Below are 46472 nucleotides of genomic sequence, written 5' to 3' on the forward strand. Positions count from 1 at the left end.
TGCTTTTTAGGAATAAATTTTTCCATTTGCGTTCCTCCTTACAATAATATATTTATGAGTAGCAAAATAACGAGTAAAAATACCTTTTTTCGATATTATTACTCGTATATTTTACTACAATAAGTGATTTTGTACAGCTTAATTAAAAAAAATTATAAATTATTCTCTAATATTAGAGAAGCAACGTCACTCATTTTTTTTCCTAAATTCATACTTAATTTTTGAATATATCTAAAAGCTTCATTTTCACTCATATTTTTATCTTCCATGATATTTCCCTTAGCTTTCTCAATTAACTTTCTATCTTCTAATGTATTTTCTAAATTTTGCACTTGTTGTTGCAATTTTAATATTCTTTTCTTTCCTTGAAATATAATATCAATAGAATTCTTTAAAAGTACATTGGAAATTTTGGTTCCTATACAATATATATCAGTATCTTCTTCTATAAAAGAACGATAGGGTTCATTAACTAATGCTAAAAAACTTGTAAAATCATATATTGCTTCATATACATCTAGTAAACTCATATCCTTAAACTTATAGCCTACTAAAACCAAATCTGGTGAATATTGCATAACTATTCTAATTAATTCATTTCCTGATGTACATAAGGCTAAAACATCATACTCTTCTTGCATCAATAAACATTTTAGCTTCTTATTAGTTTCCATATTACTTAATGCTATAATTATTTTGCCTCGAGATTCCATCATCGCAACCCCACCTTAAACTTTACTAATATTTATTAAGATAATTTTCTATTTCCCAATCATGAACTTTAGTTCTATAATCATCCCATTCAGCAGCTTTAGCTGAAACATAAGTCTTATATATATGTTCTCCTAAAGCTTCTTTTGCAAGATTACTTTCTTTCATAAAATTAACTGCCTCATATAAATTATTTGGTAAATTATCTATTCCTTCAGCTTTTCTTTCCTCATCGTTCATAGCAAAAATATTTGCCTCTATTCCTGCTGGTGGTTGTAAATTATTTTTAATTCCATCTAATCCTGCTTGTAAAAGACATGCTAATACTAAGTATGGATTTGAACTTGGATCTGGACATCTTAATTCTACTCTAGTTCCTGCTCCCCTAGCTGCTGGAACCCTAATTAATGCTGTTCTATTTTTACATGACCAAGCTAAATAAACAGGTGCTTCATATCCTGGTACTAATCTCTTGTATGAATTAACTAATGGATTTGTTACTGCTGTAAGACCTTTTATGTTTTTTAATAAACCTGCTATAAAATTATATGCTATTTTACTTAATCCATTTGGATCATTTTCATCAACAAATACATTGTTACCATCTTTAAATAATGACATATTAACATGCATTCCTGAACCATTAATTCCAAAAACAGGTTTAGGCATAAAAGACGCATACAATCCATGTTTTTGTGCTATTGCCTTAACTACTAATTTAAATGTCATTATATTATCTGCAGTACTTAATGCATCTGCATATTTAAAATCTATTTCATTTTGTCCTTCTGCAACTTCATGGTGAGAAGCTTCTATTTCAAATCCCATATCTTCTAACACTAAAGTCATATCTCTTCTAGCATTTTCTCCTAAATCCGTAGGTGCTAAATCAAAATATCCAGCACTATCTTGTGTTTTGGTTGTTGGTTTGCCATATTCATCAGTTTCAAATAAAAAGAATTCACATTCTGGACCAACATTCATCTCATATCCAAGTTTAGCTGCTTCTGAAATAGCCTTCTTTAATATATATCTTGGATCTCCTTCAAATGGTGTGCCATCTGGTTTATATACATCACATATTAATCTTGCAACTTTACCTTGTTGAGGTCTCCATGGAAATATTACAAAACTATCTAGATTTGGTCTCAAGTTCATATCAGATTCTTCAATTCTAACAAATCCATCAATAGATGATCCATCAAACATACATTCATTATTTAGTGCTTTTTCTAATTGCCTATCTGTTATTGCTACATTCTTTAATGCTCCAAACATATCAGTGAACTGTAATCTTATAAATCTAACCCCATTTTCCTTTACTAAGTTCATGATATCTTCTTTACTGTATTTTGCCATTTCTAATTCCCCCTTTAAGTAAAAAAGGCGAACAATGGATATATCAATATATCCATTGAACGCCTTTGTTCAATAATTTTATTGATATCATTATATATGATATTCTTATATAACTCAAGATTTTTTTTAGATTTTTTTATTTTTTCCTAAAATATATACTAAATAGTTAATTTTATTAATATTTTTATACTTAAATGTCAATTCTATTAAGTGAGAACTTATTTATAATATTATATATAATCTTTTTTATTATTCAATAATTAGATATATTTATATACAAAATTGTTGAATATTGAATAATAAATTGTTACAATTTATTATGTATAAAATTATATAAATAAACATAAATTTGATACTCTTATATAAGTAATATAAGTAAGTTATCAAAATATATACTTTATTTTTTGGGGGGCTATAAAAAATGAATACTATTATAACAAAATTTGGCGGAAGTTCATTAGCTGATGCTGTACAATTTAGAAAAGTGAAAAGCATAATCACATCTAATAAAGCTAGAAAATATATTGTACCATCTGCACCTGGAAAAAGAACTTCTAAAGATTCTAAAATCACTGATTTACTATACCTTTGTCATGCACACATCAATGCTGGCATATCTTTAGACGATGTTTTTAATCATATTAAAAACAGATATATTGGAATAGTAACAGATTTAGAATTAGATCTTAATATCAGATCTCACTTAGACATTATAAAAAAGGATTTAGAAGAGGGGGCTTCTAGTGATTATGCAGCTAGCAGAGGGGAATATTTAAATGCTCTAATTCTTAGCAATTATTTAGGATTTGAATTTGTTGATGCTAAAGATGTAATTAAATTTAATACTGACGGGTGTTTAAATTATGATGAAACATTAAGATTATTAAAAGAAAAACTTTCATCAATTGACAAAGCTGTTATTCCAGGATTTTATGGTTCTGATAGCAATGGAAATATAGTAACTTTTTCAAGAGGTGGATCAGATGTTACTGGCGCTTTAGTTACTGCAAGTTTAAATGCTGATCTTTATGAAAATTGGACGGATGTTTCTGGATTTCTAATGGCTGATCCTAGAATAATATCTAATCCAAAACCTATAAGCACAATAACTTATACTGAGCTTAGAGAGCTTTCTTATATGGGTGCTTCTGTTTTACATGAAGAAGCTATTTTCCCTGTAAGAAAAGCAGGTATTCCAATTAATATAAAAAATACTAACAAACCAGAAGATAACGGAACATTTATAGTAGAGGACTCTTTAAGTGAAGATTTACAAACTATAACTGGTATAGCTGGTAAAAAAAATTTTACTGTAATTTCAATTGCAAAAGCTCTTATGAATTCTGAATTAGGTTTTTGTAGAAAATTACTATCAATACTTGAACAGCATAATGTTTCATTTGAAAACATGCCTTCTGGTATAGATACTGTTTGTTTAGTAATTTCAGATTCTCAATTAAAAAATAAAACTTCTTTAATTGTTGAAGAAATTAAAAAAACTTGTAATCCTGACACAATAGAAGTTCATCCTAACCTGGCCTTAATAGCTACTGTTGGTAAAGGTATGGCTAAACAAAAAGGTGTAGCATCAAAAGTATTTACTGCGTTATCAGAAGCTAATGTAAATATAAGAATGATTGACCAAGGATCTAGTGAAATCAACATATTAGTTGGTATAGAAAATGATAGTTTTGAAAAAGCCATAACTGCTATTTATAATGCTTTTAATTAATATCCAACGCAATTTTAAAACAATATTTAATATTATAGTATAAATAGATTGATAGTTATCAGGATAATGATCCTTTTGTAAAAAATCACTTTAAGAGATATAACAATAAAACTAATATAAAAAAATGGATTCGTAATTTATACGAGTCCATTTTTTATACTATAAAACATAATTTTAAAATATGATATGCCTAGTATATCATATATTAACATTTTTAAACATATACCTGAAAATAAAAAATAAAATAGTGCACCAAATTTTGGTGCACTATTTGTGTTAATATTAGATTGCTTTCATATTTCTAGCAGCTACAATATCAACGCCTGTTCCTAATACATCTTTAACTATAACATCTCCAATTTTAACTGGTGCTTGTAATTCTACTCCAGATAAAACTTCCATGCATTTGAAGTTAAGACCCTTTGGAATTGCTCCATTAGTTTTTACTGGTATAACTGGAAGTTGTCCTCCCTTTACTTTAACAGTTGAAGTTATTACTCTAACTGGGTGAGTAACTTCGTTTATACCGTATTCTGCACCTCTTTTACAAGTGTTACCTGTTACAGTATTATTTTCTGCGTCTACTTTTAAATGACAACCCATTGGGCAGCTTATACAAATTAATTCTTTTATCATCTTATTCACCATCCTCTAATGATATTGTAATATCACCTTTAACTTTTTCTAATAAAGGCTTACTTAAAATAACCTTTTCCATTTCTGATGGTGCTAAGTGAGCTCTCTTAAACTTAGCAATTTCTTCACCATTACATCTTACAACTAAAGCCTTATTATGATAAATGTTATTAACTCTCATGAATATAGTTAATTTATCGTCTACTGCTTCTACATCAAGTTTTTGAGGTACTGTATAATTAACATTTTGTCCATTAATTATATTTACATAACTACCTTTTTTAAGTTCTTTCTTAATGTATTTAGCAGCTGCTTGTCCAGCATGTTTTGATTCTTGAGTAACAAAGTCAACTAAGTCATGAACGTGTACTACATTACCACAAGCAAATACTCCATCCATTGAAGTTTCCATGTTTTCTGTTACTATTAAACCATTAGTTCTGTTATCTTTTTGAATACCAGCATTTGTTGATAATTCATTTTCTGGGATAAGACCTACTGATAATAATAATGTATCAACAGTAAATTCTTTTTCAGTTCCTTTAATTGGTTTTCTGTCTGGACCAACTTCAGCAATTACAACTTTTTCTACTCTTGTATCTCCTACTATATCAATTATAGTGTGTGATAAGTATAGAGGAATATCATAATCATTTAAACATTGAACAATGTTTCTGTTTAATCCATTAGAATATGGACATAATTCAACAACAGCTTTAACCTTAGCACCTTCAAGTGTCATTCTTCTAGCCATTATTAATCCGATATCTCCAGATCCAAGTATTAATACTTCTTTACCTGGCATATATCCTTCCATGTTTATATATCTTTGAGCAGCACCTGCTGTGAATACACCTGCTGGTCTGTCTCCAGGAGTATTTATAGCTCCTCTAGTTCTTTCTCTACAACCCATTGCAAGAATTACTGCATTTGTTTTTAAAGTCATGTAGCCTTCTTCTGAATTCATTGCATGTACAGTTTTGTCTTCATCTATATTTAATACCATTGTATCTAATTTAACTTCTACATCTGTATCTTGTAACATATCAATAAATCTGCTTGCATATTCAGGACCTGTTAATTCTTCTTTGAAAGTGTGAAGCCCAAATCCATTATGTATGCATTGATTTAGGATTCCTCCAAGTTCTTTGTCTCTTTCTAATATTAATATCTTCTTGATTCCATTAGTATATGCTTCGTGTGCTGCTGCAAGTCCTGCTGGACCTCCACCAATTACTATTAATTCATAACTCATAATTAAAGCCTCCTACTTAGTTTTTCCTGTTAAAATGTAAGAACCGTCTTTTTCTTGTACTACTTCTTCTAATTTAACACCACATTCTCTTGCTATTATTTCTTGAACTCTTGGTCCACAGAATCCGCCTTGGCATCTTCCCATTCCTGGTCTACATCTTCTCTTAACACCGTCTAGAGAAAGTGTTCCAAATGATCTCTTTATAGAATCAACGATTTCACCTTCAGTGATGCTTTCACATCTACAGATCATTCTACCGTATTGTGGGTTTTTCTTAATCATTTCAGCTTTTTCTTCAGCTGATAATTCCATAAAGTGAACTTGATGTCTCTTAGCTATGAAGTTATCTTTCTTAGTTAATTTAAGACCTGCATTACCTAATATTTCAACTACTGCTTCAGCTACAGCTGGAGCTGAAGTTAATCCTGGTGATTTCATACCAGCAGCATCAACGAATCCTTTAACTTCATCATTTTCTTCAATTATGAAGTCTCCTGTACTTGGTGTTGCTCTTAAACCTGCAAAGTTTCTTATGCTTTCTCTGAAATTAATCTTTGTAGTAGTATGCATAGCAGATTCTCTTATAGCGTCTAATCCTTCACCATTTGTTCCTAAATCTTCTTTATCTTCGATATCTATAGCATCTGGTCCTATGATAAGGTTACCATGTATTGTTGGACTAACTAATATACCTTTACCCATTTTAGAAGGACAAGGGAATATTGTATGAGATACTATTTTACCTTGAGATTTATCCATTACATAATATTCACCAGTTCTTGGAGTAATATTAAATGTTTCTTTACAAATCATATTGTGTACTTTATCTGCATAAAGGCCAGCAGCATTTACTATATATTTAGCTTCTACTTTTTCTCCATCAGTAGTTTCTATTATAAATATTCCATTTTCTTTTTTGATTGAAGAAACTTCTTTTTTAAGTTTAATTTCTCCACCATTAGTTACACCGTTTTCACATAATGCAATTGTAAATTCAAACGGTCCAACTATTCCACCAGTTGGTGCATATAAAGCTCCATGAACTTCATCTGTAAGATTTGGTTCCATTTTTAATAATTCTTCTTTATCTATAACTCTTAGGTTTCTAACACCTATTTTAGTACCATTTTCACAAAGATCTCTTACTGTTTGCATTTCTTCTTCTGAATGAGCTACAACTAATGAACCATTTCTTTTAAACGGAACATCTAACTCTTTACAAAGATCTTCATACATTTCATTTCCTTTTACATTGTACTTAGCCATTAAAGTACCTATCTTTGGATCGAATCCAGCATGTACTATTGCTGAGTTAGCCTTTGAAGTACCCATTGATACATCCTTTTCTTTCTCTAAAACAGCTACTTTTAAGTTATATTTAGTTAATTCTCTAAATATAGAAGCTCCAATGACACCAGCTCCAATTATTGCTACATCATACATATTTTATCCTCCTTTTATATAACAAAAGAGCCAATCACAAACACAAATTACAAATAACAAGTAATCTGTCTTTGTGCTTGACTCTAATTCTCTAAGCACTTTTTATTTACTTTATATTTATATTATAACATAAATGTTTAGGTTTGTCTACTATTCTGCCCAACCTTTAACTCTTGAAACTGCATTTTTCCATCCTTTGTTTAGCTTTTCTCTCTTAGCACTTTCAAAAGTTGGTCCATAGCTCTTACTAACAGCCCATTTAGTTGCAATTTCTTCTTTAGATTCCCAGAATCCAACTGCAAGACCTGCTAAGTAAGCAGCTCCTAAAGCTGTAGTTTCAGTGATGATTGGTCTAAGAACTTGAGTATTTGAAATATCAGCTTGGAATTGCATTAATAAATCATTTCTACTAGCTCCTCCATCAACTCTAAGTGATGCTAATTTACATCCAGCATCTTCTGCCATAGCAGTTAATAAATCATTAGTTTGATAAGCTATTGATTCTAATGCTGCTCTAATTATATGATTTCTATTAGCTCCTCTAGTTAATCCAAAGATAGCTCCTCTAGCATACATATCCCAATATGGTGCTCCTAGTCCAACGAATGCTGGTACTACATAAACTCCACCATTATCTTCTACTTTTTTAGCAAAATATTCTGAATCTGCTGCATCATGGATGAATTGAAGTTCATCTCTTATCCATTGAATTACAGCTCCACCAACGAATACTGATCCTTCTAACGCATATTCAACTTTATCATTTATACCAACAGCAATTGTAGTTACAAGACCATTTTTGCTAAGAACCATATCTTCGCCTGTATTCATAAGTAAGAAACAACCAGTTCCGTAAGTGTTTTTAGCACTACCTTTTTCGAAACAAGTTTGTCCAAATAATGCACATTGTTGATCTCCAGCCATACCAGATATTGGAACTCTAACGCCACCAACGCCGCCAAGATTAGTATGACCATAAACTTCTGAAGAATTCTTAACTTCTGGTAACATAGAAGTTGGTATTCCTAGTTTATTGATGATTTTTTCATCCCATCTTAATTCTTTTATATTGTATAGCATAGTTCTAGAAGCATTAGTGTAGTCGGTTACATGAACCTTACCATTTGTTAACTTCCAAACTAACCATGTATCAACTGTACCAAATAATAAATCGCCTTTTTCAGCTTTTTCTCTTGCGCCTTCAACATTATCTAAAATCCATTTAATTTTAGTTCCTGAGAAGTAAGCATCTAATAATAATCCTGTATTTGCTTTTACATATTCAGCAAATTCTTCGTCTTTCTTTAATTCATCTACTATACCAGCAGTTCTTCTACATTGCCATACTATAGCATTGTAAACTGGTTCCCCAGTATTTTTATCCCATACAATTGTAGTTTCTCTTTGATTTGTTATACCTATAGCTGCTATTTCATCAGCCGTAATGTTAGTTTTTGCTAATACTTCTTGAAGTACTCCATATTGGCTTGACCATATTTCTAGCGGATTATGTTCTACCCAACCTTCATGTGGATATATTTGTGTAAACTCTTTTTGGCTTACACCTACAATATTTTGTTCCTTGTCGAAAATAATAGCTCTTGAACTTGTAGTTCCTTGATCTAACGCTACAACATATTTACCCATTTAATTCACCAATCCTCTCATCATAAATAAATAAATTTTATAAATAAAGCCAAATAAAACTTTTTTGCTTTATAAGACTATACTAACTAAATCTAAAGCCTACATATTCCATATTTTATTTTTAGTTGTTGAGACACATGTTGCACCTGAACTTAGCGCTAACATAACATCCTCTTTAGTTTCAATCAGACCGCCTGCAACAACCGGTTTATTTGATTTTTTTGATATAATTTCTATAACTTTTGGAATAACTCCTGGTAACACTTCTAATGCATCGCAATCTACTACTAAATGATTTTCTGCATTTTTTAATGATAACGTATCAAATATAAATACTCTTTGTATTGCTACTAACCCATAATTTTTTGCTATCTTTACTACTTGAGGTTTTGTACTAATAATTCCTTTAAATTTAGTTTCTTGTTTTAAGAATTTTATAACAACTTCTTTATTCGTAAAGCCTTCTACTAAATCAATGTGAATCACACCTACTTTACCTTTGGAAACTATTAATTCACTAATTTCTTTAATGTTCATTACGTCTCCAAATAGTACAAAAATTATTTCAGCTGAGGATTCTAATGCTACGTCTAATTGTTTCATATCTTTTACTGCTGCTATTATTGGATTTTCTTCTAATAATTCTTTAATATTATTCATTGTGCACCCTCTATACAAACGTTTTCTTTTGATGTTTTTATTATTACACACTTGTATAATCTTGTCAACATTGTTATTTTTTTAACTTTCTTGATATGACTCGTTATATATCTATTCTTATGCTTATTTACTCTCCTTTATTAATAAATTGTTAATTAATAAATTATTTTTTAAGGAAATTCAGCTTTAAAATTTATAATAAGTATTATTTTTATCATTCTTTTATTTATATGTTCTTAAAACATGACCTTTATTTTAAAATAAAAAACCAGTCATATAATAAACTACTCCCTTTATAAAGAAAACAGTTTTATTATTTTAACTGTCTACTATAAAGAGAGCATATCATAAATCTATTTTTTAATCTACTCTTTAAAATCTTCTATTCTTATTATATTGTCTATTTTATTTACAGAACTTAAATTAGATATTTCATTGCAAGAGCTATATATTTGAGCTTGAGTTGTCTTATGTGTAACTAAAACTATTGTTACTTGACCCTCTTCATTTTCCTCACCTTTTTGAATAACTGATCTTAAACTAACATTATGTTTTCCTAAAATAGCAGTTATTTCACCTAAGACTCCTGATTCATCTAATACAGTTGCTCTAATATAAAACTTACTTTCAACATCTTTTATATCTGATATTTCTCTATCCCATAAATTATTTTTTACTACTGAATTATAATTTTCTAAATCAACATTACTTCTAAGCATAGAAATAACATCACTAACTACAGCACTACCTGTTGGTAAATCTCCTGCTCCTCTACCATAAAACATTAAATCACCAACTGCATTTCCCTTTACAAACACAGCATTAAATGAATCATATACATTAGCTAGTGGATGTTTTTTAGGTATCATAGTTGGATGAACTCTTAATTCAAGTTTTCCCTTAACTTCTTTTACAATTGCAAGCAATTTAATAACCATTTTAAATTCTTTTGCATATTCCATATCTATAGGATTTATATTAGTTATTCCTTCTCTATAAACATTATCTACGTCAACCTTTGTTCCAAATGCCAATGATGAAAGTATTGCTAATTTATATTGAGCATCATAACCATCTATATCAGATGTAGGATCTGCTTCTGCATAACCTTTTTCTTGTGCTTCTTTTAAAGCTTCGTCAAATTCTAATCCATCACATTCCATTTTAGTTAAAATATAATTTGTAGTACCATTTATAATTCCATATAATTCTTTTATTTTATTTGCAGTCAAACTTTCATCTATTCCATTTATTATTGGAATTCCACCTGCAACACTTGCTTCATATTTAAACATAACATTATTGCTATCAGCTTTTTCAAAAAGTTCATCTCCATGTGTTGCAATTAACATTTTATTTGCTGTTACAATATGTTTACCTGCATTCATGCACTTTATCATATATTCCTTAGCTGGATCTATTCCTCCCATAATTTCAATAACTATTTTGATAGAATTATCATTTAATATTTCATCAAAACTTGTAGTTATAAGTTCTTCTGAAACTTCTACTCCTCTTGCTTTGCTTTTATCTCTTACAAGAATCTTAGCAATTTCAACTTCATAACCTGAACGTTTCATTATTTCTTCTTTATTAGAATTTAAAATCATACAAACACCACGACCAACATTCCCCAATCCTAGTAGTGCTATTCTAACTTTTTTCATTTTTATTCCCCCTTATTGCATATAATTGCTAATAATACTATTCTCTTTCATTATATTATAATGTTTCTGTGTAACTTTTACCATATGATTTTTATTTTTATATTATTAGGAAAAGCATACGGTTTAATATTCAACTTACTTAATTTGCATAAATATAATTTAGCACTTTATATGAAGTTAATAAATTATAACAGACAAAAAGAGTATTGATAATCCTATTTATCAATACTCCTTTTGTTATGAGTTAATCTGTAAATAAACAAATAAACCCTTGTCGTTTAGACTCTGCCCAGCTTTTCTTGTGCACATGTCAATATTGTACTGAAACAAATCAGTTTTTCATATTATTAATGACCACATCCATCATGGCTACATGTATGATTAGATGGGAATTCTGTTAATTCACCTTTTTTATATGCTTCTAAGTTTTTGTTAACATTTCCTTCTATTGCTTTAAAAACTTTAATTCCCATAGAATTAAGTTTTGTAATAGCACCACTTCCTATTCCACCTACTATTACTGCATCTACAATTTCACCTGATAATGCTTTTATTGGTTGGCATTTCCCATGTTCATGACCTAAATCACCATTGTTTAATGATTTAACTTCATTAGTTTCAGTATCACATATTATAAATAATGGTGCTGTTCCAAAGTGATTATATGGAATACTATTTACACCTTCATTTGATTTTACTGGAAAACATACTTTCATTGTCAATTCCTCCTTAATTAATTCTTTTTTAGAACATTTTTTGTTTTTGCAATTTGATAAACACATAAGAGATCCTACTTTATAATTCTTATCTTTAGAATTTAAGCTTAATGATATATTATCGCTATTAGTTATTAAATTTAAAAACTTAATAGCATCATTTATTCTCTCTTCATTTAAATCATAAATAATATAATATCCTATTTTATATCCTATTATAAGTTGCGATTCTTTCAATATCTTTATATGTTGAGAGACAGCTGCTTCACTTATTCTTAAGTGCTTTGCAATCCCTTTTGCGCACATATTTTTTTTAGATAGTAATATTAATATATTTACTCTTGTTTCATCAGCTATTGCTTTAAATAAATTTATAAAACTATTCATAAAGACCTCTTATATAATCTAATTAAGTATTTGCTTAATTAGATTATAATCCTATTGTAAATATTTTTCAAGTAATAAACAAAATAAGTTACCTCAATATTAAAAATTGAGATAACTTATTATTTAATAGCTAATCATTTAATTGATCTCCATCATAAGATATCATTCCACCATAAACATTTATAACATCAAATCCTTTTTCTCTTAGATCAATACACACGCTAGCTGTTCTTGCTCCCGATCTACATATCAAATAATATTCCTTGTTTTTATCTAAGTAATTATCTGCATTATCCAATAAATCATGCATTGGTATGTTTTTAGACGTCTTAAGACTTCCTACTCTATATTCAAAAGGCTCTCTTATGTCTATCAATTCTATCTTTCCTAATAATTCATCTATTTCACTTACATCTATAGTCGTTATTTTCTTATTAGTATTTTCATTCATTAAATCTAATCCTCCTTAGTATTTTGCTATGTTTAAAATATCATTGATATTATATATCAATATTCACTTAAAACAAAGCTAAGTATCTAAGTAACTCTAAATATTTACAATTAAGTTACCTAATGAAAATTATTATTACTTAATAATAATAATAATATGTAATCTCAAAAAATTCCAAATATTATTGGTATAAATATAGCTGGGATCATGTTTGCAACTTTAATTTTGCTTACCCCAAGTATATTTAATGCTAATCCAATAATTAAAATACTCCCAACAGAGGACATATTGGATATAATCACATCATTTAATATTGCAGAAAGACTATTTGCTAATACAGTTATTATTCCCTGATAAATAAAAACTACTACTGAAGATAACATTACACCTATACCTAATGATGAACTAAAAATAATTGATGATACTCCATCTAATACTGATTTAGCAAATAAAATTGTATGATCACCTCTCAAACCACTTTCCAAAGATCCTACTATAGCCATAGCGCCAACACAAAATAATAAACTTGCTGCAACAAATCCTTCTGCAATAGAAACTTCATTTTTAGTTTCTTTTTCATCTACATTTTTATAATTTAATCTATTTGCCATAATTTCTCCCAAATAATTCAATCTTTTGTCAATGTCAATAATTTCTCCTATAAGTGAGCCTATAGCAATACAAAGAATTATTTGTAAAGTATCTTCACCTTTTAAAGCTCCTGATATTCCGATATAAAGTGCACATAAAGCCAACCCACTCATTATTGTAGAACTAATTTTTTCAGTTAATTTTCCTTTTAGAAGTAATCCTATTAAACATCCACATATTATAGATATGGAATCTACTATAGTCCCAAACATATCCCTTCTCCCCTTACATTTTTAATAATTTATTCAAGTATTATACCATAAAATTGTATTTTAATCTTAAATTCACATTTGTATGTTTAACTACAATTACTAATCTTTTGAATATAAATTGTTTTTATTAGACATATTAAGCATATGTAATAAATTTAATTAACACAATGAGGTGATTTTTAATGTACAAAAAAGCAAAACTTAAATTATATATTCCACTGCTATTATTAATTACTATTTTTTCTTCATTCTTTTTAAACTTTAATATAGCTTTAGCATTTAATGAACCAAATAATAAAAGTGATGTAAATCTTATAGTTGATAGTTTAAAAAAAGATAAAATTCCCAATAATTTTAGAACTACTTCTAATCTAACAAATATACAAAACAAATCTTCTTTAAATTTAAAGGGATTAGAAACTTTAAATACATCCGGAAGTCAACAATTTTCTAAAGATAATTTAGATATTTTAACAAAATCTATAGAAAGTAAACTTCCTATATTAATTATTGATTTAAGACAAGAATCTCACGGATTTCTAAATGAATACCCCATTAGTTTTGCAAATGAGAAGAATGATTCTAACTTAGGTCTTAGCAAAGCAGCAGTTACATTTAAAGAAAAGAAAGATTTAAAAAGTATAAAATTAAATACTCCATTTAACTTTTATAATCATCCAGAAATAAGCGTAATTCCAAAAGAAGTTTTATCTGAAAAACAAATTACAAAAGCTCATTCTTTGAATTATTCAAGAGTTCCAGTAACAGATACAAAGCTACCTACAAATGAGATAATCGACTGTTTTATAAATATTGTAAAGGAATGTTCAAAAGATAATTGGATACATTTTCATTGCAAAGCAGGATTTGGTAGAACAACCACTTTTATGATTATGTACGATATGATGAAAAATTATAAAAATGCTACTTCTGATGAAATTGTAAAAAGACAATTGGCTTTAGCTAGTTTTAATGAAAAAGAAATATCTGAATTTTCATCAAATGACCGAGTTAATTTTTTAAATAAATTCTTCAATTATTGTAAAGATACTAATGGAAACTTTGATACAACTTGGAGTTCTTGGTTGAATAACTCTCAAAAGCATTGATAAATTAATCAATATACTTTAATAGGGATATTAGCAATTTAAAAATCTTTCTAATATCTCTATTTATTATCTATACTCTTATAATTTATAATTTTCTTTTAAAAATTTTGCTAAATCTAAACTCACTTTATCAGCTCCCCATATATTGGTATGACCTATGTTATTCATATCTTCTTTAAAATCAAAATTAATTTCACTCATTTTTTTTGACAAAGAATAATTTATAAATGGTATATTATTTTCTCTACTTATAATAGATACTTTATTAAACATAGCAGCATCATCTTTGTACCAGCCTTCAAAATCATTGCTTGAATAATCATAAGGAGCATTTGTAAATATAAGCTCAAATTCTTTTTCTTTTGATAGTTCAATGAATTTATATAAATATTCTTTAGATTTAGCTGGTATTTCTCCTATTATATCATTTTCTTGTATACCTTCTATACCGTATCCATACTTTTCACTTCCTGCCTCAAACCCATTTATATCAGAGTTGCCTGATATATTATACTTTGTATAATCGTACTCTGTTAATTCTCCCCATCTATTGTGATACTTAAAAATAGGAAATATATATGATATATAGTCTTTAGATGGTGTACAATTAAAAATCGCTTCTAACTTGTTATAAGAAAATTTCATATTATCTAAAACATTTCTAATATATGATTCTTCTCCATATTCATTTTCTAATCCTAAATAATATAAGTCTAGTATTACTATATCAACATTTTTTTGTGTCTTTAATGCTTCTTTTAATAAATAATAAGTAACGTCTATGGGTTGCCCTCCAGTTGCATAATTAAAACTAGTTATACCACATTCATTATATAAAACTTTAGGATCTATAGATCCATTCATATGACTAGATCCAAGTAATAATACCTCATACTGTTTCTCTTTATTATACAATCCTTCAGTTAATTTTTCTAAATGCCCTGGATATTTAAATATTGGAGATAATATATTTAATATAAAAGCAATTATAAAAATCAGTGTAAATCCTTTTATTAAAAACTTTTTAATCATATTAACCTCCTAAAATTGAAAATATATAAATTGCTGTGCACTATAACCTGAACCATAAACCCCGAATATGCAAATTATTATAATTACAGAAATGTACATAGCCCCTCTAAAAACAAAATTTTGCGTAGAAAAAATTTCTATTAAATTCTCTTTTTCTTGTAAATTATCCATAAATATTACTATAACTATTCCTATAATAGCCATAATAAACTCATATGAACTTAATCCTAAATTATATAAACTTTGATCACTTAATACCCAAGGATTATATACAAATAAGTTATTTAATATTATCTTTATATCACTAAAAGAATTAGCTCTAAAAAATATCCATGCAAAATTAACCAGTATAAAGGTTATTAATATTTGTGATAATTTAAAGCTGAATATATCTGTTCTTATATTATATTTATGTATTATTTTATTTTTTATAGGCTTAATTATGTCACCTATAACTTGATAAATACCATGTAGTGTACCCCATATTACAAAATTCAGTGATGCTCCATGCCATAATCCGCTTGCTAAAAACACACTCATAATATTTAAATATGTTCTAAATTTACCTTTTCTATTCCCACCTAATGGTATATATAAATAATCTCTAAACCATGAACTTAAAGTTATATGCCACCTTCTCCAAAAGTCTTTTATAGATTTTGCTAAATATGGTTGCTTAAAATTTTCTGAAAGTTCAAATCCCATTACTTGCGCTGATCCTATTGCTATATCAGAATAAGATGAAAAATCACAGTATATTTCAAAAGTAAAAAATAAAGTTGCAATTATAAATTGAAATCCGAAATACTCATTTGGTGCATTATAAACCGTATTAACTAAAATAGCCAATCTATCTGCAATAAATATTTTCTTAAAAAATCCCCATAGCATTTTTATAAGACCATTTTTTACTCTGTAGTAATCAAATTCATACACTTCGTTAAACTGTGGAAGTAATTTTTTAGATTTCTCTATAGGACCTGCCACTAACTGTGGAAAAAACGATACAAACAACGCATATTTACCTAGATTTTTTTCTGCTTTAATATCCCCTCTATATACATCTACTGTATAACTTAAAGCTTGAAAAGTATAAAAAGATATTCCAACAGGTAAGAGTACATCAAAATTCGGAAATTTAATTATAAAATCAATAGTTGTTCCTAATCTAACTATAATGTTTGTAAAAAAATTATAATATTTAAATAAAAATAGTATTCCTAGGTTAATAACAAAACTTAATATAATCCACAACTTTTTTATATCTTTAGCTTTTTTTACATCTTTTACTGTATTATTTGTTCTTTCAATTAATATTCCACTTAAATATGTAACTATAGTTGATAATCCTATTAAAATTGCATATTTAGGATTCCAACACATGTAAAAATAATAACTAGAAAATAATAACCATATCCATCTTATCTTAAATGGAATAAGAAAATATAACATAGTTACTATAGGAAAAAACACTAAAAAGTGTATTGAATTAAATGACATATTCTATATCCCTCGCTTTATTAATCTCTATATATTATTATTTTTTCCTTAATACTAGCTTAATAAACAAAGTTTTTGAATTATATTTGCAATAAAAAAGCCTATCATAATAATTATTTTTATTATGATAGACTTTTGTTTTTTATTATTTTAAATTTTATTATTCTTGTTCTTGTTTTTCTTGTTTTGGAAGTATTCCAATTCCAAGCTCAGTTAATTGTTTTTCATCAGCTATATTTGGAGCTTCACTTAAGTAACAATATGCATTTTGATTTTTAGGGAATGCAATAACATCTTTGATGTTTTCTGTTCCAGCTAAGAACATTATCATTCTATCAAGACCAAATGCTAAACCGCCATGTGGTGGTGGACCAAATTTAAATGCTTGTAATAAGAATCCAAATCTTTCCCATGCTTGTTCTTCAGTAAATCCTAATGCTTTAAACATTCTTTGTTGAAGTTCCATCTCATGAATTCTTATAGAACCTCCACCTAATTCTTCACCATTTAATACTAAGTCATATGCCTTAGATCTTACTTTACCAGGATCTGATTCAAGGAATTCTAAATCTTCTTCCATTGGTGCTGTAAATGGATGATGGCAAGCTGTATATCTTTCCTCTTCTTCACTATATTCAAATAGTGGGAATTCAGTAATCCATGTGAAGTTAAATTCATTTTTATCTTTTATTAACTCAAATTGTTTAGCAAGCTCTAATCTTAAAGCTCCTAAGCTTTGGAATACTACAGATTCTTTATCTGCTACTATTAAAATAGCATCTCCAGTTTCTGCTCCCATAGTTTCTATAATTGAATTTGTAACATCGTCAGTTAGGAATTTAGCTATTGAAGATTTAACACCATCTTCTTTAAGTTGGATCCAAGCAAGGCCCTTAGCTTTATAAGTCTTAACAAATTCTCCAAGCTTATCAAGTGGTTTTCTACCTAGTGTAGCTCCACCCTTTAGGCATAATGCTCTAACACTTCCACCAGCTTCTATGGCAGATTTAAATACAACAAAATCCATATCTTTAACGTCTTCTGTTATATTAGTTATTTCCATACCAAATCTTAAATCTGGTTTATCTGAGCCGTATTTTTCCATAGCATCTTTAAATGTCATTCTCTTAATTGGAAGTTTAACATCTACTCCAGCTACTTCTTTAAATACGTGAGCTATTAAGCCTTCATTTAATGCCATTATATCATCTTGTTCTACAAAGCTTAATTCCATATCTACTTGAGTAAATTCTGGTTGCCTATTAGCTCTTAAATCTTCATCTCTAAAACATTTAACTATTTGATAATATTTATCGAATCCAGACACCATTAATAATTGTTTAAATATTTGTGGTGATTGTGGAAGAGCATAAAACATACCTGGATAGTTTCTTGAAGGTACTAAGTAATCTCTAGCTCCTTCTGGAGTACTCTTTGTAAGCATTGGAGTTTCTACATCTAAGAAATCATTTTTTTCTAAGTAATCACGAATAGACTTCGTAGTTTTACTTCTAATTTCAAAAATTCTATGCATATCTGGTCTTCTTAAATCTAAATATCTATATTTTAATCTAATATTTTCAGCTGCATCTAAGTTTTCTTTTATATATATTGGTGGTGTTTCTGATTCAGAAAGAATCTTTAATGATTCACATTTCAATTCAACAAAACCAGTAGGCATGTTTTCATTAACACTTTCTCTTTTTACAACTTCTCCAGTTACTGCAATGCAGTATTCTGGTCTAACGCCTTTTGCCTTTTCAAAAGCTTCAACATTTATTTCTTCACCAAAAACAACTTGCATGATACCTGTTTTATCTCTTAAATCAATAAAATCAAGACCTCCAAGTTTTCTATTTCTTTGAACCCATCCCATTAATGTAATCTTTTGACCTACATGTTCTTCTCTAGGTTCGCCGCACATCATCGTACGCTTTAAGCCATTTAAAGCTTCACCCATTTTCATTTCCTCCTAACACTTTTCCAATATACAATACATTAAATATAATTTATATATTGTATATAATCTTTTTGCACATATTTATTTTTGTGCATATATTTGTTATGAATCTAATTAAATATTATATTTAGGCTACATTCTAAGCAACTGAATATATTATAAATATCAAGTAATTTTATGCTTAATTGACACTTATAATATAATCAGAGTTTCAAAACATAGCAATTATTTAACTATTTTTTGTATTTCTTCTATATTATCTAATGAAAGAGTAAATATTTCTCCATCTTCCATTCTCTTTAAATTAATTTGATTATTTTGTAATTCATCTTCACCTAATATAGTAGTGAATTTAGATCCAATTTTATTAGCATATTTCATTTCTGCTTTTATACTTCTTCCCATATGATTAATTTCACATTTAACGCCTAAACTTCTTAAATCATGAGCTAACTTGAATGCATATTTTTTTTCTGCATCTCCTCTTGCTCCAATATATAAATCTACCATATTTTCATTAGGGATCTCAATACCTTCATTTTCAAGAGTCATTATTATTCTTTCTTCACCTATAGCAAAACCTACTGCTGGCATTTCAGGACCACCAAGTTCTTCTACAAGTTTATCATATCTTCCACCACCACATACTGTGAAATCATCATTTATTATTTCAAAAATTGTCTTTGTATAATAATCTAGACCTCTTACTATGCCTTGATCTACTACATAAGAAATTCCTAAAATATCTAAATGCTCTTTTACTTTATTAAAATGTGTTTCACATTCTTCACATACATAATCTAAAATTTGTGGAGCATTCTTTGTAATTTCATGACATTTTCTTTCCTTACAATCTAAAATTCTCATAGGATTTTTTTCAAATCTACTTTTACATGTGTCGCAAAGATTTTCATAATTTTCTTCTAAGAATTTTTTTAATGCTTCATTATATTTAGCTCTACAAGTTGGACATCCTAAATTATTAATATGTAAACTTAAGCTCTTTAAGCCTAATTTACTTAAAGTATCCATAGCGACCTTTATTGCTTCAACATCCATTGTAGGTTCTTTAGATCCAAATATTTCAATTCCACATTGATGAAATTGTCTAAGTCTTCCCTTTTGAACATTTTCATATCTGAAAGTTGGTGTTATATAAAATAATTTTGTAGGTTGAGCTTCGTTAAATAATCTATTTTCAATAAAAGCTCTAACTGCTGGTGCAGTTCCTTCTGGCTTTAAAGTTACACTTCTATTTCCTTTATCATTAAAAGTATACATTTCCTTTTGAACTATATCAGTAGTATCTCCAACCCCTCTTAAAAATAGTTCTGTATGCTCAAACATAGGTGTCCTAATTTCTCTTATTCCATAAGCCTTTACTATATCTCTAAATGTATTTTCTACATAATGCCACTTATAAGCATCTTGTGGTAACATGTCTTTAGTACCTTTCGGTGCTTGCATTTCCATTGCCATAATTCATCCTCCTTATTTAAACATAAAATTATTAATTCATCTAATATAGTGTATTTAATAATTTTATCTTCTTATCAATCATTTCATCTACTCTATTAACATATTCTCTAATGTCTTTTAGATTAGCAAATCTTTCAATTCTATCTTCATCTAGAAATATTATTTTACTAACAGCATCTGCTCCTAAAGCAATTACTGTTTGCTTTTCTTCAATCATTTCTATATTGTAGACACATTCTTTGCCCTTTTTAGCATATCCTACATTCTCCATATTTCCAATCATATTTTTTTGTCTGTACATATAATATGGTGAAATATCTAGATGTTTTGCTAAATTCCTACTTTCTTCATACATTTTTATTATCTCTTCTTGTTTCGGAATGTCAAGTCCCTTTTTCAAGATAAAGTTTTCATACATTCTAGAACCTCTTTTTAAACAAAGCCCATGAACGGTAATACTATCAGGATTTAATTTTATTAATTCATCCCTAGTTTTTATTAATTCTTCATGACCTTCACCTGGTAATCCTATTATTATATCCATGTTAATATCATCAAATCCAAGTTCTCTTGCCATCTTAAACTTTTCTTTTATATCATCTACAGTATGATTTCTACCTATTAATTTTAATGTCTCATCATTCATAGTTTGTGGATTTATACTTATTCTAGTAACATCATACTCTTTCATTGTTTGCAACTTATCTAAAGTTATAGTATCTGGCCTTCCACATTCAACAGTAAATTCTTTAATGTTTTTTTCTTTAACAAATCCATTATATATTTCAGTCATAACAGATTTGAATTGTTCATCATCTACTGAAGTTGGTGTTCCGCCACCAAAATAAACCGTTTCTATTTCTAAATTCTTTTCTTTTACATATGAACTAATACCTTTAATTTCTTTAATTAAAGCCTCTAAATAAGGTTCAACCATTTTTTTATTTCCAACTATAGAATTAGATGTAAATGAACAATATAAACATTTAGTTGGACAAAAAGCCATGCCTATATAAATAGAAATTTTATCTTGTTTCTTATTTACAAACTTCTCTTCTGATTTAGCAACTTCTAAACATATTTTCGCTTTATCTTCATATGCTAAATAATCATTTTTAAATATATCCATGATTTCTTCTTCATTTTTGCCTTCTTGTATTAGCTTTAATGCTATTTTAGATGGTCTAATTCCTATTAAAATTCCCCATGGATATTCATCTTTTGTTATTTCCTTTAAGCAAGAAAAAACGAACCTTCTAAGAGATTGTTTTATATTATCTCCTAAAGATTCTTCTTTCACATATTCCTCATGGGAAAATCTCATGATTTTATCATCAATATAAAAAGAATAATTGTATTCGTCATCTAAAAACTTAATCTCACTTAAAGGAAAATATATATTGAATAATTGGTATACATCATATCTATACTTTAAGTTATTTAAATTAATTTTAATTTCCATATCTTCTCCCTAGTATATTAAAAAACTATTTTTCCTTTTTTCATATCCTATTGTAGACACTGGTCCATGTCCTGGATAGACTTCTATATCATCTCCAAGTATTAATAGTTTTTCTTTTATACTCTTTATAATTTCCTCAAAATTGCCACCTGCAAAATCAGTTCTTCCAATTGAGCCTTGGAAAAGTGTATCTCCAGTAAATAATTTATCCTCAATGAAAAAACAAAGTCCACCTTTTGTATGGCCTGGTGTTTCAATAACTTTAAATTCTTTATCACCTAATTTTATTGTATCACCTTCTTGCAAGTACCCAGATGCCTTTGGTAATGTGCCAAAAACAAAGTTATCTTTTTCCATATACTCTTCATCTATTTTATTTATATAAAATGGAACTTTAAAAGCTTCACTTAATTCAACTACTCCACCTACATGATCCATATGTCCATGTGTTAATAAAATATACTTTACATCTACCTTTAAAGAATCAATTATACTTTTTAGTCTTTCAGCATCTCCGCCTGGATCAATTATCCCACATTCTTTTGTGTTCTCATCTATTACTAAGTAACAATTTGCTTCATACATTCCTGCTGGAATTGTTTTTATAATCAATATACACACCACCTAAAATAAAAATTTATTTTAAAAGTTTTTACTACTATCTAAAATTATTGTTACAGGGCCATCATTATTGATTTCAACTTTCATATCTGCTCCAAATTCTCCCGTTTCAACTTTTAGATTTGATTCTTTTAAAAGACTAAGAAATTCTTCATAAAGCTCTTTGGCCTCTTCTCCACCTTTAGCTTCCATAAAGTTAGGTCTTCTGCCTTTTCTACAATCTCCATACAATGTAAATTGAGAAATAATTAATAACTCGCCTTTTACATCTAATAAAGATAAATTCATTTTTTCTTTCTCATCTTCAAAAATTCTTAAATTAATAACCTTATCTCTTATGTATTTCAAATCCTCTAATGTATCACTTTTAGATATTCCTATCAATACATTGAGTCCTTTTCCTATTGAACCTACTATATTGCCATCAACTTTAACATTTGATGATGTTACCCTCTGTACTACTGCTCTCATATTACCCTTCCTTAACTATTCATTCTATATACATCTAGTATACCTTTTATACCTTTTATTTTTTTCATAAGATTTTTCAATTCATCAATAGAAGTAATTTTTATCTTTATATTTATAAATGCCACCCCATCTTTTGCTGGATTTGCATTTAATGCACTTAAATTTAATTTTAAATCAGTTATAACACTCATTATATCAGTTAAAATACCCATTTTATCATCTGACTTAACTTGAATTTCCGCAAAATATGCAGTACCTTTAGCTATTCCCCAAGCTACATCTACAACTTTATCTGCATCTGTTTGAATTAGATTTTTTAAATTACTACAATCAGTTCTATGAACTGAGACACCTCTACCTTTAGTTATATATCCAAGTATCTCATCTCCCGGAACCGGATTACAGCACTTAGCAAATCTAACCATAAGATTACTTTCACCTTTTACCGTAATACCATAATTATCAACTGATCTTTTTCTCTCAGTTTTTAATATATGCTCTTCTATTGTTTTACTCAATACATCTTGATTATCTTTATCTTTATGTGGTTCATTTTCTTCCTTCAGTCTTGAAACAAAAGAAGATGGAGAAATTCCTCCAACGCCTATTAATACATGTAAATCCTCAATAAAATGAATGTTATATCTTTTAATTAATCTATCATAGCTTTCACCTTTAGCTATATCTATAAAATTAACCCCTTGTTTTTTTAGTTCTTTTTCAAGAAGTTCTTTACCTTTTAATATATTTTCTTCTTTTTTAGCTTTTTTAAACCACTGTTTTATTTTACTTTTTGATTGATTACTTTTAGCAATGTTTAACCAATCCATATTAGGTCCTTTTGAATTAGATGATGTAAGTATCTCAACTATTTCACCAGTTTTTAATGTATAATCAAGTGGAACTATTCTTCCATTTACCTTAGCTCCTACACATTTATGTCCAATATCAGTATGTATTCTATAAGCAAAATCTATTGGAGTTGCTTTTGCACATAGATTTATTACAACACCTTTTGGAGTAAAAACAAAAACTTCATCAGAAAATAAATCTATTTTAAAACCCTCTATAAATTCTTCTGCATCCGATGTTTCTTTTTGCCATTCTAACATATCTCTAAGCCATACTAACTTTTTCTCAAAATCTTTTACTTTATCTTCTTCATTTTTGTCGCCCTCTTTATATTTCCAATGGGCTGCAATTCCGTATTCTGCTGTTTTATGCATTTCAAAAGTTCTTATTTGAATTTCAAAGGTCTTCCCTTGATTTCCAATTACTGTTGTATGTAGTGATTGATACATATTAGGCTTTGGCATAGCTATATAATCTTTAAATCTACCTGGTATTGGCTTATATATTGTATGAACTATTCCCAAAACTCCATAACAATCTTTAACTGAATTCACCAATATTCTAATAGCTGTTAGATCAAAAATTTGTTCTATACTCTTATTTTTATTTATCATTTTTTTATAGATGCTATAAAAATGTTTTGGTCTACCTTCAATATCCGAGTCTATTCCAGATTCATCTAATTTCTCTTTTAAATAGCAAACCACTTCGTTTATGTATGTTTCTCTTTCTACCCTTTTTTCTGCTATTTGCTCTACTAATTGATAATATTCATCTTCATGTAAATATCTAAAAGAGAGATCTTCAAGTTCCCATTTTATTTTAGACATACCAAGTCTATGAGCTAAAGGAGCATAAATATCTAATGTTTCCTTTGCTTTTAATTTTTGTTTTCCTTTTGGCATGAATTTAAGTGTTCTCATATTATGAAGTCTATCTGCTAATTTTATAATTATTACACGTATATCCTTAGCCATAGCAAGTAACATTTTTCTAACATTATCAGCTTGCTGCTCTTCTTTTGTTTTATATTGTATTTTTCCAAGCTTAGTTACTCCATTAACTAAATTTGCTATTTCTTCATTAAAAATAGTTTTCATACTCTCATAAGAACATGTTGTATCCTCAATAACATCATGAAGTAAGCCAGCTGCAATTGTACTTGTATCCATTCCAAGTTCTGCAAGAATTTCTGCTACATCTATTGGATGAATTATATATGGCTCTCCCGATTCCCTTTTTTGCTCCTTATGTGCATCTTCTGCAAAGAAATATGCTTTTTTTATCATTTCTACATCAACATTATGACAATTGGTATGAATCTTTTTCAATAATTTATCAATCATAAGGATAGCTCTCTCCTTTTGCTAAATTTCTGTAAATTCAAAGGCTGGTTATGTAACCAGCCTTTTCTTCTAATTATATATTATTTTATCAGTATTTTCAATAAATTTAAATGTCATATTGAGTTAATGATATTACATCATACTCACCTAATTTATCTCTTCCTTTAAGATCTATTAATTCTATTAAAAATGCAAGTGAAATTACTTCTCCACCAGCTTGTTCAACTAATTTAGCAACACCTTCTACAGTTCCGCCAGTTGCTAATAAATCATCTACAATAGCAACTCTTTGACCTTTTTTAATAGAATCCTTATGAATTTGAAGTGAATCACTACCATATTCCAAATCATACTTAACAGAGATAGTTTCTCCTGGTAATTTACCTGGCTTTCTAACCGGAACAAATCCTGCACCTAATGCATATGCAACTGGAACACCAAATATAAATCCTCTTGCTTCTGGTCCAACAATTAAATCAATATCTTTATCTTTTAAATATTCTACAAACATATCAATTGAAGCTTTTAGTCCCTCACCGTCTCCTATTAATGTAGTTATATCTTTAAAGCTTATTCCTTCTTTAGGAAATCCGTCAATTATTCTTATTTTTTCTTTTAAATCCATGTTTACTCCTCCAAAAATGTTATTTTAGATTCAATAACTTTTATTTTAAAAGCTCATTTTTCTTTGAACTATACAGATATTTAACAATCTGATCTGCCCTATCTTTGTCATCAGTAGTTAACAATTCTAGTACTATTCTTGCATTGTCCATAATTCCAACAGGTCCTATTGTAGGCGTAATAAATTCTATCATGCTATCCATTGCATGACAATCAAACTCCATTATGCTATTAAACTCTATTACCGATCTCAACCCATTATTATTTGTATTAAATAGAAACTTGTTTCCCTCTTTAATAAATACCTCATTTTCCCCTTTTATTGGAGTATCTGTAAATTTTACTCCCATAAGAATTAAATCCAAATATTTATTAATACTTTTCATATTATAATATATAGCTATTGATTGCATTAACTTAAACGTTAAAGCACTTATAGATAAATCCTTATACCTATATTGACAGCCTTTTTGATTTGGATTAATGTATATGTATTCATCTATAAACTTACTCTCTTTATTTTCAAGAACAATTAAATTTATACCTAATTTTTTACATAAATTTATTTCTTCTTGCGATTTTAACCCTAAGCCTAAAGTTATTAACAGTTCAGCACCCAAAAAATCCACATTATTCTTTATGTCTTTAGAATTAAGTTTATCTCCACCATTTTCTTCATCATATATCAGATATTCAACATCTGCGTTTAAATACTTTAATACAAGTATTAGAGAAGCAGTGGCACAAATACCATCAACATTCGAAGTACCATAAACAATTATTTTCTTTCTATTATTCACAGCAGAGACTACTCTCTCTAATGCTTTGTTCATACCTTTAAGTATAAATGGGTTATATCCAGTAATATAATTTGGACAATAAATACTTTCCCAGAACTTACGCATTGCTTACTCCTCCATAAAATTAGAAAACATTTATATTATAATGTATAAAACGAATTTTTACAAATATTTTATAAAAAAATTAATAAACCTCCATATTTTTGTCTACGGAGGTTTAGGCACATCCCAAAAATAATATACCGATATTATTGTCTATTTTATGTCATATCTCGTTAGCAAATTCAGCTAATAGATCAGCTCACACTATTAACTGAACTTGCCTCCTTGTCTGACACAAAATATACGATCCATTTTTGGTCTATTATTTTCTTTCATGTGCCTTAAATTAAAAGTCATATTTAATTTTATATAAATGTTTAAACTCTTTGTAGTTTCTTATTATTTGCTTTAATTTTGCCATTTCCAAGTTTATTTTTAAGATAAACCCATACTGGAGAAGCTACAAATATTGAAGAATAAGCACCTGCAACTATTCCTATAATAAGTGGAACAGTAAATTCTCTAACTGTTGGTACAAATATATTCACAGCAATTATTGTAAATAACGTTGTAAGGGTTGTATTTATAGATCTTGTCATAGTTTCTGTTAAGCTTGTATTAGCTATTTCTATTGAATTTGCTCTTCTCATAATCTTAGAATTTTCTCTTATTCTATCAAATATTACTATTGTATCATTCATAGAATAACCTATTATAGTAAGAATTGCTGCAATAAAAGAAGTATTTACTGGTATTCCAAAAATAGCATATACACTTACTGTTATTAATACATCATGTATTGTTGCTATTAAAGCTGCAACACCAAACTTAAATTCAAATCTTATTGCTATATATATAAGCATAACTATACATGCAACAAATAATGCTATCAATGAATTTTTTGTTAATTCCTTACCTATTGAAGCACCTATTTCTTGTTGATTAAGTAGTGCATCATCAGCTAAATCATACTTTTCTTTTAATTCAGTCATTATAGATGATACTTTTTCACTATCTAAATCTCCTGATTTTACTTCATATTGATTATCATTTATTGTATTTGTGACAGCATCTGCTGCGTAAGTTTTTATTGTATTATCTACCTCTTGCTTATCTACACCATCTTTTAATTGAATTGTTAATTGAGTACCACCCTTAAAATCTATTCCAAAGTTTAATCCTTTAGTAAACAAAAATCCACATCCAACTAAAATTATAATTAGAGAAATTGAAAGCCATATCTTTGATTTTTCTATTATTTTAAACATGTTCTTCCTCCCTCTTAACTCCAAAATGAGGTAATTTTTTTAGCAATCCTATATCAACTGATAAATTGACAAGTAATTTTGTTACAAATAATGATGTGAATAAACTTACAACTATACCTATCATTAAAGTAACTGCAAAACCTTTAACAGTTCCTGATCCAATGAAATATAAAATTAATCCTGCTAAAATTGTTGTTACATTTGAATCTACTATTGAAGAAAGGGCATTTTCAAATCCTTTTTTTACTGATGTCTTTATTGATATACCTTTTTTCAATTCTTCTTTTATTCTTTCAAAAATAAGCACATTTGCATCAACTGCCATACCTATTGTAAGAAGTAATGCTGCTATTCCTGGAAGTGTTAAAGTTACTCCAATTTCAGAGAATATTAATAATGTAATAGTGATATATAATGTTAACGCTATACTAGCTAATATTCCTGGAACTCTGTAATATAAAATCATAAATAAGAATACTAACCCTATTCCTATTGCTCCTGCCTTTAAAGCATTTGGAAGCGCTGTAGCTCCAAGTTGTGCTCCAACATTTTGTACTGAAGCAGCTTTAACAGTAACAGGTAATGCTCCTGAATTTATTATTCCAGCTAATTTCTTAGCATCTTCTAAACTAGTGCTTCCTGTTATTATTGCACTACCATCTGTAATTTGAGTTTGTACTGTAGGACTAGTTAAAAGCTCATCATCCATATAAACTGAAATTTTTTGTCCTACATATTTTCCTGTTGCTTCAGCAAATGCTTTTTGACCATCGTCATTTAGTTCTAATGATACAACTGGATTTCCATCTTGTTGATTAAGAATTGCTGATGCTTTTTTAACATCTTTACCAGTAAGAATTTCTTCACCTTCTGGACTTTTAAAAACCAAGTTTCCTGATTTACTTAAACTCTCTACAATTTCTTGAGAATCAAAGGCACCTGGAATATCAACCCTTATTCTTCTTTCTCCTTCTGTCGTTACAATAGTTTCAGCTACACCCATCTTATTAACTCTTAAAGAGATGTGCTCTTTTGTACTGTCTAATTGTTCCTTTGTAACTTTATCTTCTTGAATTTCCATTAACACAGAAACTCCACCTTGTAAGTCGAGACCTTTTTTTATAACATCATTAAAAGATTTAATTTCCCATCCGCCTACTACAAATCCTTTAAATCCTGAAAAAGCTAAAAAAAGTGTTACAAGAACCATTACCACGAATAATGCTGAACTTTTTCCTTTTTTCTTCATTTTAATCCCCCTCTGCTAAATAAACAGCTATTATAGTTTTATAAATTAAACTTCACTTAGTTTTTTATTATGTAAAACTACTATTTTAAATATAAGTCTTGGCTAGTAAATTGAAGATACATTTATCCTCATATTAAACCAAAACTTATACTTTTCTCTAAAATTGATTGTTCAATATATTTCCAACCAAAATGATTATATCACATTAAAAATTCTTAATAAAGATTTTTATATTTATAAATTTATACCTAGCATGCCTGCTAAGAATCCAATCCCCATAGAAATTGCAAATTTAGCTAAATCAAAAATTTTAAATGTTATTGCTCCGCTTATGTAACTTGAAATTATAAATAAAGCCATATAGTATATTATGCCTATTCCAAGTCCTACTAACCATCCTTTAGACTTATTAGCTTTAGCCCCAATTATAGAACCAATAGCTAAACTTATTAAGGATATTATTACATACAGCATACTAAATATACTTGGTGTAAATTCCACTATCTTCATAAGTAAAGATAAGACAACTGCACCAACAAAACTTAATATTACTGCTCCAATGGAGCCTTTGCAAACAGATCTCAAATAATTATTATTGTTATTTTGCATTTTAAAACAACACCTCCTAATACTTCATTTTATGAAGCATCAAGAGGCATTATGATTGATTTTATTTATTTAACTTATATGATATTCCACTTTTTGAAAGCTTTATTCTAGTTTTTGCTGCACTTGTTTCAATAACTATATTTTCATCATCAATATTTACTATTTTGCCGATGATTCCACCTCTTGTCATAATTTCATCTTTAACTTTCAATTCACTTATCATATTACCATATTGTTTTTTCTTCTTCTTTTCTGGTAAAATAAGTAAGAAATAAAATACAACGAAAACAACCAAAAATGGTAGTACATTCATAAGTATTGCACCTATATTATTCATCTTTTACCTCCATAAATTTATCAATAAAACATAGTATTATTGATTTTTTGTGATTTATTCCATGATAGATAGTTTACATTTTTTTAGATATATTGTCAATTAAACTATCATTTTCTTTCTTCCCATGCTTGTATTTTCTTATTTTTAAATTCCTTGAAATATCCGCCATCAATGGCATCTCTTACTTCTTGCATTAAGTTGTTATAGAAATATAAGTTATGTAATACACATAATCTCATAGCTAACATTTCTTTTGCTTTAAATAGATGTCTTATATATGCTCTTGTATAATGCTTGCATGCTGGACATTGACATCCTTCTTCTATAGGCTTTGCATCTAATTCATGCTTTGCATTCATTAAATTAAGCTTACCTTCGTTAGTATACACATTGCCATGTCTACCATTTCTTGCTGGAAGTACGCAATCAAAGAAATCAACGCCTCTATCAATAGCCTCTAATATATTGCTTGGTGTTCCAACTCCCATCAAATATATAGGTTTATCTTCTGGAAGATATGGTGCAACAGCATCTATAATTCTATACATATCTTCATGGCTCTCTCCAACAGCAAGCCCTCCAATTGCATACCCATCTAAATCCATTTTAACAATTTCTTTAGCATGTGCTATTCTTATGTCTTCATATGTTCCACCTTGATTTATTCCAAATAACATTTGTTCATTATTTATTGTATTTGGAAGTGAATTTAATCTATCCATTTCATTTTTACATCTTTCAAGCCATCTTGTAGTTCTTGCTACTGATCTTTCAACATATTCTCTTGTTGAAGGATTTGGTATACATTCATCAAAAGCCATTGCAATAGTAGATGCTAAATTACTTTGAATTTGCATTGATTCTTCTGGTCCCATGAAGATTTTTCTTCCATCTATATGAGAATTAAAGTAAACACCTTCTTCTTTTATTTTTCTCATAGCTGAAAGTGAAAAAACTTGGAATCCACCTGAATCAGTAAGTATTGGTCTATCCCAATTCATAAATTTGTGTAATCCGCCCAACTTATTAACAACCTTATCTGTAGGTCTTAAATGTAGATGGTATGTATTAGATAATTCAACTTGACATCCAATTTCTTTTAAATCCATACTTGATACTGCACCTTTTATAGCTGCTAATGTACCTACATTCATAAATACTGGGGTTTGTATAGTCCCATGAGGAGTTACAAATTCTCCTCTTCTAGCTTTTCCATCCTTTTTTAATAAAGTATATCTTTTACTCACAAGCGTCACCTCTTAATTATAATTTTTAGAAATCTTCCTTAATAGTATTAGGAAAATTAATTAGAGCTATTTATTTTTTAGCTCTTTATTTATAATTGAGACACTTGACTATGTCACCTCATCAATGTACTCAAAAATTATTATTATTTTATAAACATAGCATCTCCAAAAGAGAAAAATCTATATCTTTCTTTTACAGCTTCTTCATATGCATTCATTACATGTTCTTTTCCTGCTAAAGTTGAAACAAGCATTATTAATGTAGATTCTGGTAAGTGGAAATTAGTTATTAACCTATCAACTACTTTAAATTTATATCCTGGATATATAAAGATATTAGTCCACCCACTTGTTTCTTTTACATTACCATTTTCATCTGCTATTGTTTCTAAAGTTCTAGTAGATGTTGTACCTACTGAAATAACCCTATTGCCTCTTTTTTTAGTTGCATTTATTATTTCAGCATCTTCTTTTGAAAGATGATAATATTCTGAATGCATTTCATGATCTTCTATAGTTTCTACTTTAACTGGTCTAAATGTTCCAAGACCAACATGTAAAGTTACATAAGCAATATTAATACCTTTATCTCTTATTTTCCCTAATAATTCTTCAGTAAAATGAAGACCTGCCGTTGGTGCTGCTGCTGATCCATTTTCTTTAGAATATACTGTTTGATATCTTTCTCTATCTTCTAATCTTTCGTGAATATAAGGTGGTAATGGCATTTCTCCTAAAGAATCTAATACTTCTTCAAATATACCATCATAATAGAATTCTACTATTCTATTTCCATCTTCTTTAACTTCTACTACTTCAGCTTTTAATTTTCCTTCACCAAAAGTAAATCTTTTTCCTACCCTTGCTGATTTTCCTGGCTTAGCTAAGCATTCCCATCTATCTTTTTCTACTCTTTTTAATAGTAAAAATTCTATTTTTCCACCAGTTCCTTCTTTTTCACCAATTAATCTAGCTGGCATTACTCTTGTATTATTTAATACTAAAGTATCACCTTCATTTAAATAATCTATAATGTCATAAAAATTCTTATGAGATATTTCCCCTGTTTCTTTATCCAAAACCATAAGTCTTGAAGTATCTCTTTTTTCTAAAGGATGTTGAGCTATCAATTCCTCTGGTAAATAAAAATCGAAGTCTTTTACGTTCATTGTTATCGCGTCTCCTAACTATTTAAAAAAACTTGTTTGTCCTTTATTTGAATTGTTATTTTTATTATTAACTCTTCCTAAATGTTTATAAGCTTTATCACTTGCAATTCTTCCTCTTGGAGTTCTTACTATAAACCCTTTTTGAAGTAAATAAGGTTCATAAACATCCTCAATCGTACCTAATTCTTCACCTATAAAATAAGATAAAGTTTCTATTCCAACTGGTCCACCATTAAAGTTATCTATAATTGCTTCTAATATTTTATTATCAACCTTATCAAACCCTTGATTATCTACTTCTAGTAATTCTAATGCATCTCTTGCTTCTTTTAAAGAAATTACTTTATTAGATTTTACTTCTGAGTAATCTCTAACTCTTTTTAATAATCTATTAGCTATTCTAGGAGTTCCTCTAGATCTACTTGCAATTTCTAAAGCTCCCTCTTCAGTAATTTTACATCCAAATACAGCCGCACTTCTTATTACAATTTCCTTTAATTGAATTTCATCATAATATTCCATTGCACAAAGTACACCAAATCTATCTCTTAATGGAGATGTTAGCATTCCGATTCTAGTAGTTGCACCTATCAATGTAAATTTTGGTAAATCAAGTCTTATAGATTTAGCAGCCGCACCCTTACCAATAACAATGTCTAATGCATAATCTTCCATAGCAGGATATAAAATTTCTTCAACACTTCTATTTAATCTATGTATTTCATCAATAAATAAAACATCATAATCTTTTAATGTCGTTAATATAGCTGCTAAATCTCCTGCCCTCTCTATTGCTGGACCTGATGTTATTTTTAAATCTCCAGTCATTTCCTTGGCAATAATATTAGCTAAAGTAGTCTTTCCAAGTCCAGGTGGACCATATAAAAGCACATGGTCAAGGGCTTCTTTTCTATTTCTAGCGGCCTTTATAAATATATTTAATCTTTCTTTTACTTTATCTTGACCTATATATTCATTTATTTTTTGAGGTCTTAAGCTAAGTTCAGAATTTCCATCTTCAAACATTTCAGCTGGAGTTACTATTCTTTCCATAAATACACCCCCATTTACATACTAAATACTTTATTTTAACCCATTAACTTAACTAATGCACTTTTTATTATATTTTCAACACTTTCAGATTTATCCACTTCTTTAAGAGCTTTTTCCGCTTCTTTTTCTGTATATCCTAAAGAAATTAACGCACTCAATGCTTCTGAAATAGCAAGTGAATTATCTACAGTTACATCATCAAATTCATCTATACAATTCAATAACTCATCTGGTTTCAACTTATCTTTTAATTCTAGTATAATTCTAGCTGCAGTCTTTTTTCCTATCCCAACACCTCTGCAAAGATGTTTTTCATCACCAGTAATTATTGCATATTTTAAATTATTTAAACGACTTATAGATAATAATGATAAAGCAGCCTTAGCTCCAACACCATTTATACTAAGTAATAGTTTAAACATATCTAATTCTTCTAAAGATTCAAAACCATATAATCCTATAAAGTCTTCTCTTACAATTTGTTCAATATATAATTTTATTTTTTCACCACAGCATGGCATTGAAGACATAGTTGCACCTGAAGTAAATATCTTATATCCTATTCCATTATTTTCAACAACGATATAATCTTTATTTATTCCCATATATTCACCTTTTATATATTCATACATCCAAAACAATCCCCCTATAGTTTTAAATAAAAAAATCGTCAAGACGACTTTGAAACCTAACTTATACTTTACCATTTTATAAGAAATCTTTCAATTAAAAATACAATCAAAAAAGTTATACTATTGCTAATATAAATTCAACAACGGCATAACTCTTTAAAACATAAACATTATGATATTAATTCAGATACACTTTCTTCGGCTTCATCTTTTGTATTGTATTTAAGTTCAAAATTCTTTATTTTAGACTTATCTACATCACGTAAATTTTCTATTGGTTTATTATCTAAAAAAACATCTTCACTATTTTTTATAGATGCATTCCCTTTTTCATCTGTCTGATATATAGCTAAATATCCATCTTTTTCACCAATGTAATATTTATTAGGTTCTAATGCATTTGAAGTATCTCTCTTAAACATAATTTGACTATTGGATGTAAGATCTAACGCATACCCACTATTTTTTAATATTTTTATTAATTCCTCTTTAGTTAGATCACCATCTATGTTTAACTGTTGTTTTATTTGAGCAACAGTCATATCACTCTCTTTTTTATCACCAGCAAATAGCGCTACCTTAACACTATCTTCTAGTTTATTTATCTCAACATCTGTATTAACTTTTTCTTGTGAAGTTTGAAGTAAATTTTTATTATTAACAGATTTATCTACTAAATAATAAGTTAAAGAAAATATAATTGCTAACATTAAAATACATATAACAGATAACTTTTTCTTGTTGTATTTCATATTCATCACTCCTTACTAGAAGCATTGACCAAATTTATCATATTTATTCACATTATTACTATTTTAGTAATTGTTTGGTGCACTTTGCTTATGCACATATAAACAACATATTAAAAGCACAAATTCCTTGTATATTATCTTACTCTATTTATAAATCCACACTTTTTACACAACTCTTCTACTGCAACTCTTCTTGAAAAACCATCATACATATCTCTAGCTCGTTTAGAATTTAAAATTTCTTCTAAATCACTTTTGAATATATTGCCAAGTGGTATATTACCTTCGCTATCTAGACAGCATGGTACAACTGTTCCATCTACTAATATCCCTATTTGATCTCTTAATCCATAGCAAAAAGCTCTTTCTCCTAACTCTTCACTATTAATTGATGGCCATTTAAATTTTTCCCCCATGCTTAAATATACATTTTTAGAAAGTTTAACACTATTTTTTTCCCTTAATATATCTTTTAAGTTATAGTCTAATTTAAATATTTCTTCAAGAACACTATATATGTCTATATTCATATCATTACTTGCTTTATATCTTGTATCTAAATTCCACAATCTTAATGAACAAATTATATTACTTTTTTCTGTAGCTTCTTCACAAAAACTTACTATATTTTCTATATATTCTTCAAATTTTATTTCCTTATTATTAGCTTCAAAACTATGAAGTGAAATATTTACTTGTCTTAATGCTGGTGATTTAATCAATATATCCTTCACATCATTTATTAATGTTCCATTTGTAGTAATATTAGCTTTTATTTTATACTTATTACTTAAATCTAAAAACTTTTCAAGATTAGAATTTAAAAATGGCTCACCCATTAAATGAAAATAAACATAATCACTATATGGTTTTACAGATTTTAAAACATGTTCAAAAGATTCCTCATCCATAAATTTTAATTTTCTACTTGTCTTGGGGCAAAAATTGCATTCTAAATTGCAAATATTAGTTATTTCTATATATACTCTTTTAAATTTTCTCATTAATTTTATTCACCTTTTCAATCGTTTTAATAATGATATTATACTAAATTTATTATATAACTTTCTATAAATAATCACAAAAAACGCACTAAACTAAAAAGAAATAAGTTGAAAGTATATACACAATACTTTTTAAATTATTAAAATTTGTAACATAAACCATATTCTGAATTATATATGCTATACTAGAGTTATATTATTTTATATATTTTAGGAGGGATAATCATGGCAAATATTATCATTTCACCAGGTAAATATGTTCAAGGAAATGGCGAACTTGAAAATATAGCAACACACACTAATAATTTAGGAGATAACTTTTTTGTAATCATTAGTACCTCTGGAATGAAGAGGGTATCTAATACTATAAAGAATAGTTTTTCTAATAGCGATGAAAATTTAACATTTGAAATATTTAATGGAGAATGCTCAGAAACTGAAATAATGAGATTACAAAAATCATTTAAAGAAAATAATTGTAATGTTGTTATAGGAATAGGTGGAGGTAAAATTTTAGACACTGCTAAAGCTGTAGCATATTATGAAGATGTTCCTGTAGTAATAGCTCCAACTATTGCTTCTACAGATGCTCCTTGTAGTGCATTGTCTGTTATTTATAAAGATAACGGTATTTTTGATAAATACTTACTATTAAAGAAAAATCCTGACGTTGTATTAGTAGATACAAAAATTATAGTTAATGCTCCTTCAAGATTGTTAATTTCTGGCATGGGAGATGCACTAGCAACTTATTTTGAGGTGAGAGCTTGCAAAAGAGCCAATAGTTTAAATTTATGTGGAGGACATATAACTCTTGCTGCTGAAACTCTTGCTTATTCATGTTACAAAACATTATTATCAGAAGGATATAAAGCTAAGCTTGCTGTTAGTAACAATGTTGTTACTAAATCAGTTGAAAATATTGTAGAGGCAAACACATTATTAAGTGGTTTAGGTTTCGAAAGTGGTGGTTTATCTGCTGCACATGCAATCCATAATGGGTTTACAATTTTAAAAGAATGTCATGATTTATACCATGGTGAAAAAGTTGCCTTTGGTACAATAACACAATTAGTATTAGAAAATGCTCCTATTGAAGAAATTAGAGAAGTTATAAACTTCTGTAAATCACTTGGTCTTCCAACTAATTTATCTGAGATGGGAATTAAAAATATTGATAAAGATGATATAATGAGAGTTGCCGAAGCTTGCTGTGCTGAAGGTGAAACTATTCACAATATGCCATTTGAAGTTACCCCTTATGATGTATATGCTGCTATTTTAACAGCTAATAAATTAGGACGAGCTTAATAATAATTAAGCATTAAGTTTTATATAAAACATAAGCAAAAAAGTGCAGATTAACGAAATAAAATTCATTATTCTACACTTTTTCATTTTAAGTTACTATAAATTAAAAATTTGTTAATATATACTAAGTAACAATTCTCTTAATACTTTGCAAGCTAATGCTGTTGAACTTCCACTTTTATCATATATAGGACAAAGTTCATTTATATCCATTCCTACAATATTTAACTTACTTATCTTTAATATTGCTTTTAACAAATCCATAAAAGTAACCCCACCAGCTTCTGGAGTTCCTGTTCCCGGAAATACTGATGGATCTAATACATCTAAATCTAATGTAAAATAGACTGGCTTTCCTTTTAATTTATCAACAATCTCTGCAAGTTGATTAAAATTAAATTTATTCGTAAAAACATGATCTCTTCCCCAATAAATTTCTTGTTTTTCTCCTGATCTTATTCCAAATTGAAATATTTTATTATCTCCAACTATATCCCACACTCTATGCATAACTGTTGCATGAGATAATTTTTGTCCTAGATAATCATTTCTTAAGTCTGCATGAGCATCAAAATGTATAACATGGACATCAGGATATTTTTTGTTTATAGCTTTAAATGCACCTAAGGTTACTAAATGTTCCCCACCAATCATGCATGGTATTTTATTGTCATTAACTATTTTAGATGTAAATTTTTCAATATCATTTAATGCATTTTCTGGATTTCCAAAACTAAGTTCTAAATCTCCTCCATCAAAAACACATATATCTTCTAAATCCTTATCTTGATATGTACTATAAGTTTCAATTCCAAAAGACTCACTTCTCATTGCTTTACTAGCAAATCTTGTTCCTGGTCTAAATGATGTTGTTGAATCAAATGGTGCTCCAAAAATAACTATTTTTGATTCATCGTAATTATTGTCACATCCTATAAAAGTCTCTACATTCTTATTCATAATTCTCTAAATCCTTTCTAGCATAAAATGTAATTTAATTTTTTTATAATCGTGATTTAAAATCTTCATATCCAAATTTTTTTATAACTTCTATTCCTTTTTCTTCACTATATTTAACTATTGAAGGTAAGTTTATTCCATTAAAAGTATTATTTTTAACCATTGAATAAATAGCCATATCACAAAACACTAGCTTATCCCCTACTTTCAAGGGCTTTTTAAAAGAATAATCTCCTATTATATCTCCTGCAAGACAAGTTGGAGCACCTAACCTATATGTATGTTCATACTGATTTGGCATACCTGAATTTATAATATGAGGTCTATATGGCATTTCAAGTACATCTGGCATATGGCAAGCTGCTGATGTATCTACTATTGCAATATTCATTCCGTTTTTTATTACATCTAAAATAGTACATACTAGAAATCCACTGTTTAAAGCTACTGCTTCACCAGGTTCTAAATAAATATCAATTTCATATTTATTTTTCATATATAAAATTGTTTCTATTAGAGTCTCAATATCATAATCTTCTCTTGTTATATGGTGTCCACCACCAAAATTCAACCATTTCATATTTTTAATGTACTTACCGAATTTTTCATCAACAACTTTAATGGTACGAGCTAAAGTATCTGAATTTTGTTCACACATAGTATGAAAATGTAATCCATCTATTCCTTCAAGTTCTTCTGGTTCAAAATTTTCTAAAGTAACTCCCATTCTGGAATTTTCAAAACAAGGATTATATATATCTGTTTCTATCTCTGAATACTCTGGATTTATACGAATTCCACATTCTATTCTCTTATCCTTATATTTTTTTACTTTATCCTTATAAAGTCTCCATTGATTGAAAGAATTAAATACTATATGATCACAATACTTCATTATTTCATCAAATTCATCTTCTCTGTATGCTGGAGAAAATATATGTACTTGTCTTCCCATCTCCTCATATCCAAGTCTAGCTTCAAAAAGCGAACTTGAAGTAACCCCTTTTAAGTATTTACCTATTAAAGGGAATGTAGAATACATAGAAAAGGCTTTTGTTGCAAGAATAATATTAGCACCTGTCTCCTTTTGAACATAATCTAGTTTTTCTAAATTCTTTTTTAAAAGTCTTTCATCAATCAAATAACATGGTGATGGCAATTTATTTAAATCTATATCATTCATAAAATATATCCCTCCTAATTTTAAATTTACGCTATGTTTTAGTAAAATTTTGATGGATTAAGTAGTTGAATTTAATAATATTAAATTAACCAAATATTATTTTGTTTTTTATATTAAGAATGATGAAGAAAATTTATCTCTTCATCATTCTTAAAATGTATATCTATACAAACTATATTGTTCTTAATTAAGATTACTAAAGTTTAAATATATCAAAACTCTACTAAAACATAACTTACTTAATTAAAGTTGGATTAAAATCTTCTTGCCATGGTAATCCCCATTTATTTAATTCCTCCATAAATGGATCTGGATTAAATTCTTCTATATTGTGAACACCTGGTTTATTCCATAACCCTCTTAATATCATACTTGCGCCAATCATAGCTGGAACTCCTGTTGTATAAGAAATAGCTTGCGATCCAACTTCCTTATAACATTCTTCATGATCACATACATTATATATATAGTAAGTTTTTTCTACTCCATCCTTAACGCCTTGGAATATACATCCTATATTAGTTTTTCCTTTAGTTCTTGGACCTAATGATGCTGGATCTGGTAAAACAGCTTTTAAAAATTGTAATGGAACTATTTTTTGTCCTTCAAATTCAATTGGTTCAATAGATGTCATACCAACATTTTCAAGTACTTTTAAATGAGTTATATATTTTTCTGAGAAAGTCATCCAAAATCTAATTTTCTTTATTCCTTTAATATTAATAGCTAAAGATTCTAATTCTTCATGGTGTAATAAATACATATCCTTTGGTCCTATTTCTGGAAAATTATAAACTTCTTTTAATTCAAGAGGTTCTGTTTCTACCCAATTACCATTTTCCCAATAGCTTCCATTAGCTGTAATTTCTCTAATATTAATTTCCGGATTAAAATTAGTTGCAAAAGGGTACCCATGATCTCCTGCATTAGCATCTAAAATATCAATATAGTTTATTTCATCAAAATAGTGTTTTTGAGCATAAGCACTGAATACGCCTGTAACTCCTGGATCAAAGCCACTACCAAGTAAAGCTATTATTCCTGCTTCTTCAAATTTCTTTTTATACGCCCATTGCCATTTATATTCAAATTTAGCTGTATCAAGTGGCTCATAATTAGCTGTATCTACATAATGAGTTTTTGTTGCTAAACATGCATCCATAATAGTTAAATCTTGATATGGAAGTGCAAGATTTATTACAACATCTGGTTTAAACTTTTCTATAAGAGAGATAAGTTCATCTACATTATCAGCATCAACCTTTGCTGTTTGTATCTTAGTCTTTCCACCCTCTAATTTAGTTTTTAATGCATCACATTTTGATAATGTTCTACTTGCAATACATATTTCTTCAAAAACATCTGAATTTTGACAACACTTATGAATTGCTACACTAGCAACTCCTCCAGCGCCAATAATTAAAGCTCTTCCCATTTTTAATTCCTCCAATTCATTCATGTAAATATAGTTTTCTCTTTTTATTTTTTTCTATTCCTTATCTTCATTATATTCATTAAGTAGTTCCTTTACATAAGTAGGTAACGCAAAACATCCCACATGAAGATCTGTATTATAATATTTTGTTTTTATTCCTAATTTATTCCATAACTCTGCATCAAGATCTTCAATTGGATCATATTTTTTAGAAGCAAATCCAAATAACCAATGTCCTGATGGGTAAGTTGGGATATGCGCTTGATAAACTTTGTTTACTTTAAATAATCCTTGTATTTTTTCATGGGCATCTTTCATTGATTTTGCATAATATTCATAATATGGACTTTCATGTTGATTAACTAATATTCCATCTTTACCTAATGCTTTATAACAATTCCCATAAAATTCTTTAGTAAATAGTCCTTCTCCTGGTCCAAATGGATCAGTTGAATCTACTATTATCAAATCATATTCATTTTCTTTATTACGAACAAATCTTAAACCATCTTCGTACACAATATTAACTCTCTCTTCATCAAGCTTGCATGCTGTTTTAGGTAAATACTTTTTACATACCTCAACAACTCTTTCATCTATTTCAACCATATCTATTTTTTCTATGGTTTTATATCTTGTAAGCTCTCTTATAGTTCCTCCATCACCTGCACCGATAACCAAAACATTTTTTATATTAGGATTAGTTGCCATAGGAACATGAACTATCATATCATGATATATGAATTCATCCTTTTCAGTTACCATCATTAAGCCATCTAATGTAAAAATTCTTCCAAATTCCCTTGATTCTAAAATATCAATTCTTTGAAAATCACTTTGTTCACTATATAATTCTCTATCAACTCTAATTGAAAATTTTACATCTTCTGTATGCTTTTCTGTATACCATAATTCCATTTATTCTGCCTCCACTACATTAATCTTTTCAATTTTTGAATCTTCTGTTCCGGTTAAAAAACATCCCTTTTCTTTTGCATAATTTATATAGTCTAAAATTTCTTTAGTTATTTTTTCACCTGGCGCAAGAATAGGAATTCCTGGTGGATAACACATCACAAATTCAGCGCATACTTTACCAACACTTTCATTCATAGGTATAGAATTTTTTGAAGAATAAAATGCTTCTTGAGGCGTAAGTATAACTTCTGGATTTATATATTCATGGTCAAACATACCTGCTTTATCTTTCGAATGTAACCTCTTGATTTCTGATAATGCTGAGATTAGTCTTTCTATGGTTAAAGCTCCATCTCCAACAGATATAATGGCAAGTATATTGGCAATATCTCCAAACTCTATTTGTATTCCATATTCATCTCTTAAAATATCGTATACTTCTATACCAGCAAGTCCTATATCCCTAGTAAATATAGATAACTTAGTTCTATCAAAATCAAAAACAGTATCATTATCTATAAGTTCTTCTGAAAAAGCATAATATCCATCTATTTTGTTTATTTCATCTCTAGCATACTGAGCAATATTTTTTACCTTATTAAAAATTTCTTTTCCATTAAGCACAAGATCTCTTCTTGCTAAATCTAAAGATGACATTAAAAGATACGAACCACTTGTTGTTTGAGTTAAATTAATTATTTGTCTTACATATCCAATACGTAAATCACAATTTAAAAGTAAAAATGAACTTTGTGTTAATGAACCACCCGTCTTATGCATACTAACAGCAGCCATATCTGCCCCAGCATCTATTGCTGATACAGGCATATCTTCTCCAAAATAAAAATGAGTTCCATGTGCTTCATCTACTAAAACATACATTCCATGTTCATGAGCTAATTTAGTAATCTCTCTTAAATTAGAACAAATACCATAGTAAGTTGGATTATTTACAAGTACAGCCTTTGCATCTGGATTTTCTTTAATTGCTCTTTTTACATCTTCAACAGACATCCCAAGAGGTATGCCTAATTTTTTATTAACACCTGGATTTATATAAACAGGTATAGCACCACTAATTACCAAAGAATTTATAGCACTTCTATGAACATTACGAGGCATTATAACCTTTTCGCCTCTCTTACAAACACTCATAACCATTGCTTGTACTGCTGATGTAGTTCCATTCACCATAAAAAAAGCATGTTTGGCGCCAAAAGCATCAGCTGCAAGTTTCTCTGCCTCTTTTATAACTGATACTGGATGACAAAGATTATCCAATGGTTTCATTGAATTTACATCAACAGAAAGACACTGTTCGCCTAAAAATTCTTTTAACATAGGATTTCCTCGTCCTTGCTTATGTCCTGGTACATCAAAAGGTACAACTCTTGCTTTTTTATACTTCATCAAAGCTTCATAAATAGGAGACTTTGAGTGAGATTCCTTATCTTTCATTTTCCAATCCCCCTCATTAATATATATTAGTTCCACTGAAAATCTCTATCATCTCTTTACGCAAATTGTTTTCAATTTCAAGCCTTTGTTTTGGCTTGATTTCATAAACATCCCTATTAAAAAGATAATTTTGAAGTTCAATTTCTTTAATTAACATTTTTGTATGAAATATGTTTGATTGATATACATTTATATCCATCGCATCATATTTATTTAAAGTGCTTTCATCAATATAATCTTGTATTGATGTTATCTTATGATCTATAAATAGCTTTTTTCCATCAACATCTCGAGTAAAACCTCTAACACGATAATCAATTGTTATAATATCTGAATCAAAGCTTCCAATAAGATAATTTAATGCATTTAATGGAGAAACTTCTCCACAAGTAGATACATCAATATCTACACGAAAAGTAGCAATTGAATTATCTGGGTGATATTCTGGATAAGTATGTACTGTTACATGACTTTTATCTAAATGACCTACAACAGTATCTCTAGTCTTTAAAATATCAATTTGTCCAAGATTACATGATTTATCTATTTCCTTTACTGCAAGTGTTTCTTCTGATATTAATATTGTTACACTTGCTCCTTGAGGATCATAATCTTGTTTTGAAATATTAAGTACATGAGCACCTATCATATCAGTTACATCACACAAAATATTTGTAAGTCTTTCTGAATTGTATTGCTCATCAATATAAGCAATATAGTCCTTTTGCTCTCGCTCACTTTTTGCATAGCATACATCATAGATGTTAAAGCTAAGTGTTTTTGTGAGGTTGTTAAAGCCGTATAATTTCAGCTTGTTTTCCAACCCTAACATCACAACCTTTCTCTATAAAAATAACACTTTATTGTTTAATTAATATATACTTATTTTTTCAGTAAGCATATGTAAAAATGCTACAAAATTATTCTATAATCTGCATGTTTTTTAGAAATTCTTACAAATACTTAACTTTTAGTTTAGCTATTCTTAATCTTTTATCTTGTACATTTTACTATATTTTAATTTTAATTACTACTGTTTTTTAAATTTTTTCCCACTTTTTTTTTAATAACTTGTAATAAGTTCAAGATTTTCAAAAATAATTTATTATTTTAATTGTTAATTAATCATGTAAACTTCTTCATCCTGCAAATCTTGTCAAGAACAAAATCGTCAAGGTGACTTTAGAGCCGTCGATTTTTTTTAGTCATGCACCCTTTCCAAATGCAATGCAAGAATAATGGTGCAGCATATAATTATTTTTTATTTATAATTCATATAGTGTTTATAATATTATATCAACACTATATGATATAATATATTATGTGTTTATAAAAATATAAATAATAAAAAGGGGGTAAATTTATATGAATAAAGATTATATTAATGCATTAGATGCTGCTAAAGAATATAATTTATATTTAAAAGTAGTTACATCAGTAAAATCTTTTGATACATACAATAGCTTTTTCAATATATTTGATCAATATGATGATGCTTGTAGACGAATTGTAGTATTAACAAAATATGAAAACTTAGAAGAAATTTATGAAGAAGATCCAACTCAAGAAGTTGATTCTAGTAAAATAATAGATGGATGCATATATCTTAAAAGTGCGTCATTACTTACAAGACCTGATAAAATTGATTGTAGTAACATGGTAGTAGCTAAAAATTTAGTAGAAGATTTAGTAAATAGTTGATATTTTATTCTAAAATATCAACATTATTTCAACAAGTATCTATTATTTTCTTATTTCTCAGAAATCATATTTATTATTTGTTTATATATGATCGCATATAATCTTTGCAACCCTATTTATTTCATAATAATTTAAGAATCTAGATTGTCATTAATATTATAAGCATAAGATTCAAAATTATCCTATCCTATATAAATATTAGAATAATCGACCAATTCACTATAATATATATCAGAACTATTAAGCTTTTAGATTAAAATTAAAAGTATTATTTTTTACACAAAATTGACATTATGTTGTAACAATTGATCTATATAATAATCAATATAAAGAAATTACTAATTAAATACCCCTTTTATAATCATAACTTTCAATTTTCAGAGTAACTTGCCATCCCCATTAGCAAGTTACTTTTTAATTTAAAACATAGCCTTAATTTTATGCAAAAAAGCACCTTTAATATCAATGTGAATTCTCATTGATATTAAAGGTGTTCTTATTTCAATGTAATGTTACTTAGCTTTTTATTCTTCCCATCCTTCTGGGAACTCAGCATTGTGGTAAACTTCTTGAACATCATCATCATCATCAAGTAAGTCTAACATCTTTTGGAACTTCTTAGCATCATCTTCATTAATTGCTGTGTATGTATCTGGAATCATTTTAACATCAGCTTCTAAGAACTCAATTCCAGCTGCTTCTAATGCTTCTCTTACTGTTCCAAAATCTTCTGGAGTTGTTGTAACTACAAATACTTCTTCTTCATCAGCGTTGAAATCTTCTGCTCCAGCATCTAATGCAAGCATCATCATTTCGTCTTCGTCTTTATCAGCTCTTTCAATTACAAGTTCGCCTTTTTCTTGGAACATGAATCCTACACATCCTAATGTACCCATGTTTCCGCCACCTTTTGTGAAAGCGCTTCTTACATTACCAGCTGATCTATTTTTATTATCAGTAAGTGTTTCAACAATTACAGCTACTCCACTAGGGCCATAACCTTCATAAACTATATTTTCAAAATTAACTTCTCCTAACTCACCTGATGCTTTTTTAATTGATCTTGTTATAGTATCATTAGGCATATTAGCAGCTTTTGCTTTTGCAATAACATCTCTTAATCTATTGTTTATTTCTGGACTAGGTCCACCATTTTTAACAGCTACCATTAATTCTTTACCTATTTTGGTAAAAATTTTACCTCTTTTTGCATCTGTTTTGCCCTTCTTAGCTTGAATATTATGCCACTTTGAGTGTCCTGACATATTGTTTTCCTCCTTACTTTAATTTAAGGCTATGTTTTAGCAGAGTGTTGATATATGCATAAGAAAAGTGAGCGAAGTAATTGAACTTAGGAATGC

General features: G+C 28.3%; 43 protein-coding genes (1 of these 43 cut by a window edge). 4 read left to right on the top strand and 39 right to left on the bottom strand.

Translation table 11 applies throughout. The annotated features are described in order from the left end of the window. From gltB to glnA, 3 genes are all read right to left on the bottom strand, one after another. Positions 1 to 26, bottom strand: partial view of a glutamate synthase large subunit gene (gene gltB / locus NG918_RS08075; protein ID WP_252225561.1) — the beginning only. The gene continues 4546 nt to the left of window position 1, outside the view; only the first 26 of its 4572 coding nucleotides appear in the window; the start codon lies at positions 24 to 26; its stop codon lies beyond the left edge, outside the window. A 126-nt stretch (positions 27 to 152) separates the two neighbouring features. Beyond that, on the bottom strand, positions 153 to 713 hold the full coding sequence (locus tag NG918_RS08080; RefSeq protein ID WP_252212734.1) for an ANTAR domain-containing response regulator: 561 nt from the start codon (positions 711 to 713) through the stop codon (positions 153 to 155). A gap of 25 nt (positions 714 to 738) precedes the next feature. Beyond that, on the bottom strand, positions 739 to 2070 hold the full coding sequence (glnA, locus tag NG918_RS08085; RefSeq protein ID WP_252212474.1) for a type I glutamate--ammonia ligase: 1332 nt from the start codon (positions 2068 to 2070) through the stop codon (positions 739 to 741). 421 nt (positions 2071 to 2491) lie between these two features. Between glnA and NG918_RS08090 the strand changes: the two genes are divergently transcribed. Then, positions 2492 to 3802, top strand: a complete 1311-nt coding sequence (locus tag NG918_RS08090; RefSeq protein ID WP_252212475.1) for an aspartate kinase — start codon at positions 2492 to 2494, stop codon at positions 3800 to 3802. A gap of 282 nt (positions 3803 to 4084) precedes the next feature. On the opposite strand, the gene NG918_RS08095 is transcribed toward NG918_RS08090, so the two are convergent. The 9 genes from NG918_RS08095 to NG918_RS08140 form a co-directional block, all read right to left on the bottom strand. Beyond that, positions 4085 to 4438, bottom strand: coding sequence for a DUF1667 domain-containing protein (locus tag NG918_RS08095; RefSeq protein ID WP_205449259.1), 354 nt, complete (start codon positions 4436 to 4438; stop codon positions 4085 to 4087). Between the two features lies 1 nt (position 4439). Continuing rightward, the gene (locus tag NG918_RS08100) at positions 4440 to 5693 is read right to left on the bottom strand and encodes an NAD(P)/FAD-dependent oxidoreductase (RefSeq protein ID WP_205449258.1); all 1254 of its coding nucleotides are present in this window, start codon (positions 5691 to 5693) and stop codon (positions 4440 to 4442) included. 12 nt (positions 5694 to 5705) lie between these two features. Continuing rightward, the gene (locus tag NG918_RS08105) at positions 5706 to 7136 is read right to left on the bottom strand and encodes an NAD(P)/FAD-dependent oxidoreductase (RefSeq protein ID WP_252212476.1); all 1431 of its coding nucleotides are present in this window, start codon (positions 7134 to 7136) and stop codon (positions 5706 to 5708) included. 150 nt (positions 7137 to 7286) lie between these two features. Beyond that, positions 7287 to 8783 carry a glycerol kinase GlpK gene (glpK, locus tag NG918_RS08110; protein WP_252212477.1) on the bottom strand — a complete coding sequence of 499 codons (1497 nt, stop codon included), beginning with the start codon at positions 8781 to 8783 and terminating at the stop codon, positions 7287 to 7289. A gap of 99 nt (positions 8784 to 8882) precedes the next feature. Continuing rightward, entirely contained in the window at positions 8883 to 9443 is a 561-nt protein-coding gene (locus NG918_RS08115) for a glycerol-3-phosphate responsive antiterminator (protein ID WP_252212478.1), read from the bottom strand. A 365-nt stretch (positions 9444 to 9808) separates the two neighbouring features. Next, positions 9809 to 11110 carry a homoserine dehydrogenase gene (locus NG918_RS08120; RefSeq protein ID WP_252225562.1) on the bottom strand — a complete coding sequence of 434 codons (1302 nt, stop codon included), beginning with the start codon at positions 11108 to 11110 and terminating at the stop codon, positions 9809 to 9811. 347 nt (positions 11111 to 11457) lie between these two features. Next, positions 11458 to 12213: a metalloregulator ArsR/SmtB family transcription factor gene (locus NG918_RS17085; RefSeq protein WP_309556219.1), complete on the bottom strand. Its 756-nt coding sequence runs from the start codon at positions 12211 to 12213 to the stop codon at positions 11458 to 11460. 130 nt (positions 12214 to 12343) lie between these two features. Beyond that, positions 12344 to 12664: a rhodanese-like domain-containing protein gene (locus NG918_RS08135; RefSeq protein WP_252212480.1), complete on the bottom strand. Its 321-nt coding sequence runs from the start codon at positions 12662 to 12664 to the stop codon at positions 12344 to 12346. Positions 12665 to 12828: 164 nt separating this feature from the next. Next, entirely contained in the window at positions 12829 to 13527 is a 699-nt protein-coding gene (locus tag NG918_RS08140) for a DUF554 domain-containing protein (RefSeq protein WP_252212481.1), read from the bottom strand. A gap of 182 nt (positions 13528 to 13709) precedes the next feature. On the opposite strand from NG918_RS08140, the gene NG918_RS08145 reads away from it, so the two are divergent. Beyond that, entirely contained in the window at positions 13710 to 14636 is a 927-nt protein-coding gene (locus NG918_RS08145) for a phosphatase domain-containing putative toxin (protein ID WP_252212482.1), read from the top strand. Positions 14637 to 14714: 78 nt separating this feature from the next. On the opposite strand, the gene NG918_RS08150 is transcribed toward NG918_RS08145, so the two are convergent. The 20 genes from NG918_RS08150 to NG918_RS08245 all read right to left on the bottom strand — a co-directional run bounded on the left by NG918_RS08150 (position 14715) and on the right by NG918_RS08245 (position 36145). Continuing rightward, positions 14715 to 15668, bottom strand: coding sequence for a hypothetical protein (locus tag NG918_RS08150; RefSeq protein ID WP_252225563.1), 954 nt, complete (start codon positions 15666 to 15668; stop codon positions 14715 to 14717). A gap of 9 nt (positions 15669 to 15677) precedes the next feature. Then, positions 15678 to 17168 (bottom strand): MBOAT family O-acyltransferase, encoded by a 1491-nt coding sequence (locus NG918_RS08155; RefSeq protein ID WP_252225564.1) that lies wholly within the window; start codon positions 17166 to 17168, stop codon positions 15678 to 15680. Between the two features lie 160 nt (positions 17169 to 17328). Next, entirely contained in the window at positions 17329 to 19128 is a 1800-nt protein-coding gene (aspS, locus tag NG918_RS08160; RefSeq protein ID WP_252212485.1) for an aspartate--tRNA ligase, read from the bottom strand. A 225-nt stretch (positions 19129 to 19353) separates the two neighbouring features. Further along, the gene (gene hisS, locus NG918_RS08165) at positions 19354 to 20607 is read right to left on the bottom strand and encodes a histidine--tRNA ligase (protein ID WP_252212486.1); all 1254 of its coding nucleotides are present in this window, start codon (positions 20605 to 20607) and stop codon (positions 19354 to 19356) included. A 40-nt stretch (positions 20608 to 20647) separates the two neighbouring features. Next, on the bottom strand, positions 20648 to 22069 hold the full coding sequence (locus NG918_RS08170) for a coproporphyrinogen III oxidase (protein ID WP_252225565.1): 1422 nt from the start codon (positions 22067 to 22069) through the stop codon (positions 20648 to 20650). A gap of 9 nt (positions 22070 to 22078) precedes the next feature. Continuing rightward, entirely contained in the window at positions 22079 to 22681 is a 603-nt protein-coding gene (locus NG918_RS08175; protein WP_252212488.1) for an MBL fold metallo-hydrolase, read from the bottom strand. 30 nt (positions 22682 to 22711) lie between these two features. Further along, entirely contained in the window at positions 22712 to 23161 is a 450-nt protein-coding gene (gene dtd, locus NG918_RS08180; RefSeq protein WP_252212489.1) for a D-aminoacyl-tRNA deacylase, read from the bottom strand. 11 nt (positions 23162 to 23172) lie between these two features. Continuing rightward, on the bottom strand, positions 23173 to 25359 hold the full coding sequence (locus NG918_RS08185; protein ID WP_252212490.1) for a RelA/SpoT family protein: 2187 nt from the start codon (positions 25357 to 25359) through the stop codon (positions 23173 to 23175). Positions 25360 to 25465: 106 nt separating this feature from the next. Then, positions 25466 to 25984, bottom strand: a complete 519-nt coding sequence (locus NG918_RS08190) for an adenine phosphoribosyltransferase (RefSeq protein WP_252212491.1) — start codon at positions 25982 to 25984, stop codon at positions 25466 to 25468. Between the two features lie 40 nt (positions 25985 to 26024). After that, positions 26025 to 26888, bottom strand: coding sequence for a DHH family phosphoesterase (locus NG918_RS08195; protein WP_252212492.1), 864 nt, complete (start codon positions 26886 to 26888; stop codon positions 26025 to 26027). Between the two features lie 314 nt (positions 26889 to 27202). Continuing rightward, on the bottom strand, positions 27203 to 28093 hold the full coding sequence (secF, locus tag NG918_RS08200; protein ID WP_252225566.1) for a protein translocase subunit SecF: 891 nt from the start codon (positions 28091 to 28093) through the stop codon (positions 27203 to 27205). Continuing rightward, a complete protein-coding gene (gene secD / locus NG918_RS08205) occupies positions 28086 to 29342 on the bottom strand; it encodes a protein translocase subunit SecD (protein WP_252212494.1) in 1257 nt (418 codons plus the stop codon). Before secD ends, secF begins: the two co-directional genes overlap by 8 nt. 234 nt (positions 29343 to 29576) lie before the next feature. After that, positions 29577 to 29951: a TIGR04086 family membrane protein gene (locus NG918_RS08210; protein WP_252212495.1), complete on the bottom strand. Its 375-nt coding sequence runs from the start codon at positions 29949 to 29951 to the stop codon at positions 29577 to 29579. Positions 29952 to 30012: 61 nt separating this feature from the next. Then, complete coding sequence (gene yajC / locus NG918_RS08215; protein ID WP_252212496.1) at positions 30013 to 30288, bottom strand: preprotein translocase subunit YajC; 276 nt, start codon at positions 30286 to 30288, stop codon at positions 30013 to 30015. 107 nt (positions 30289 to 30395) lie between these two features. Beyond that, positions 30396 to 31535 carry a tRNA guanosine(34) transglycosylase Tgt gene (gene tgt, locus NG918_RS08220; RefSeq protein ID WP_252212497.1) on the bottom strand — a complete coding sequence of 380 codons (1140 nt, stop codon included), beginning with the start codon at positions 31533 to 31535 and terminating at the stop codon, positions 30396 to 30398. A gap of 143 nt (positions 31536 to 31678) precedes the next feature. Next, entirely contained in the window at positions 31679 to 32704 is a 1026-nt protein-coding gene (gene queA, locus NG918_RS08225; RefSeq protein ID WP_252212498.1) for a tRNA preQ1(34) S-adenosylmethionine ribosyltransferase-isomerase QueA, read from the bottom strand. Between the two features lie 18 nt (positions 32705 to 32722). Continuing rightward, the gene (gene ruvB / locus NG918_RS08230) at positions 32723 to 33757 is read right to left on the bottom strand and encodes a Holliday junction branch migration DNA helicase RuvB (RefSeq protein ID WP_252212499.1); all 1035 of its coding nucleotides are present in this window, start codon (positions 33755 to 33757) and stop codon (positions 32723 to 32725) included. A 35-nt stretch (positions 33758 to 33792) separates the two neighbouring features. Then, complete coding sequence (ruvA, locus tag NG918_RS08235) at positions 33793 to 34389, bottom strand: Holliday junction branch migration protein RuvA (RefSeq protein WP_252212500.1); 597 nt, start codon at positions 34387 to 34389, stop codon at positions 33793 to 33795. 170 nt (positions 34390 to 34559) lie between these two features. Beyond that, entirely contained in the window at positions 34560 to 35141 is a 582-nt protein-coding gene (locus tag NG918_RS08240; RefSeq protein ID WP_012424791.1) for a hypothetical protein, read from the bottom strand. 134 nt (positions 35142 to 35275) lie between these two features. Next, on the bottom strand, positions 35276 to 36145 hold the full coding sequence (locus NG918_RS08245; protein WP_252225567.1) for a radical SAM/SPASM domain-containing protein: 870 nt from the start codon (positions 36143 to 36145) through the stop codon (positions 35276 to 35278). A 225-nt stretch (positions 36146 to 36370) separates the two neighbouring features. Here NG918_RS08245 and NG918_RS08250 point away from each other — a divergent pair, with 225 nt between their 5' ends. Then, positions 36371 to 37456, top strand: coding sequence for a glycerol dehydrogenase (locus NG918_RS08250; RefSeq protein ID WP_252212503.1), 1086 nt, complete (start codon positions 36371 to 36373; stop codon positions 37454 to 37456). A gap of 114 nt (positions 37457 to 37570) precedes the next feature. Here NG918_RS08250 and speB read toward each other — a convergent pair whose 3' ends face one another. The 6 genes from speB to speD all read right to left on the bottom strand — a co-directional run bounded on the left by speB (position 37571) and on the right by speD (position 44245). Beyond that, positions 37571 to 38416 carry an agmatinase gene (gene speB, locus NG918_RS08255; protein WP_252212504.1) on the bottom strand — a complete coding sequence of 282 codons (846 nt, stop codon included), beginning with the start codon at positions 38414 to 38416 and terminating at the stop codon, positions 37571 to 37573. A 43-nt stretch (positions 38417 to 38459) separates the two neighbouring features. Further along, positions 38460 to 39599: a carboxynorspermidine decarboxylase gene (gene nspC, locus NG918_RS08260; RefSeq protein ID WP_252212505.1), complete on the bottom strand. Its 1140-nt coding sequence runs from the start codon at positions 39597 to 39599 to the stop codon at positions 38460 to 38462. A gap of 235 nt (positions 39600 to 39834) precedes the next feature. Beyond that, the gene (locus tag NG918_RS08265) at positions 39835 to 41034 is read right to left on the bottom strand and encodes a saccharopine dehydrogenase family protein (protein WP_252212506.1); all 1200 of its coding nucleotides are present in this window, start codon (positions 41032 to 41034) and stop codon (positions 39835 to 39837) included. A 54-nt stretch (positions 41035 to 41088) separates the two neighbouring features. Then, complete coding sequence (gene speE / locus NG918_RS08270) at positions 41089 to 41952, bottom strand: polyamine aminopropyltransferase (protein WP_252225568.1); 864 nt, start codon at positions 41950 to 41952, stop codon at positions 41089 to 41091. Further along, positions 41953 to 43410 carry an aminotransferase class I/II-fold pyridoxal phosphate-dependent enzyme gene (locus NG918_RS08275; protein ID WP_252225569.1) on the bottom strand — a complete coding sequence of 486 codons (1458 nt, stop codon included), beginning with the start codon at positions 43408 to 43410 and terminating at the stop codon, positions 41953 to 41955. Between the two features lie 16 nt (positions 43411 to 43426). Continuing rightward, the gene (gene speD / locus NG918_RS08280) at positions 43427 to 44245 is read right to left on the bottom strand and encodes an adenosylmethionine decarboxylase (protein ID WP_252212509.1); all 819 of its coding nucleotides are present in this window, start codon (positions 44243 to 44245) and stop codon (positions 43427 to 43429) included. A gap of 530 nt (positions 44246 to 44775) precedes the next feature. Here speD and NG918_RS08285 point away from each other — a divergent pair. Continuing rightward, positions 44776 to 45111, top strand: a complete 336-nt coding sequence (locus NG918_RS08285; protein WP_252212510.1) for a hypothetical protein — start codon at positions 44776 to 44778, stop codon at positions 45109 to 45111. A gap of 524 nt (positions 45112 to 45635) precedes the next feature. Here the strand turns inward: NG918_RS08285 and NG918_RS08290 are convergent. Continuing rightward, entirely contained in the window at positions 45636 to 46376 is a 741-nt protein-coding gene (locus NG918_RS08290; RefSeq protein WP_252212511.1) for a YebC/PmpR family DNA-binding transcriptional regulator, read from the bottom strand. Between the last annotated feature and the right edge of the window lie 96 nt (positions 46377 to 46472).

Source organism: Clostridium sp. ZBS2 (assembly GCF_023845855.1).
Classification (GTDB): domain Bacteria; phylum Bacillota; class Clostridia; order Clostridiales; family Clostridiaceae; genus Clostridium; species Clostridium aquiflavi.

Bases quoted from the DNA above. Each gene is read 5' to 3' on its own strand.
- yajC (WP_252212496.1), bottom strand. From the start codon at position 30,288: ATGAATAATATAGGTGCAATACTTATGAATGTACTACCATTTTTGGTT.
- nspC (WP_252212505.1), bottom strand. From the start codon at position 39,599: ATGAATGATATAGATTTAAATAAATTGCCATCACCATGTTATTTGATT.
- hisS (WP_252212486.1), bottom strand. From the start codon at position 20,607: ATGGCAATGGAAATGCAAGCACCGAAAGGTACTAAAGACATGTTACCA.
- NG918_RS08275 (WP_252225569.1), bottom strand. From the start codon at position 43,410: ATGAAAGATAAGGAATCTCACTCAAAGTCTCCTATTTATGAAGCTTTG.
- NG918_RS08155 (WP_252225564.1), bottom strand. From the start codon at position 17,168: ATGTCATTTAATTCAATACACTTTTTAGTGTTTTTTCCTATAGTAACT.
- ruvB (WP_252212499.1), bottom strand. From the start codon at position 33,757: ATGGAAAGAATAGTAACTCCAGCTGAAATGTTTGAAGATGGAAATTCT.
- speB (WP_252212504.1), bottom strand. From the start codon at position 38,416: ATGAATAAGAATGTAGAGACTTTTATAGGATGTGACAATAATTACGAT.
- NG918_RS08080 (WP_252212734.1), bottom strand. From the start codon at position 713: ATGGAATCTCGAGGCAAAATAATTATAGCATTAAGTAATATGGAAACT.
- queA (WP_252212498.1), bottom strand. From the start codon at position 32,704: ATGAACGTAAAAGACTTCGATTTTTATTTACCAGAGGAATTGATAGCT.
- NG918_RS08090 (WP_252212475.1), top strand. From the start codon at position 2,492: ATGAATACTATTATAACAAAATTTGGCGGAAGTTCATTAGCTGATGCT.
- NG918_RS08145 (WP_252212482.1), top strand. From the start codon at position 13,710: ATGTACAAAAAAGCAAAACTTAAATTATATATTCCACTGCTATTATTA.
- NG918_RS08120 (WP_252225562.1), bottom strand. From the start codon at position 11,110: ATGAAAAAAGTTAGAATAGCACTACTAGGATTGGGGAATGTTGGTCGT.
- NG918_RS08285 (WP_252212510.1), top strand. From the start codon at position 44,776: ATGAATAAAGATTATATTAATGCATTAGATGCTGCTAAAGAATATAAT.
- NG918_RS08290 (WP_252212511.1), bottom strand. From the start codon at position 46,376: ATGTCAGGACACTCAAAGTGGCATAATATTCAAGCTAAGAAGGGCAAA.
- NG918_RS08190 (WP_252212491.1), bottom strand. From the start codon at position 25,984: ATGGATTTAAAAGAAAAAATAAGAATAATTGACGGATTTCCTAAAGAA.
- NG918_RS08135 (WP_252212480.1), bottom strand. From the start codon at position 12,664: ATGAATGAAAATACTAATAAGAAAATAACGACTATAGATGTAAGTGAA.
- NG918_RS08170 (WP_252225565.1), bottom strand. From the start codon at position 22,069: ATGGAAATTAAAATTAATTTAAATAACTTAAAGTATAGATATGATGTA.
- secD (WP_252212494.1), bottom strand. From the start codon at position 29,342: ATGAAGAAAAAAGGAAAAAGTTCAGCATTATTCGTGGTAATGGTTCTT.
- NG918_RS08245 (WP_252225567.1), bottom strand. From the start codon at position 36,145: ATGAGAAAATTTAAAAGAGTATATATAGAAATAACTAATATTTGCAAT.
- NG918_RS17085 (WP_309556219.1), bottom strand. From the start codon at position 12,213: ATGAATAGTTTTATAAATTTATTTAAAGCAATAGCTGATGAAACAAGA.
- NG918_RS08115 (WP_252212478.1), bottom strand. From the start codon at position 9,443: ATGAATAATATTAAAGAATTATTAGAAGAAAATCCAATAATAGCAGCA.
- aspS (WP_252212485.1), bottom strand. From the start codon at position 19,128: ATGGGTGAAGCTTTAAATGGCTTAAAGCGTACGATGATGTGCGGCGAA.
- ruvA (WP_252212500.1), bottom strand. From the start codon at position 34,389: ATGTATGAATATATAAAAGGTGAATATATGGGAATAAATAAAGATTAT.
- speE (WP_252225568.1), bottom strand. From the start codon at position 41,952: ATGGAATTATGGTATACAGAAAAGCATACAGAAGATGTAAAATTTTCA.
- NG918_RS08210 (WP_252212495.1), bottom strand. From the start codon at position 29,951: ATGCAAAATAACAATAATAATTATTTGAGATCTGTTTGCAAAGGCTCC.
- NG918_RS08140 (WP_252212481.1), bottom strand. From the start codon at position 13,527: ATGTTTGGGACTATAGTAGATTCCATATCTATAATATGTGGATGTTTA.
- NG918_RS08195 (WP_252212492.1), bottom strand. From the start codon at position 26,888: ATGCGTAAGTTCTGGGAAAGTATTTATTGTCCAAATTATATTACTGGA.
- NG918_RS08095 (WP_205449259.1), bottom strand. From the start codon at position 4,438: ATGATAAAAGAATTAATTTGTATAAGCTGCCCAATGGGTTGTCATTTA.
- NG918_RS08250 (WP_252212503.1), top strand. From the start codon at position 36,371: ATGGCAAATATTATCATTTCACCAGGTAAATATGTTCAAGGAAATGGC.
- NG918_RS08185 (WP_252212490.1), bottom strand. From the start codon at position 25,359: ATGATTGATAAATTATTGAAAAAGATTCATACCAATTGTCATAATGTT.
- glpK (WP_252212477.1), bottom strand. From the start codon at position 8,783: ATGGGTAAATATGTTGTAGCGTTAGATCAAGGAACTACAAGTTCAAGA.
- NG918_RS08150 (WP_252225563.1), bottom strand. From the start codon at position 15,668: ATGATTAAAAAGTTTTTAATAAAAGGATTTACACTGATTTTTATAATT.
- dtd (WP_252212489.1), bottom strand. From the start codon at position 23,161: ATGAGAGCAGTAGTACAGAGGGTAACATCATCAAATGTTAAAGTTGAT.
- secF (WP_252225566.1), bottom strand. From the start codon at position 28,093: ATGTTTAAAATAATAGAAAAATCAAAGATATGGCTTTCAATTTCTCTA.
- NG918_RS08105 (WP_252212476.1), bottom strand. From the start codon at position 7,136: ATGTATGATGTAGCAATAATTGGAGCTGGTGTCATTGGAGCTTCTATA.
- NG918_RS08240 (WP_012424791.1), bottom strand. From the start codon at position 35,141: ATGAAATACAACAAGAAAAAGTTATCTGTTATATGTATTTTAATGTTA.
- glnA (WP_252212474.1), bottom strand. From the start codon at position 2,070: ATGGCAAAATACAGTAAAGAAGATATCATGAACTTAGTAAAGGAAAAT.
- NG918_RS08265 (WP_252212506.1), bottom strand. From the start codon at position 41,034: ATGGGAAGAGCTTTAATTATTGGCGCTGGAGGAGTTGCTAGTGTAGCA.
- NG918_RS08100 (WP_205449258.1), bottom strand. From the start codon at position 5,693: ATGAGTTATGAATTAATAGTAATTGGTGGAGGTCCAGCAGGACTTGCA.